The organism is Lelliottia sp. GFLA7, assembly GCF_056490165.1.
Genome location: NZ_JBWLAQ010000009.1, coordinates 57,041 through 107,167 on the forward strand (window position 1 = coordinate 57,041; position 50,127 = coordinate 107,167).

At 48.9% G+C, this 50,127-nt stretch carries 46 protein-coding genes, 1 other RNA gene and 1 other annotated feature (1 of these 48 running past the window's edge); of the genes, 20 read left to right on the forward strand and 27 right to left on the reverse strand.

Annotated features, from left to right (window positions below; genetic code table 11):
• The 5 genes from AC07RN_RS18615 to AC07RN_RS18635 all read right to left on the reverse strand — a co-directional run.
• Positions 1 to 691 carry the 5' portion of a DUF932 domain-containing protein gene (locus AC07RN_RS18615; protein ID WP_447510309.1) on the reverse strand. The gene continues 131 nt to the left of window position 1, outside the view, so only the first 691 of its 822 coding nucleotides appear in the window; the start codon lies at positions 689 to 691; the stop codon falls past the left edge of the window.
• Positions 692 to 789: 98 nt separating this feature from the next.
• Entirely contained in the window at positions 790 to 1,194 is a 405-nt protein-coding gene (locus AC07RN_RS18620; RefSeq protein WP_447510308.1) for a hypothetical protein, read from the reverse strand.
• Between the two features lie 35 nt (positions 1,195 to 1,229).
• Entirely contained in the window at positions 1,230 to 1,409 is a 180-nt protein-coding gene (locus AC07RN_RS18625; protein ID WP_110021563.1) for a hypothetical protein, read from the reverse strand.
• Between the two features lie 50 nt (positions 1,410 to 1,459).
• Positions 1,460 to 2,263, reverse strand: a complete 804-nt coding sequence (locus AC07RN_RS18630) for a hypothetical protein (protein ID WP_447510306.1) — start codon at positions 2,261 to 2,263, stop codon at positions 1,460 to 1,462.
• 19 nt (positions 2,264 to 2,282) lie between these two features.
• The gene (locus AC07RN_RS18635; RefSeq protein WP_050287066.1) at positions 2,283 to 2,717 is read right to left on the reverse strand and encodes a hypothetical protein; all 435 of its coding nucleotides are present in this window, start codon (positions 2,715 to 2,717) and stop codon (positions 2,283 to 2,285) included.
• 589 nt (positions 2,718 to 3,306) lie between these two features.
• Here AC07RN_RS18635 and AC07RN_RS18640 point away from each other — a divergent pair.
• A complete protein-coding gene (locus tag AC07RN_RS18640; RefSeq protein ID WP_130956108.1) occupies positions 3,307 to 3,942 on the forward strand; it encodes an inovirus Gp2 family protein in 636 nt (211 codons plus the stop codon).
• Positions 3,943 to 4,336: 394 nt separating this feature from the next.
• Here the strand turns inward: AC07RN_RS18640 and AC07RN_RS18645 are convergent, their stop codons facing one another.
• Complete coding sequence (locus AC07RN_RS18645; RefSeq protein WP_478337028.1) at positions 4,337 to 5,884, reverse strand: DUF3987 domain-containing protein; 1,548 nt, start codon at positions 5,882 to 5,884, stop codon at positions 4,337 to 4,339.
• Positions 5,885 to 6,032: 148 nt separating this feature from the next.
• Positions 6,033 to 6,239, reverse strand: coding sequence for a helix-turn-helix transcriptional regulator (locus tag AC07RN_RS18650; protein WP_113876206.1), 207 nt, complete (start codon positions 6,237 to 6,239; stop codon positions 6,033 to 6,035).
• A gap of 126 nt (positions 6,240 to 6,365) precedes the next feature.
• Between AC07RN_RS18650 and AC07RN_RS18655 the strand changes: the two genes are divergently transcribed.
• Complete coding sequence (locus AC07RN_RS18655) at positions 6,366 to 7,064, forward strand: hypothetical protein (protein WP_478337029.1); 699 nt, start codon at positions 6,366 to 6,368, stop codon at positions 7,062 to 7,064.
• A gap of 447 nt (positions 7,065 to 7,511) precedes the next feature.
• On the opposite strand, the gene AC07RN_RS18660 is transcribed toward AC07RN_RS18655, so the two are convergent.
• The 4 genes from AC07RN_RS18660 to AC07RN_RS18675 form a co-directional block, all read right to left on the reverse strand.
• On the reverse strand, positions 7,512 to 8,321 hold the full coding sequence (locus AC07RN_RS18660) for a hypothetical protein (protein ID WP_332540228.1): 810 nt from the start codon (positions 8,319 to 8,321) through the stop codon (positions 7,512 to 7,514).
• A 76-nt stretch (positions 8,322 to 8,397) separates the two neighbouring features.
• The gene (locus AC07RN_RS18665) at positions 8,398 to 12,249 is read right to left on the reverse strand and encodes a hypothetical protein (RefSeq protein ID WP_478337030.1); all 3,852 of its coding nucleotides are present in this window, start codon (positions 12,247 to 12,249) and stop codon (positions 8,398 to 8,400) included.
• 429 nt (positions 12,250 to 12,678) lie between these two features.
• Complete coding sequence (locus tag AC07RN_RS18670) at positions 12,679 to 15,993, reverse strand: NERD domain-containing protein (protein WP_113876202.1); 3,315 nt, start codon at positions 15,991 to 15,993, stop codon at positions 12,679 to 12,681.
• Positions 15,990 to 16,775 (reverse strand): AbiJ-NTD4 domain-containing protein, encoded by a 786-nt coding sequence (locus AC07RN_RS18675; protein WP_113876201.1) that lies wholly within the window; start codon positions 16,773 to 16,775, stop codon positions 15,990 to 15,992. The genes AC07RN_RS18670 and AC07RN_RS18675 overlap by 4 nt, the downstream gene beginning before the upstream one ends.
• A 527-nt stretch (positions 16,776 to 17,302) precedes the next feature.
• On the opposite strand from AC07RN_RS18675, the gene AC07RN_RS18680 reads away from it, so the two are divergent.
• Together AC07RN_RS18680 and AC07RN_RS18685 are read left to right on the forward strand one after the other, a co-directional pair.
• The gene (locus AC07RN_RS18680) at positions 17,303 to 18,157 is read left to right on the forward strand and encodes a hypothetical protein (RefSeq protein ID WP_113876200.1); all 855 of its coding nucleotides are present in this window, start codon (positions 17,303 to 17,305) and stop codon (positions 18,155 to 18,157) included.
• Positions 18,150 to 21,440: a DEAD/DEAH box helicase gene (locus AC07RN_RS18685; protein ID WP_113876199.1), complete on the forward strand. Its 3,291-nt coding sequence runs from the start codon at positions 18,150 to 18,152 to the stop codon at positions 21,438 to 21,440. Before AC07RN_RS18680 ends, AC07RN_RS18685 begins: the two co-directional genes overlap by 8 nt.
• 106 nt (positions 21,441 to 21,546) lie before the next feature.
• Here the strand turns inward: AC07RN_RS18685 and AC07RN_RS18690 are convergent, their stop codons facing one another.
• From AC07RN_RS18690 to smpB, 3 genes are all read right to left on the reverse strand, one after another.
• Positions 21,547 to 22,788 (reverse strand): integrase, encoded by a 1,242-nt coding sequence (locus tag AC07RN_RS18690; RefSeq protein WP_113876198.1) that lies wholly within the window; start codon positions 22,786 to 22,788, stop codon positions 21,547 to 21,549.
• A gap of 204 nt (positions 22,789 to 22,992) precedes the next feature.
• Positions 22,993 to 23,355, reverse strand: a transfer-messenger RNA (tmRNA) gene (gene ssrA / locus AC07RN_RS18695).
• Between the two features lie 98 nt (positions 23,356 to 23,453).
• Entirely contained in the window at positions 23,454 to 23,936 is a 483-nt protein-coding gene (gene smpB, locus AC07RN_RS18700; RefSeq protein WP_041689708.1) for an SsrA-binding protein SmpB, read from the reverse strand.
• A 162-nt stretch (positions 23,937 to 24,098) separates the two neighbouring features.
• Between smpB and AC07RN_RS18705 the strand changes: the two genes are divergently transcribed.
• Positions 24,099 to 24,536: a type II toxin-antitoxin system RatA family toxin gene (locus tag AC07RN_RS18705; protein WP_041689497.1), complete on the forward strand. Its 438-nt coding sequence runs from the start codon at positions 24,099 to 24,101 to the stop codon at positions 24,534 to 24,536.
• Positions 24,526 to 24,813, forward strand: coding sequence for an RnfH family protein (locus AC07RN_RS18710; protein ID WP_015960092.1), 288 nt, complete (start codon positions 24,526 to 24,528; stop codon positions 24,811 to 24,813). The genes AC07RN_RS18705 and AC07RN_RS18710 overlap by 11 nt, the downstream gene beginning before the upstream one ends.
• 79 nt (positions 24,814 to 24,892) lie before the next feature.
• On the opposite strand, the gene bamE is transcribed toward AC07RN_RS18710, so the two are convergent.
• The 3 genes from bamE to nadK form a co-directional block, all read right to left on the reverse strand.
• A complete protein-coding gene (bamE, locus tag AC07RN_RS18715) occupies positions 24,893 to 25,234 on the reverse strand; it encodes an outer membrane protein assembly factor BamE (RefSeq protein ID WP_015960091.1) in 342 nt (113 codons plus the stop codon).
• Positions 25,235 to 25,372: 138 nt separating this feature from the next.
• Positions 25,373 to 27,034 (reverse strand): DNA repair protein RecN, encoded by a 1,662-nt coding sequence (recN, locus tag AC07RN_RS18720; protein ID WP_478337031.1) that lies wholly within the window; start codon positions 27,032 to 27,034, stop codon positions 25,373 to 25,375.
• 86 nt (positions 27,035 to 27,120) lie between these two features.
• Positions 27,121 to 27,999, reverse strand: a complete 879-nt coding sequence (gene nadK / locus AC07RN_RS18725; RefSeq protein WP_015960089.1) for an NAD(+) kinase — start codon at positions 27,997 to 27,999, stop codon at positions 27,121 to 27,123.
• Positions 28,000 to 28,121: 122 nt separating this feature from the next.
• Between nadK and grpE the strand changes: the two genes are divergently transcribed.
• Positions 28,122 to 28,715, forward strand: coding sequence for a nucleotide exchange factor GrpE (grpE, locus tag AC07RN_RS18730; protein ID WP_015960088.1), 594 nt, complete (start codon positions 28,122 to 28,124; stop codon positions 28,713 to 28,715).
• Between the two features lie 34 nt (positions 28,716 to 28,749).
• Here the strand turns inward: grpE and AC07RN_RS18735 are convergent, their stop codons facing one another.
• Together AC07RN_RS18735 and AC07RN_RS18740 are read right to left on the reverse strand one after the other, a co-directional pair.
• Positions 28,750 to 30,036, reverse strand: coding sequence for an HlyC/CorC family transporter (locus AC07RN_RS18735; RefSeq protein WP_071818762.1), 1,287 nt, complete (start codon positions 30,034 to 30,036; stop codon positions 28,750 to 28,752).
• Positions 30,037 to 30,054: 18 nt separating this feature from the next.
• Complete coding sequence (locus AC07RN_RS18740; RefSeq protein WP_041689707.1) at positions 30,055 to 30,846, reverse strand: cytochrome C assembly family protein; 792 nt, start codon at positions 30,844 to 30,846, stop codon at positions 30,055 to 30,057.
• Positions 30,847 to 31,012: 166 nt separating this feature from the next.
• Here AC07RN_RS18740 and ffh point away from each other — a divergent pair, with 166 nt between their 5' ends.
• From ffh to AC07RN_RS18775, 7 genes are all read left to right on the forward strand, one after another.
• On the forward strand, positions 31,013 to 32,374 hold the full coding sequence (gene ffh, locus AC07RN_RS18745; RefSeq protein WP_015960085.1) for a signal recognition particle protein: 1,362 nt from the start codon (positions 31,013 to 31,015) through the stop codon (positions 32,372 to 32,374).
• A 114-nt stretch (positions 32,375 to 32,488) separates the two neighbouring features.
• Positions 32,489 to 32,737, forward strand: coding sequence for a 30S ribosomal protein S16 (gene rpsP / locus AC07RN_RS18750; RefSeq protein ID WP_059177789.1), 249 nt, complete (start codon positions 32,489 to 32,491; stop codon positions 32,735 to 32,737).
• Between the two features lie 15 nt (positions 32,738 to 32,752).
• Positions 32,753 to 33,289: a ribosome maturation factor RimM gene (gene rimM, locus AC07RN_RS18755; RefSeq protein ID WP_041689496.1), complete on the forward strand. Its 537-nt coding sequence runs from the start codon at positions 32,753 to 32,755 to the stop codon at positions 33,287 to 33,289.
• A 31-nt stretch (positions 33,290 to 33,320) separates the two neighbouring features.
• On the forward strand, positions 33,321 to 34,088 hold the full coding sequence (gene trmD, locus AC07RN_RS18760) for a tRNA (guanosine(37)-N1)-methyltransferase TrmD (protein ID WP_015960082.1): 768 nt from the start codon (positions 33,321 to 33,323) through the stop codon (positions 34,086 to 34,088).
• Between the two features lie 40 nt (positions 34,089 to 34,128).
• Positions 34,129 to 34,476, forward strand: a complete 348-nt coding sequence (gene rplS / locus AC07RN_RS18765) for a 50S ribosomal protein L19 (protein ID WP_015960081.1) — start codon at positions 34,129 to 34,131, stop codon at positions 34,474 to 34,476.
• Between the two features lie 129 nt (positions 34,477 to 34,605).
• Entirely contained in the window at positions 34,606 to 35,010 is a 405-nt protein-coding gene (locus AC07RN_RS18770) for a DUF2946 domain-containing protein (protein ID WP_449553798.1), read from the forward strand.
• Positions 35,011 to 35,070: 60 nt separating this feature from the next.
• Positions 35,071 to 36,438 (forward strand): PepSY-associated TM helix domain-containing protein, encoded by a 1,368-nt coding sequence (locus AC07RN_RS18775; protein WP_478337032.1) that lies wholly within the window; start codon positions 35,071 to 35,073, stop codon positions 36,436 to 36,438.
• Positions 36,439 to 36,442: 4 nt separating this feature from the next.
• Here the strand turns inward: AC07RN_RS18775 and AC07RN_RS18780 are convergent, their stop codons facing one another.
• The 4 genes from AC07RN_RS18780 to AC07RN_RS18795 form a co-directional block, all read right to left on the reverse strand.
• Complete coding sequence (locus tag AC07RN_RS18780) at positions 36,443 to 36,928, reverse strand: OmpA family protein (protein ID WP_478337033.1); 486 nt, start codon at positions 36,926 to 36,928, stop codon at positions 36,443 to 36,445.
• Positions 36,929 to 36,941: 13 nt separating this feature from the next.
• Complete coding sequence (dgcN, locus tag AC07RN_RS18785; protein ID WP_407437463.1) at positions 36,942 to 38,162, reverse strand: diguanylate cyclase DgcN/YfiN; 1,221 nt, start codon at positions 38,160 to 38,162, stop codon at positions 36,942 to 36,944.
• On the reverse strand, positions 38,155 to 38,766 hold the full coding sequence (gene yfiR / locus AC07RN_RS18790; protein WP_478337034.1) for a regulatory sequestration protein YfiR: 612 nt from the start codon (positions 38,764 to 38,766) through the stop codon (positions 38,155 to 38,157). Before yfiR ends, dgcN begins: the two co-directional genes overlap by 8 nt.
• 74 nt (positions 38,767 to 38,840) lie before the next feature.
• Positions 38,841 to 39,215 (reverse strand): DUF2799 domain-containing protein, encoded by a 375-nt coding sequence (locus AC07RN_RS18795; RefSeq protein ID WP_478337035.1) that lies wholly within the window; start codon positions 39,213 to 39,215, stop codon positions 38,841 to 38,843.
• Positions 39,216 to 39,426: 211 nt separating this feature from the next.
• On the opposite strand from AC07RN_RS18795, the gene aroF reads away from it, so the two are divergent.
• From aroF to AC07RN_RS18810, 3 genes are read left to right on the forward strand one after another with little or no spacing between them, the layout of a single operon-like run.
• Positions 39,427 to 40,497, forward strand: coding sequence for a 3-deoxy-7-phosphoheptulonate synthase AroF (aroF, locus tag AC07RN_RS18800; protein ID WP_133631150.1), 1,071 nt, complete (start codon positions 39,427 to 39,429; stop codon positions 40,495 to 40,497).
• A gap of 9 nt (positions 40,498 to 40,506) precedes the next feature.
• Entirely contained in the window at positions 40,507 to 41,628 is a 1,122-nt protein-coding gene (gene tyrA, locus AC07RN_RS18805) for a bifunctional chorismate mutase/prephenate dehydrogenase (protein ID WP_235133871.1), read from the forward strand.
• 60 nt (positions 41,629 to 41,688) lie between these two features.
• The gene (locus tag AC07RN_RS18810; RefSeq protein WP_478337036.1) at positions 41,689 to 42,561 is read left to right on the forward strand and encodes an SMP-30/gluconolactonase/LRE family protein; all 873 of its coding nucleotides are present in this window, start codon (positions 41,689 to 41,691) and stop codon (positions 42,559 to 42,561) included.
• On the opposite strand, the gene pheA is transcribed toward AC07RN_RS18810, so the two are convergent.
• From pheA to bamD, 4 genes are all read right to left on the reverse strand, one after another.
• Complete coding sequence (gene pheA / locus AC07RN_RS18815; protein WP_041689494.1) at positions 42,558 to 43,718, reverse strand: bifunctional chorismate mutase/prephenate dehydratase; 1,161 nt, start codon at positions 43,716 to 43,718, stop codon at positions 42,558 to 42,560. The genes AC07RN_RS18810 and pheA overlap by 4 nt on opposite strands.
• Before the next feature lie 28 nt (positions 43,719 to 43,746).
• Positions 43,747 to 43,872 (reverse strand) — a sequence feature (Phe leader region).
• The gene (pheL, locus tag AC07RN_RS18820) at positions 43,824 to 43,871 is read right to left on the reverse strand and encodes a pheA operon leader peptide PheL (RefSeq protein ID WP_106379811.1); all 48 of its coding nucleotides are present in this window, start codon (positions 43,869 to 43,871) and stop codon (positions 43,824 to 43,826) included. (Overlaps the previous feature by 48 nt.)
• Positions 43,873 to 43,975: 103 nt before the next feature.
• The gene (gene raiA, locus AC07RN_RS18825; RefSeq protein ID WP_015960070.1) at positions 43,976 to 44,317 is read right to left on the reverse strand and encodes a ribosome-associated translation inhibitor RaiA; all 342 of its coding nucleotides are present in this window, start codon (positions 44,315 to 44,317) and stop codon (positions 43,976 to 43,978) included.
• A 269-nt stretch (positions 44,318 to 44,586) separates the two neighbouring features.
• Positions 44,587 to 45,324 carry an outer membrane protein assembly factor BamD gene (gene bamD, locus AC07RN_RS18830; RefSeq protein ID WP_015960069.1) on the reverse strand — a complete coding sequence of 246 codons (738 nt, stop codon included), beginning with the start codon at positions 45,322 to 45,324 and terminating at the stop codon, positions 44,587 to 44,589.
• Between the two features lie 130 nt (positions 45,325 to 45,454).
• Here bamD and rluD point away from each other — a divergent pair, with 130 nt between their 5' ends.
• The 3 genes from rluD (at position 45,455) to clpB (ending at position 49,866) form a co-directional block, all read left to right on the forward strand.
• Entirely contained in the window at positions 45,455 to 46,435 is a 981-nt protein-coding gene (gene rluD / locus AC07RN_RS18835; RefSeq protein WP_015960068.1) for a 23S rRNA pseudouridine(1911/1915/1917) synthase RluD, read from the forward strand.
• Positions 46,432 to 47,163: a purine nucleoside phosphorylase YfiH gene (gene yfiH, locus AC07RN_RS18840; protein ID WP_478337037.1), complete on the forward strand. Its 732-nt coding sequence runs from the start codon at positions 46,432 to 46,434 to the stop codon at positions 47,161 to 47,163. Before rluD ends, yfiH begins: the two co-directional genes overlap by 4 nt.
• 129 nt (positions 47,164 to 47,292) lie before the next feature.
• Positions 47,293 to 49,866 carry an ATP-dependent chaperone ClpB gene (gene clpB, locus AC07RN_RS18845; protein ID WP_015960066.1) on the forward strand — a complete coding sequence of 858 codons (2,574 nt, stop codon included), beginning with the start codon at positions 47,293 to 47,295 and terminating at the stop codon, positions 49,864 to 49,866.
• Positions 49,867 to 50,127: the final 261 nt, after the last annotated feature.

Genomic DNA, 50,127 nt, shown 5'->3' on the forward strand with positions numbered 1-50,127 from the left:
CTTTGATCAGGTTTTCCTGGATACGCTGGTAAGTGGTCCACAGATCGTTGCTCTCGTCCTGCCAGCGGCGCGGGGAAAGGATCTGCGATTCCGTCACCGGCTGATGATCTTCGCCAAAGCGATAGGTTAAAGCCGCTTTCGCCATCGCCTGCTGTGCAGGTGGCGGTAATATCAGCGACTGCATGGCATCACGCTTCTCTTCCACTCGATCAAAAATCCCCAGCACTTCGTAAGCCCCTTCAATGACTTTCTCCACCACATTGCCTTTATGCGGCACGCGCACCTCCCCGAAAGACTCACCACAAATCAGCCCATTTTGACAAACCGATCTAAATAGACCCGGAAGCATCTGGTATGAACTGGAACCATCATGGCTGTTAAGGAGGATAATTTCTGGTACCTGCTTGCCAGTAATTTGTCCTTCACGACGCAGGCGCAGCATGTGTTTGGTATGCTCTCGCTTGCTCGGGTCGCGCACTCGGGTCTGGCAGGCGAAGAATGGCTGGAAGCCTTCGCGCTGCAGATTTTCAAGAATGGTTATGGTCGGTATCCAGGTGTAGCGTTCACTGCGGGATTCATGTTTATCTTCGCTGAAGACACTCGGCACATAGTGTGCCAGTTCGTCACGGGTTAACGGGCGGTCGCGGCGAACAAGATTGACTGAGCCGAAGCGGCTGGCTAAACGGATCATAAAAACTCCTGTAGAAAATGGGCATAAAAAAGGCCACCCCGAAGGATGGCCCTGTCTGTTATTAATGAGTCTGATTAGGTGGCTGGTGGTAACGTTGGTTATAGCGCAGGTGGCGTCAGTTCTGCTGAGTCGTGTCTTTCGGCCCGGTAGAGCTGTAGTTGCGCCAGTAACGGGGCTTTCCGTGACTGGAGATAAGCCAGGCACCATTCCCTTCTGACAACCAGTCTGACCGGTACGGGCAGAAGCTCATAAGCCTTACTGAACACCGACTCGATAAATACATCGTCACTGAGTTTATCTTCAGCAATGTTCAGTAAGCCGTTGATAACGATAATATCGAGCAATCGCTTATATCGTGTAGTACGGGATTTTGGCCCTTCTGCCGTTTGCTCACTGACATTTTCTTCAACCCGCTCAACCGGATTATCAGTGGAGGAGACATTTCGCAGCATACTGAATTTCTCTTTCAGTCCCTTGAGTTTCCCCTGGGTATTTTCAGACATATTACTTTGATCCTCTGAGCGCTCAGAAAGGGTGATCAGGCGAGTGTGGCGAGTTTTTTAATGATACGTATCAGACTCAGTGTGGTGAGGCTGGCTCCCAGTGCTTTAACCCCAACAGAATTGCTGCGCATCAATGTCACACCGGCAACACTCAAAACAAGTTGCCAGGTACAGTCCACGGTTGGTGGTGTTTCCTGCTGTAATGTTTTTCCCACTGAACCTCCATTAGCTGAATGCCGAATAAAAAGTTATCTCACTGATAAGGTTATTTATAACCATTGGGAACCCAATGGCCCTGCTTACGGATATCAGTAATGGTGTCTCCCTGGTTGATCGAAATCGTGCGCCAGCCCGGCTCGTTGGCGGACGGATTACCGTAGGAATACCCCACTGACATCGTGAATGTTTCACCTGTCGTGGTAGTTACATCAGCTTCATATGCCGCTTCGGTATTTTGTTTGCGGATGAAACGCACGGTATTAATGGCACGACAACGCAGACTACTTTTGGCATGTTCAAAGGAGTTATCCGCCATCTGGCAACCTTCAGATTTAATTTCATCCGTCAGGCTTGTCGAAGCATTAAAGTTTTTAGGGGCAGGAACGAAGTTAGCCATATCACTTCGCATTGTTGGAGGATCTGTTTGAAGCACAAGATAAACAGGACAATCTGATTTTCCGACTTCACAGGCTTTTGCGACGTAATCACGTACCAGCCAACCTTTATTGCCGAAATACTCAGCACCGCTCTCGTCTTTACATTGTGACCACGTGGCTTTTTGTCCCATCATCACGCCGTCTACCAAGACGCAGGTGACAGCTTTTACAGGCTTCCCGTTCCAGCGAACAGCGTCAAAGGGTTGAATGCCGGTATGATTCACATCAAGCGTGTAAGCCTGTGGATTCTTCGCTATCCGGTCATTTGCCTGTTTAAGTTGATTACTGCCTTCCTGAGTCAAAAAGAAGGTATAGCGTTCGGGATGTATGTCGCCGTGAATTGTCATTGCAGACGAGACCAATGGAAAAAACAGTGCTGCGGAGCTGAGAGATAAAACAATGAGTTTACGCATAAGGTTTCCTTTCAGTTTATTAATGATTAATGCAGTCCTGCCATGTGGCATCAGCCAGTGCCTCATTCAGCCCTTTGGCGCTGAATTTTCTAGAGATAACGGCATTCATAGAGGTCATTTTTATTACGTCTTTTTCACATGTCGCTTTTAGCGCAGTAAAGGCAGTTTCATCCAGAGGATGGTTCGTACCATTGATACTGACTCCAGGTTCAGAAAGTCCTGTTTGTGACGAGACGCGGTAATCCTCCGCAGGTACGCTGTAAGCAGCAGCCAGCTTTCCGCTTGTACAGGTCAGTGTGAGCACTTCACCTGAAGCATTTTGAGTATTGAGTTCAAACTCCATGGCACTGATGTTCCCGTACCAGTCCCCCCATTGCTGGTCAGCCTGTACGGCGCTGGCACTGTGGCTGAGCACCAGTAGTCCAGCCAGAGTTGCATAATGGTTTCTGAGCATTTAGTTTCCTTTCCTGATGATTTACATACAAAAAAGCCTGCTTCCGTTTTAAAGGGAGCAGGCTGATCGTATTGATTAAATGAGCTAGCGGATAATCGTTAATACAGATCAGTTTCCAGGAATTGATCGTTATCATCTATTAAAATATCGATCAATTTGTTTTTATCAATAGGTTTAAGCTATCCAATGTTAAGTATCGATCGGTGTGATAGATCAATATGTTGTACCAAGCCGGAATATTTTTTTTGTACCGTCTCCTAAGTGTTATATAGACATGAAATTATCTGGAAAATAAAATTTAACTCGAACAGCAGGGTAAGGATAATTCATATTTAGAGCAATTTCTGACAATGCTTCTTTGACAGTAACTTCAGAGTTATATTATGTAGATAAATTACTCGTTTTTAATGTTTCCTTCTACTATTGCAAAATTACTGTTTGTGGAGTGATTATTGTCTGTTCTGTAATAAAACAATAGAGAAGGGGGATATAATACCTAAAACATTAATGTATTTATCAGTGGTACATAAAAGTAATTAATTACATATCCAGAACATTGTATTGAAATAACTAACATAAGGGGTTGGAAATGAAACCATACATTAGTAAGTTATATGGGCCATGTAATCAGCATCACATAAACCGCATTCATGATACCTTGAATCAATCTCTTAGTGCACATCCAAGGACGTTCATTCAGAGAATAGATTTAAGAATACCAGATACCAACTATGAACAATATCGTGATGACTCAACATTGATGACTCGTTTTATGGAGTCACTAAAGTCTCAGATAAAACAAGCACAGAAGCGGAAAAAAATACAGGCTAAGCGGGTACATCATACTGATGTTCGTTACGTCTGGCTAAGAGAGTTTGGTGAGCAAAAAGGTAAGAAACATTACCATGTGGCTTTGATGCTGAATAACGATGCGTACTGGAATGTGGGGCCTTACTGTCCTGTTAGTGGAGTGTACATACATAGCCTAGCGTTAATGATTATGGAAGCATGGGTAAGAACACTGAATCTTCACACCCAACCGGATTATCAGCGGTACTATAAGTTGGTACATTTTGTGCTTGAGGGTGACTTCACACTGAAAATTAATGATAAACACTTTGAGTACAGGCGAGGCCAGATATTTCAGCATCTCGAATATATGGCTAAACTCCATTCGAAAGACCGTACTGATGGACAGCGTAATTTTGGTTGTAGCCAGCGCTGATATATTTAAGATAGCCGGTATACGACAGGATGGAATAGAGTTGTAGCAGGGGGTAAATATCGCTGTAGTAACTTTCACTGTAACATTTAGTTAACGATTCTAGGGTGCTATGCGTTGTAGCAACACGGTAGCGCGTTACCTCACGGGTATTGGGCAGGATGAAAACTGAGCGATTTAGTGTGTTTGTGTAGTGCGAGTATTTCAAAAGGCTGCTACAAACCGCTACTGTAGCGATAGTAGCAAGGTAATGACAAAGGGATGCTTCCGTTTTAGGTGGAAAAGGCCCATGACACGGAAGTGCCAATGAGCCTGTTGAATGTGAATTTTGATAACAATTCAGTGATGTAATTTGTTATCTTGATGTTAATGGAGACCTGTCTTGAAACACGCCAAATTAATTAATTTGCTTAGGCAATTGCTGTGGGGGAAATTGCACGTTAGCAGCATTTTCGATAACGGCAGCATAATAGTTATTGCCCATATGCCAAGTAATGTACACGGCTGAATGAGGGCCTGGCTTGACGTAAGCAATAGCACCTGTGGCGATTATGCTATTCAGCAGAGGTTCCAGCTTATCACTGCGGCGGAACTTATTGGGCCCATATTTCATGATGTCGTTCTTCTTGAATGGAATCCCGCGATTGGAAATAAATTTCTGATTAATCCACTGGTAAAGCTCGTATACGTCTCGTTGAAACTTATATTCATCAGTGAACTGATAAAACCAAGATACTGCCTGGTTGAGATACCAATCCATGATAAGTGATGCATTCTGAACAACACTGAGTGGAATAATGTCTGTTTCCTGGTCGGAAAAATAGTGAAGCAAACCAGCTATGCGTAATGTATTAGTGTTAGCTTTCTGCAGCATGTAATCAACACAACGCCAACGAGGATCATTTATTGGCAAAGAAATCCATGTTTCACGCTTATTCTCCCAAAACTCTACAGCTTCAGGAGACAGTTTGAGTGTTTTTTTCTCAGTTTTACCTGAAAGGATGTTTTGCTTCTGCTTTTCCAGCAATTTACCAATCTGGATATTAAAACTGGTTAATGCAGCTTCACCATCGGCAGATGTATTAGGGTGATAACGATAACCCATACGAGCTGCAGTGTTTGTATGGATATTCGTAAACAGGAAACGGGCTAACAGGCCACTTTTTAAAAGCTTATCCTGGTTCTTTATCATTAAATTAAGAAAGAGAGGGCCTTGCGACATTAACGATAAAGTCAGTGTCGGTTTGAAACTGCGGGTGGCTTGATGGCTGCGTTTGTGTTCATAGCGATCACCATCCCAGGCTTTATTAAAAAACGCTGGATTATCTTTCGCGCAGGATTCAAAAAAGCCGCTCGCTTCATCGGAGTTCACGGTTCCAGTTGGATATTCACTTAATCCTTCAATGAGTGCAGCTACCGAGATATCGTTGTATGTAAGAGTGGGCAATACGGGTTTATTGGGCTTCAGGCCCGTATGTAATGCCAGTTCAGCTTCAGCGTCGTTGAGAAAGAGCTGTTTTTTGACTGCGGTACGCAGGTTGCTTTTCAGGGCCTGAAGTTTTGTCTCCCAGACGGCATAATCACGCTCGTATGCAGCCAATTTCTCCTGAAAAGCTTCATCTAACTCAGCTTTCAGCTTGTCGAATGGCTTCCTGAGCTGTTTGTTTACGGTCGATTTCCCTGTACCTGAATCTGCCAGTGTCACGATATAAAGTGCACAGGGTTCCGGCATATTCGTAAAAGGATTGATCACTTCAACCAGGGACTGGCAGGCCTCAGATACAGCGGATAAAGTTACATTGACAGCTAATTCCACCGGAATCTTCCCCCCATCCTGCAGGTGGTTCATGGAATTTTGCATCATAGATGTAAACACCCATAAAGGGATGGTTGGCACAGGAATGGTTTGGTGCTGGAATCCAGGCATCAACGGTAAATAGCTCATTTTTATTTTCCTTGAATTTTTTTAAATTAATTCAAAAGTGACATCACCGATGCGGCTTACCCTGCCGGGTATGGGCATACGGTGGGTGTTCACTATTTGTTTGTGTTAGTTCAACTGCAGTATTCGCTGCAACAGGATGCCAGAGAGGCTATGAAGCCCGTCGCTGTAGAATCCATTCATCCAGTTCGGATTCCAGCCAGCCAACGGATTGCTTGCCCAGCGGATAAGGTTTCGGGAATGTAGGGTCGTGGCGTGAGGATTTCACATTCAACCAGTCATAGATGGTCGATCTGGCGATCCCCAGTTTGCTGACAACATCAGGTAAACGTAGTACTTTCACTGTTGATATAGTCATTTTGCTTTGCCTCTGTTTGGGTTGGTTTGAACAGGACAGAGACTAGCGGTAGGAAAAATTGTTTGGGAGACGTGAGGTTAAGTATAAAAGAACATTAGCCCACGTATTGACATTCTGGAGGGGATTTTGAAAGTAAATGACGCTAGTGCCCTTTTTAACGAGTTGAAAGACGCTTATGAACTTAAACTTGATGAATTAAAACAAGATGGGGAAATATCGACTAAAAAATATCAAGAGGATGTTCAAAGGTTTTGTGAAATGAGAGAACAGGAATATGATGGGCTTGAATATTTTCTGGCGGAAAGTACGCAGTTGCTGAAAAGTGAGGCTGCATCTGTCTGGGTTGAAGCAGTTTTGCAGGGAAGGTTTGATAAGTATCTATATATATCGTTATGTTATTACCATCTGGCCTTTCTCGTGTCTGGCAGAGAGCGTATATCCGATGGGTGTAAGTATATTCAAGATGCCATGTATTTTTATGGTAAATGGCAGGGGAGTCGAGAAAATAAGGAGTGGGCTAAAGATAAGGAGGAAAAAGAAGAGGAAAGGCGTGAGAATATCAAAGAAAGCATGGATGATAAATACATGCCGATTAAAATAGAAATAATCCGTATTTTGCATAAGAAAGCGCCTTTGAAAAAATGGACTTCAATACCGAAAGCAATTGCAGGTATTCAGCGAGAATTAGAGATATTCCTTGAAAATGAACCGAAAGATAGGGGTTCTAATTTAGACCCCAGTAATTTGGAAAGAACAATAAAAGGCTGGCTAAAGAAGGATCGCTATTTGGGGTTTGCGTTTTCTGAAGCTGTTTTGAAAAAATAAAGAGGCGATAAACACTTAAGTTTCATGCTGATTATGCAATGAGATATGGAATGAAAATAATCTGGATTAGTAAGAGTGTTATTGCGCTATTTCTAAAGAAACTGCTCCAGAATATTCTTCTAATATGGCTCCAGGAAATTTAACGCAAAATAACGTACAGACATTTTATGACTAACAAAAAACTGCTAAGACACCTTTCAGTGCGTTTCTGCCGATATCTATTTTTGATGAAGGTAGAATACAATTAAGAATTGTTAAGGACTATAAATAGAGTACAATCTCTCGATTATGTAGAATATCCATGACCTTCCAAGAGTCTTTTGCGAATAATTTAAGAATCAGTCTGTGTATTTTATTTCTGCGGGGTAATTGTAACGCAGAATATGCAGGGTAAGTTCTAAATATCTATTGCTTAATAGTAGTCGCCACAGTGGTCTTGGCAGAAATTCACCCTCCCATTGACTGTGCTGCCTTTTTTATTAAATTTTCCCGGCACTTATAGCAAACTACGAATAAACAAAACGAAAATATCGTGCTAAGTATTTTGCGAATCATTTCATTTCTTTCTGAATAAATTTGATAAGTATCCGCAAGTGTACTATATGTTCTGGATAACAACTGTACCGAAGAGAAGTATGACACCATCGCACTATCGCATTTTTCTGAAAAAGCATTTTTATTTTGAGAGATGTTACGCATTATTACCCGGGTTTGTGCAACCAAAGCAGTAGATAATTTATCCTCAGATGGTGCGGTAAGTCCCGAAACCAATGCCATGTAATCCTTAACCGCATTTTGATTACATTCAGCAAGCTTTGGATAAATCGAATGTAAATTATCTGCTATATCCTGAACTAACTTTTGAGTTTCTGGGGGAAGATTTAAATACCAGCTTAGATATTTTTTCTCTTCAAATGGCTTTAACATACCAATGATAATTGGTTTTTCTGCTAACCAAAAATCCAAGTATCTAGATTCTGAAATATTCAACTTTAGTGCTATTTGCGCAGATTCTAAGAAAGTATGCTTTTTGGACATCAATTCATCCCTCATTTCATTTCGCTGATTTTGATATTCACTTCGCAGGTTCGTGAGTAATTGGGTATGTTCAATAACGATATTTTCATAATATCCGGGTGGGGTTTCTGGAATTGTCTTCAAACTCAACCATCCTAAATTGATCAGTCCGATGCTAACCATGAGTAGTACGGCAATGATTTCATATCTATTTTTATTTATATTCTGAAAGAAGCCCATTGAATAATTCCATTGTTAATTTTATTTATATATGAGATTGGTTACTATTATTTTTGAATTAGCCTTCAACCAGCCTTCATTCAAACCGTTGTTCCCTTTCACTATCTTCCCGTTGTTCGCGTTCTTTTTGGCGCGCGACCCACTGACTCATTTTTTCACCAACTGTTTTGGCTGCCTCGGCGATATCCGGACGCGCGTGTTTACTCAGCGCACTGATGGCTCTTGCTCTAGCTTGCATTATGTTCGCCAGGCTACCAGTCCAGGATGATGGAGTGATTTGCTCAGCAAAAGACTCCAGCACAGTTAATGGCTCAGGAGAGGCCTCTAACAGTTCTATAGCAGCTTCGTGTATGGTTAGTACATTCTGTTCATCATTCTTTGACCAGAGAGTCACACCAGCCGCAATAGCAGCCCAAACACTGGGATCATTTCTGGCACGGCACCATGCAATCAAGACGCTAGTACTTACATCAGCAAGAGGAGAACGGCGTAAACCGCCACGACGAATAAAGAATTTTCTTCTCTGCTGCTGTTCCTCGGTGCATTCAAAAATGCAATTGAGAAATAATTCAGGCATTAACGCAACAGTTGTTGCTATAGTCTTCTCGAATTCAAAAACATATCCATAGCTTTCATCAATGAGATTGAAAATTGCGTCCAACCACTCAATTTTTTTTACCTCATTACCATCGAAACGCAACGCGGCTTCGATAACTCGCTCCATGTAAAAATCATTTGTACCTCTTTGGCCTCTGTCGCTGTTTTTAATTCTCTGGATTGCGGCAGTGAGACCAAGTAGTCGAAAGTCTGCGCTAAGCGTATCTGTAGATTCATCTTTACCATGAAGCTTCATGGATAGTGCGTCCAAAATAACATCGTCGCCGTTAACTTTATTTAGGAGGCGCTTAGCAAGATCAAGTAAACGGACTCTCGGTAAATTGGCGTATTGGTCTCGCCAGAGAATTGGCTCATACATGAAAGGGCGAATGTCTGGATCATCCAAATGCTTCATGCAGCGATCCAAATCATTTACTGTAAATTTCCCCCAAGGATGCAAGCCAACCAATACCTGTCGAAGTTCAGGATGCTGCGCACAATGGTCGAGAAACTTCTGTGCTAATGATGGATCGACAGAGTCAACTTCCTCGATGAATCCCCCAATAACTCCAAAGTCTTTGTTAGCATCTGGCTGTTTTTCAATTTGTTCAACAAGTCGCTGCCAGCCAACACATAGATCATGTGCCCCTCGAGCAAGCCCTCGACCAAAGACAGCACGATAAGGCATTCCACCAATAGAAAACAGACCAGATCCTAACTCTTCAAGCACATGATCTGATAAGGCAAAGTCGCATCCTAATTGAAATGCTTTATCTTCTAGGCGTTTTCGGGCTGCGGTATATCTATTGGTGTCCTCATGTTCAAAATCCGGATCCAGTGCCCAATAATCATGATTTGTACTCAACACGTATGTCTTTATTGTTGGAATTAACTCTGTGGGCTCCAACAGCTTCTCTAAGGCAGCAAGATTGTCCGGTAACGGCTCAACATCATCTCCATCGCCATGCTTGGTATAGTCAAAATAGATTGTTGTACGAACGGCTTTCCAACCTTCTATCCAATGACTAAAAGCATTTAATGTACGGGCCGCATCGACGAGTTTGTCTCGCATTGCTTCTTGAAACCAAATACCCCTGAATTTGTCAGCCAGGATTGATCGTGCCGACCTTTCAAGCTCAGGATCTCCGGATGCCGCTAATTGGATAATGACGTCAATAAAGGCGCTGCGCCATTCGAAAAGTTCATCATAGTTGGGTTCGTATCCATAGTCTCTTGGTCGAGCTCCAAACTCACCAACCCCAAACCCTGACCACTGTGGGCCATCCAGGGCAGTTGACAGCATCTTTAAGCCCAAAGATCTACGCGTAATAATGCTTGATGCAGTGCATTCGTCCATTAAAGCAATACGCTGGCTTAGGGATGCATGAGTACCAGACAGATACGCCTGGAAAAACCTTGGGACCATGTTTCGAGCAGAATCCTGGTCATTATTATCGGCTTCGTTGTCTGCCATTCGAATAAGGAGCCTGGCGCATCGATCAAAGGCGTTCGGTTCGTATGCCAATAATTGTAAAAGACGGAGGACGCTTCGTCGCTGCGGATTGTAGCCTGGCTCCATACCTTTAAAATCAGGTGAGGAGAGTACGGCCTCAATTCGGTTGAGTAATGCTTCAGGTGCAACTGGCCCGATATACTCAAGTATTCGTGCCGAAACATCATTTAATTCGATTATTCCCCCCAGCATACCTTCAGGCTGAAGCCAAGCTTCAACAACCTCTTTCGCAACAGGATGGTCGTGCAGCAACCCCAGGCGGTGGGAAAAAGACATTAATAAACGCTCACAACCCGGGGCTTCAAAGGTCGTTCTAAGTTGAGAAACTGGAATGCTATTAAGCGCGGATGCTGCCAACTTATTAGCAATGGCATGAGGCAAGATTGCTCTCCAGTGGGATCTTTTCTGGACAATATGTCGTTCCATCAGCTTCGTAACAGCTTTGAATAACTGTATTTTGGAATACCCAAAGAGGGCACCCAATATTTCCAGTTCGTCGGTAACTGCACCCGGATTAGAGACGGAGAACGAATATACCAGGGACAATATTTCAGCTTGCTCACGTAAATCCCCGTCGGGATGATTACGCTGCTCAAACAAGCGATTAAACAACTGCGCATCAGAAAGCAGAGCCAAACTCTCTCCTTCTTCTCCTCTCTCCGCTATAGCCAAAGCAACTCTTGCATTCCCATCTGCGAACTCAGCAATACGACGGGCATTATTCTGACCAATAGAAGGGTAGCGACGGATAAGAAGTTGCTCTGCGACCTCCGGACCATCTGTCTCAATATGGATGACCTCAGTTGTCTGTGGTTTGTCATCCTTAATGTCGTACTCGATAGTGATAAGGCTTACTTCTTTTCCTGCGGCTGATACTTTGCTGGCAAGTGAAGCGTGTAGTTCTGATGGGCAATTATCGAGGATCATGATGGCTCGTCGGCCCTCAGCGATCAGCTTATCAAGCATCGCCGTTGCCGAAGGTACTGGCTCAGCTCCAGTATCAACATAAATAGCTACTGTCCGGTCAAGCGCATCTGTTCCAACAGTTTCATCGAAGAGTGCCTGAACGATCCGGGTCTTCCCAACACCAGATAATCCTGTAATACGAACCACCTTATTCGTCGACCGAATAAGTGCCCGCATTGGATTAATAGCTTCCTCAATTTTGAGTTTTTGCCCCTTTCCCGACGGTAAAGTAATAGTTACACCTGGGGCTGAGATTAAAGTGTCCGTAAAACCTTGTGGTGGATTGCTCCACGCACCGTATGGTTGCCAACCAGAATACCCTTGTCCAAGTTTCCCTTTTACCCACAGCATGACTGAAGGGTGTTGGCGCAACCATTGAATGAGTTTGGAACGGTCGTAGAAATCAAGATGAAGATTGCTTTCGTTAGGATCGTCTTTTACCGCATCCCGCATTGCTTTGAGACGATCCGTCTTTCCTGACGGCGAGCAATCATCGCCCAAGCTGACAATGATGTAGCTGCCTTGCTTTCTGGCTTGTTCAGAAATGGTCGATGAAAGTGCTTTGCCGGTGCCCATCTCTTTCTCGATTGCAACCTTTGGCATCCTATGTTTCTTTGCCTGAAAGACCGTATCAGGCCTTACAAGAAAGCCAGCATCCAGTTGCTCAACTGGAACCTGAACATGGATATCAATTCCTCCGTCAGGGGCAGTGATTGAACCAGACCAATTTACACATGCTGGACTATGGCCATGCATTGCCACTTCAGCTTCAGCTAGCCGAGCTATCAGCTCTTCCAACTGAGAATCGGAGAGCCGAAGTAATTCGTCCTTTTCGATGTCAAAGATTGCCACGCCTTCACCTTAGTAAAAAATTTTTGTCCTGGTTCTTACACTATGGATACATATTTGTGCGCCCCGCACTCTTAAGAGCAAGCACTGTTAGAATGGAGCCTAGCGAATAAGTGAACCTATCCCAATGTGTATACATAAGGGCTTTTATCGAGCTCGAAAATTTCGTCCCTGAGAAAATATTGCTCTAAATGATGTACAGCCGAGCATATCTGACTTTGTCTTGAAGAAGAGAGATCTAGTTTTAAATTCACCGAAAGTCGAGTAACTTCCATATGTGCTCCGGAAGAATTGATTTTGTATTAGGTTCGCTTATCGATGATAAACAGAGTAAAACATATCCGCTATCAACTGCCCTTGGTCATCGTGGGCAAAGGTGATCTACTTGGAGCATTTGGTCTTAAGGTTTTTCAACTTTCAACGCTGACGCTTTTACTTCACGTAACGAATACGGTCTTCAATCTTCTGGATCGCGTTGAGTGCTTCATGACCTAGCTCCTCTTCGTCGCAAAGACTGCGTAAACGTTGCAGGTCATCGGTGTCACCAAACTGCCCAATCACTTGAATGGAAAAGGAAGCTATGCTCGCCAGATCATTCATTAACCCGTGTTCGTGGTACGTTTTCTGCGACTCATGGTTGGTCAAAGCATCGCGGCAGATAGCCAGGGCTGTTTTCGGATAGCGCGTTACAACGTTAATTCTTGCACCATCCGTAGACAACATTCGTGATGTTGAAGACCACAGTGCTCCGGCACTTGCCGAAGCGGAGTAAGTCAGTAACGTAGTCCGCGCATTAAGAGTCTGAGGCGAGGACTCAAGTTCACTATTGTTCAGCTTGCAAGCCCAGTAAGTTAACTCCCCGCAAGCCTGCATAGCTTCATCGATATCGACAGGTGATGTCGTATTGGTAGGAAGTGGAAGGCCCAAAATCCCCATCGCTTCGTGCGCTGCAAAAAAAACTTCGACAGCATCTTGCGGCATGACCGACCTTTTGGCTGGCAACGTAAGCCATGGTTCAATAGCCTCGGAAACTGCTGGGTCACCGAATTTTGCGAGCTGACTAATCAGAGTACTGACAAACAAAACATACTCGGTACTCGCCCCTTTGAGTGACTTGAAGAGGAACTGCTGTTTCTGATCCCTGGCGAGATTGTTTATCTCTTCCCAATAAATGCTGTCATAGGGGTGATCGAACTGTCGAGAGAAGATATTCCATGCTCGCGTCTCGGACTGCGTTCCTGACTCGGAGAACACACTTTCGAGCTCCTTTAAGACCACCGTTCTGTAGTTTTCTTCTTCGGCATCTAGTCCACCTAAACCCTTAAGCGCATCCAAAATCATAGAGTTCATAAATATGCCCAATTTGTCTATGGAATCTTCTAGTGCCAAGATCATCTTTGCCTTGACGGAATCATCCACATTATTTAAGTGGACACAAAAGTCTATCGTGTCTAGCTGAAGGTGGTAGGGCAAGCTTTTCATATGTTCAAGAAGATTCAACACACATGGCGCTGCCCATGATGCTTGCTTCGTGAACTTTGTGATTCCGAGAATGACGTAGAATTCGCTGTGCGTGCTCGCTTCCTTCCATGATTTTTTCAAAGCTTCACCAAATTTTCCCCCTGGGCTATGGCGAAAACTTAGGCCGCCACTATGGACGAAGGACACAAGCTGCGAAAGCGCGATCTTACGATTAAACACATAGGCTTGGCTAAATGTCTCGTGCCGAAGTGGCACCTTTTTGGCCCTTGCTTCTTTATAGAGATCACGATTGGCTTCGGCAATTTTCTCGTCCATGACGCGACATGCTGTCATGATTTGCTCTAAGTAGACACCCTGCATTAAAAGCCAGCCGATAGCGGGAAGAAAAACTTCGAATTTCGAGAGGATTGGCCGATTAACGCCAGTTTCAATTGAACAGCTATGCCATCCCTCGCCATTTAGTAGGAAGCGCAGTTCAGAAATCTCTGCGATCATTTCGGCAATTATCACATCGAGCTTTGCTTTTACAATACGTCTCGCGGTATCTCCACACTCTCCCCGCACGCAAGACTCAAGGATGCCCCGATCAGTTGTCTTCTCCAAAATATCCCTTAGCGTCGAATCGTCTTCCATCGCGCCGACAATAAGAGTCTTAGAACCATTGAATCGTGGAGATCGTAGAAAAGCCTGCACACGCTCAGAGTCTGCGCGCGCTACACGAATCGCAGATTCCGCTATGAAGGCATAGAAAAACATTTCATGAGAGAAACTAAGTCTGTGACCGCGCTGTAGCACAAGCCGTGAGTCAAGGATCGCGTGCCGAGTTGTGTCTGTCACGCTTGTCGCATCACAAAATCTGTCGAACTCTCGAATGGACATACTAAACGCAGTTTGAGAGATTAGTTCTTCTGCAAACCCGGAAAGAGCCCTAATTCCCGCAGTTGCGAAACTGCCTAGGCGCATCCTGGCGACCGTGTCGAATAGAACAAACGTACTTGCCCAGGCAGGCAATGATGCGGCCGCCTGCCCAATGAGTTCCGCTTCAAGCCCTGAGAGTGCTATCTCAAGTAGAGCTTGGCAGTTCATGAAGTTTTCATCTTCTTGGCTAAGTTTTGCGATCTGTGACTTCAGTGCATGTTGCGGCGGGCGGACTTGAATCTCTTCGACGGGCAAAAGCTCTTTTCTAGCTAATGCACCTTGTGAGGTGATAACGACGCCGGCACCATAGCGTAGTGAAAACGCTTGAATACTGCGTGTCAAAGCAATTTGCAAATGCTCTGGGCATTCGTTGTAGCCGTCAATAAACAGGACAATATGCCTTACAAGGAGACGGCTTGCTCTCAGTACATCGCGCACGGAAGCGCCGAGTAACATAAGCTCGGCATCAATTATTTTCTGAAGCTTGCCCTCGAAGTCTTTGCCTTGGATGTGGATAGGCAGCACACCCACCTGAATACATTCTGTGGCGATACGTGCACTCAGCAAGGACTTTCCACATCCTGATGGCCCCCTGATCAGAAGCGCAGATTGCGATGAAATAGCCTTCTTAAGAATATTTGATGCCGAAATCAGTTTGTCATCAAGGAGGTATTGGTCTTGTAACAGTCGTGCACCAGTTGGCCCATGATACTCCAAGAAAGCGGATTCATAACAAGACACTGTTCGCTCCGATATGAGCACAGTTTCATTAATTGCTGCATCTATTCCCGATACGCATTCAAGGTTCAAATGGGCTGCAAGTGCTTGGCATTGATCTTCACTTAGCAAGGCTCCTGATATTGAACTGAGAGCAATCTTGATCGCATCCAGTCCGCCAGATTTCACCTTGAAGTCACTCGGTGGCAATGAGGAGCCAGATGGAATCGCCGGCGTAATAGCTAATAAGGCGTTGGGATACCCGGAAAGAGTGCCGAATAGCTCGGCCATTGAATCACGCAATGCATTCTTGGCATCCAACGCTTGAGTGTACCCGTTGCGTAGCTTTCGGCTACCGTACGGTCCGACTTGCATCCAGAGGCCGTTCACACCTCCCTTGATGGGAAGTGTGTATCCCTTAGCTTCAATAACGAGAGTAGTTGTGGCGGAAAAGACTGCAGCATCAACCTGACGCCCGTTAACGTTGAAGTTGGCAAATATGTAGGCCCATCCAGTGCCCTTTTCTAGAGCATCGCAAACGGTGACCAAGACATCGCGATCCGAGGCGTGTTCTATCCGTTCCCCGATAAATAGTCGAACGCCGTTCCCACAGTGACGTGCTGTACTCATAAGGTTGACTTACCTGTATGACGCGCTAAATATCGACATAGCACTCCACTCACCCCGACCATCAATTCCGCTTCTTCAAACTCAGGTTTTTTTTCCATGAGATGCCTGCCGAAATTGGAGGAGTAGGCCCATGCCTTCTCAACGATCTGATCTACAGGCTTGGGAAAAAGCCCGGGATTTCGCTGGATCAATTGACCAAGCGTGTCCTTACTTCCTATAACGTCTCGCGCCACGCATTCCAGAGCAGCCATCGCATGCTGGATCGCTCCACTAATTTCAGGTTGAGGCCTACGTGATAGATCCTGCAGAGCCTCGTGTAGCTCATATGCTGCGGTCGTGCGATGCTGCTGGGAGAGTAGTAAGTGTCCTTCCTTCACTGCTATCTCGAAGGCTTCAGTACCTCGCATTTGAATCTTTTGATCGAGAAGCTGCCAACCGATGCCAGCCACCCTAAAATAGCTGTTAACTTCTCCCGAAAAGTCACCGTCCTTGTAAAGAGCCTTTTCAGCCAAATGCTCGATGAAATCGTAGACCTCGAACCATTCAAGCTCGTCCATCAGGATTCCGACTTCGTCATCGATATTCGGATACTCTGACCAGTTGCTCTTATCTGGAGTTTTATAAAGGATGCCGCACAACCTAAGACGAAGTTCGCTGGGGGCGAAGCCACATCGGTAGGCGATAGACACGATCGCGACTCTCAGCGATTCTGGAGCTTCGTGTCTGATGCTGATTTCTGCGTCAGGCCTTGAATAACCCTGTCGCCTGGAAAACGAGTCCATAGTTCCTCCTTAACCGTACGCCTCAAGCTACCATATTACCTTTTAAATTTCTCAGCTGCTGAATCTGGTTTTCGCCGTATCCGGCTGATAATCATGCTGTTCACATAACTATCAAGCTCAGGACAGTTTGTGCCCTAGCATGATTTTCGCGACTCGCTGTTTGGTGCACGTTGAGATGTTCGTCATCGCCACACACCTTAACTTACAGAGCAGAGTTCGAGGCCGGCTTTCAGCTTGATCTGATAGGCAAAGGTCGGTATCACATTTTCATTCTTGGCTAGCGAATATAGTGCAAAGCGATTCGCGTGGCAGAGACGCAAGGAAGTATTTCGTTTATCATCTTTTTGTACTGTATTGTCTTGTGGCTTATGGTTGCAAGATCGATTGGCGCAGCTACACCAAGCTGATCGGATGCAATTAAAAAGCCTGCTTTCCTTACGTGAGAATGTTGAATCAAACATGTTTTCATAAAAATTTCTCATGCTGAAATTATAATTAATTACTTCTATTGCAGGTGAAAAAATAGGATGCCAATTACCTTCAATCAGGCCTTAACTGCAGAGTGCGAGTTTTCAGAATGGACAATCAGTAATAAAAGTCGAGCTAAGCTGATTGAAGTGATTGCCTATTTATATTTACGGCAGGAAGAAAATGCTCAGAGAGTAATTGATGCCCTAGAGCCGCGACGGCGGGTTTCGAAAGGAAGGGTGGCCGAGAATGTCGTGAGAAAACTGACGGCTCCGCGTGCTGAAGACGTCGAGCTACTCCAGTCAGGAACCGAAGCACAGAAGGAGGCAGCGAGAAATCGGATCAACACATCTATTATTCATCGGGATGGACTTCTATTTCAGCATATCTCTTGGATTGCCGCGCGGCTAGAGCTTTCGGACGGCTATATGACGTCACCCCACGTTCGACAGGCGGATAAAGGCTTTGACGGTTTTATCATCGAGCTAGATGAGAGAGTGTGTGAGATCAAACGAATTGTGCTCTGTGAGGACAAGGCTTCGAAATCGCCGCGCAACCTTATAACCTCTAGCGTGTGGCCCGAAATAAGAACAATTCGGAGCGGCGATCGCGATGATGAGATCCTCGCCGACCTCGTAACTTTGCTTAGGAGTGTTCCAAGTATCGACGCAGAAGAGGCTGTGGATAAAATTTTCTGGGAAGGCGCTCGCGAGTTCAGAGTTGCTGTAGCGACTGGTGAAGATCAGCGCAGAGCTGGGAATTTTTTGCATATCATAGCCGGTTTCAAAACGGCGGCTGGTGGTGAACTCGAAGCTCGTACGGCTGGTGTGTTGGCCTTCGAAGATGTGCGTACGGGTTTGGATCTTCTCGCCGGAGAGGTGGCTGCCAAAGTCGAGGAGATCGCCAATGTTTGACCCTAGTTCCCGCGCGCTCCTGCGACAGGCCCCTGATTTGCCCGGCCTCGCTCCTGAAACTCTAGACGAGCTGTTGACGGCTGCACACATAGAACTAGCGACTGTACGGCTTCTGTCTCGCGAAGGTGAACCTGAGGCCATAAGCGATGTACTCGACCAGGTTCGACGCCTTGCTTCGACCTTCGAAGCCTATGTTGCACTCGATCTTCGACCAGAGCAAACGCGCGCCACGGCTTTTGTCGCCGCGAGCGCTCATCAGATATTGAGCCGCGTTCGCGAGACCGCAATGGATCGCCCAACCGTTGTTTCAAGTGATGCAATAGGATCATCAATTTCAGCGACGCTTTTATTCCTGATTGCTGGTCGGGCAGCAGACGCAGCGGAAGTCGCTAGTCAGCTCCGGGCGAAGGGGGAACGTCGGGCAGTACGACGTTCGCTGATCCTGAGCCTTCGGGAATTGGCAACTGGTAATCTCACGACACTGATAGAGCGTGACCTCGGCGAAGACATCATAGCAACGCGAGATAGCCGAGAAGTAGCCACTGACCTTCTTTTAAGGGAATGTGCTTATGTAGTTCAGGGGCTTGGACAGGAGGCGCGTGGAAGCGCTGTGCCCGACACTGATATTCGTTCAAGACTCAACCGTGTTCTCCACTTGTCGGAGGCCTCAGAGGTAGAGATCAACACAGCGTTGGAAGGGAAAGTTCATCACCAGTTTGCCGGTCCGCATCATTTGGCCACTTTGTTGAGCCGGCTTATTGATGGAGTGCAGGCTGCGATGCTAATTCGACTGCCAGCACCATCAGGTGCGCAACCAAAGACATGGGCCGACTGGCTCCTGTCTCAGACACATTCCCGTCCATTTCTGTGGATCAATCATTTAAAAGCTATCGGGACGGGATATCTGAACCGTGGCAGGTCTATGGTGATGACGTCACCGACTGGTTCGGGCAAAACTACGCTATCCGTACTAAAAATCGCAGCAACTCTTTGTGCGGGTGAGAGCGTTGTTTATCTAGCTCCTACTCACGCGCTCGTCGATCAAGTCGAGGCCGATCTCTCCGCACAAATCGGCGAGTTAGAAGTGGTGAGCGTCGTTGAAGACGTTGCGCTCGAAGAGCTTGGGGAAAAGCTGCCACCATTCTCTGTCATGACTCCTGAACGTTGCCTTGCCCTCCTTGGTTTCGCACCTGAGCTTTTTGACAAGGTCGGTCTCCTTGTATTCGATGAGTTTCATCTCATTAGTGCAGATGATCCCGCTACTTCATCGAAAATTAGTACACGAGCCATTGATTCGATGTTGGCACTCCTGACGTTTCTCCGCCATCGTAAGAGAGCAGACCTACTACTGCTGTCAGCTATGGTCTCTAACGGCGCAGAAATCGCTCGTTGGTTGCGGTCTGTAACAGGAAGGGAGGTTGAGTCGTTCGACGATCCTTGGAAGCCAACTCGACAGCTTCGTTCTTGCGTCATCTATGACCGCTCTGACGTGCGTGAGGCCGTACAAGTTGCATCAAAGGCAAAGACCAAAGCTGCAAGGAGTCGGGTTTACGCACAACCTCTTGGACTCTTTTCCCTGATTTCTGGGTGGCATCCTAAAAGGCCAGAGAAGCTGGTAATACAGGCGCTCACGGATCAAAGGCCGTCGCTTCTTAAAAATGCCAAAGGAAAATTGACATCAAACAGAAATGAAGTCGCTGCGCGAATCGCGGCAGACTATGCAGCCATGGGAAAGCGGGTGATTGTGTTCTGCAACGATACCAAAGCGTGCGGGAGCGTTGCAGGCCAGATTAATGAACTACTGGCGCCGGCAACCATCGCTCTGGATGTGACGCAGGAGGAAATGCGTAAATCAGTTATCAGGGATATTGGAGCGGCCGAAGCTACATTTGACCCTATGGGGTGCAGGGCTGCAGTTCATCATGGTGACTTGCTACCATTGGAACGGCGGCTGACCGAAAGCATTTTTCGGGCTCGTAGGGATACTGATAGTGAGGACCTAGGACTTGATGTGGTCGCCGCAACATCCACAATTGCGCAGGGACTTAATCTGCCGTGTGATGTTGTGATTCTTGCTGGAACCGATAGAAGTGCGGTTGATGATCCCAGCGGGAACCCTCGTGCGGACTTACGTCCTCACGAGATACTTAATGCGCTCGGGAGGGCTGGTCGTGCGGCGTATGCCGCAACCGGCTTGGCAATCGTTGTTCCTGCAACACCTATCTGTGTGGAAATAGATAACCTCTCCCTTCCGTCGGATGGAATTATGAAGATCATTTTCTCGGAACAGGATGCCTGTGAAGAGGTATATGATCCGATAGAGTTACTTCTTGACCGGATCGAAATATCCGCTAATTCGGATCCTAAAGTGCAGTCAATTATCCGGCGTATGACTGCTGTCACCACAACAGGAGAGAGCGGCTTCGACGATATCGTTTGCCGTTCATTAGGTTTTTTTCGGCGTAAGGAAACTGATGCTTTGCGAGCTGACCAGTGGCTTGAACATCGTCGAATTGCACTCAAGGCTGCTGAGGAACAACTGGAAGATCCCCTCGTTCTCGATTGGCAACGGGAAATTGCTATCCGTAATGGTATTCCACCAAAGCTGATCGAAAGATTGGTTGCAGCGTTTGATACAGCGCCAGTTGAAAAGACGGCGACAGAGCACTGGATCAACTGGCTACTGGATATAGTTGCTGACCATCCTTTAGATTTAACAATTTTCGTCAGACAAACTGCTCTTGAGTCCGTTTTTGGTCGTTCTTACACAAATACAACAAAACCCAAGGCTTCTTCTAAAAGAATATTGAGAGCACTCAAAACATTGGTATCAATGTGGTGCGCAGGGCGAACACTTATCGAGATCGAGCATTGGCTTCTAGCGTTCATTCGAAAGCACGAGGGAGAGGTTAAGCAGCAAGCAAACCAATCCACTACAGCACAACGGGCCCGCCGATTTGCTATACGCATTGCGCCTGATATTGGCTTTCTCTGCGGCGTGCTTGGACAGATAGCCGCTTTCAAAGCCGCTGAACAAGGCGTGCCCATGACTCCCGTGATAGAAATGCTTCCGCAGATGGTGAGAGCCGGTGACTATGACCGTCATCAAATGGCTTTAAGGCAAATGAATAAAATTGCCTCGCGAGTTGGAACCTTTGAAATGCATATCTCACTTCGTGACTCATTCAAAGCTGGAGCTTCCGCAGAAATGGATGTTGTTAGAGAGGAGGTTCAAACCGCAATCTTGCTCCAAGCATTTACGGATTTGGATGAAGAAGAGTAGAACTACTTTTATGAGAAGGGGGTAAAAGCCCCCCAATCTCAGATTAGAGCACATTGAGCAAAGAACGTAGTGCCTCTGCTGGCAACAATAACGTGAGCTAACGTGCTTATCCAACCAACCGCATGCTTTTTATTCCACCTTCAAACATACTTCCATTATCAGCAGCTTTAACAAAATCTGCCCACCACTGCATCATTGGCCGTCGCTGCTCAAGGTAATCGCTGCGGTTATAAGCGCGGCGAACCTCATTCTTATCCACATGTGCCAATGCAGCCTCAATAACATCAGGTGGAAATCCCTGCTCATTAAGGGCCGTACTTGCAATAGATCGCAGACCGTGTGAAACAAGCACACCACCAAAACCTGCACGTTTCAGTGAAGCGTTTACGGTTTGGCTATTCATTGGCTGGTTGGGCTTGATACGGCTAGGGAAGATAAATTCCCGGTTGCCGCTTAACGACTTCATCAACTCCAGAACAGCCACTGCTTCATCTGACAAGGGAACAGTATGGTCACGGTTCATTTTCATCCGTGATGCGGGGATTTTCCATTCTCGCGCTTCCAGATCCACTTCATCCCAGCGAGCCTCAGCTGCTTCGGCTGGGCGAGTGATTGTAAGAAGCTGCCACATGAACAAGCATCGTGTTGACTGGATAATGTTGGCGGTACGCATAGTCTGCATGAGTTGAGGTAACTGATCCGGGCGGATGCTTGGCATGTTCTTCTTCTGAGGCTTCTCGAATGCCTTGCCAATATTGACGCTTGGGACAGCATCAATCAGACCTGTATTTTGAGCATAAACCATGACCTCATTGATGCGTTGGCACAGGCGACGGACAGTTTCCAATGCTCCGCGAGCCTGGACAGGTTGAATTGCTTGGACCAGAGTATGTGCATTAATATCAGTAATACTGATATCGCCAATCGCTGGTAAAACATCTCTCTCTAGCGAGCGCCAGATATCTCCTGCGTAGTCCTCTGTCACACTGGCTTTCTTCACATTCCACCAACGTTCAGCAACGAGCTGGAAAGTATTGGTTTTAGCTTCAAGCGAACTGCGCAGTTGTTCTTGTTGATGCTCCTGAGGATCGATCTGTTTTGCGAGGAGAACGCGAGCCTCTGCCCGGTAGCTTCGAGCATAGGCAAGTGTGACTGACGGATAGGGGCCGATGCTCTTCTTCGCACGCTTCTTGGTGACTGGGCGAATGTAGCGAAATTGCCAGATTTTACTGCCACTTGATTTGATGAGTAGCTCAAGGCCATCGCCATCATAGAGAACGTAGTCCGCTTCCCTGGATTTGGCTGATTCGATTTCCTTCACGGATAGAGGTTTGGTTTGTCTTGCCATTGCCGGGTTTCCATAGTTTTAGGCACCTCAAAAACAATAATGTTTTTTGAGGTGCCTAACAAGGTGCCTAAAAGGTTCGGATTTAATTAGTTTGCTTCAGACTTCCCCGGACAAATTGAGGGCACAAAAAAGCCCGCAGGGCTTGTGCCATGCGGGCTCTTTAGACTTAATCGGATGACTCTGGTAATCATCGATTGAAGATTTTGGTGGAGCTGGGGGGATTTGAACCCCCGTCCGAAATTACTACATCCTCGGTACTACATGCTTAGTCAGTCTTTACATTCGCACGCCAGCTGCGGACAGACACGCCACTAACGAACTAGCCTGATTAGTTTTAGCACTTCAGCCCCAGGCAGGACATCCGCGCGATCTCTTTTGGGTTTGACCTCTCTTTATCCCCGTCTTAAGAGCGGAAGCTAGGGAGAGAGGGCTCTTAGCAGGGTATTAAGCTGCTAAAGCGTAGTTTTCGTCGTTTGCGACTATTTTTTTGCGGCTTTTTACGAGGCAAACCGCCCCTCGGCATGCACCTTGGGTTTCGCAAATCCCGTCGAATCCAGAATCAGCCCCAATGTGTTGAACTCAGTATACCAGAACTGCCAACGGAGATGCCAGTCCGGAACGTCAAGTTCTTAAATCACTGTAATCTGTATAAAATTTACGCGGGGTTAACGCCCTGCGTGTTTCATGATTCGTGCTTTATCGACCTGCCATTCGCGATCTTTCAGATCTGAACGTTTGTCATGCTGTTTCTTACCTTTCGCAACGCCAATTTTGACTTTGCACCAGGCGTTCTTCCAGTACAGCGAGAGCGCAACGACGGTGTAACCTTCACGGTTGATACGCCCGAAAAGGGATTCCAGCTCGCGCTGATTCAGCAGCAGTTTACGGGTGCGAATCGGATCGCAAACGTAGTGGGAAGAGGCGACAGCCAGCGGCGTGAAGTTCGCGCCGAACAGGAAGGCTTCGCCATCAATCAGGATCACATAGCTGTCGCTGATATTGGCTTTCCCCGCACGCAGGGATTTAACTTCCCAGCCCTGTAAGGAGAGACCAGCTTCGAATTCTTCTTCAATGAAATATTCATGGCGGGCACGCTTGTTGAGCGCAATGGTGGCCGAGCCAGGTTTATGTACTTTTTTCTTCGTCATAAGTGTCGTAAAACCATAGGTCATCTGATTTCAAAAAGTAACCTCATTGCGACTGCGTCCTGTGAGGTCTAACGCGCTATCTTAGCACGAGATGAGGGCTGCCGTTTTTTTAACAAGGGATAAATGTTATTATTTGTTTGTTGTGTGACCATGGAAAAAGCTATGCCTCAGATTAGCCGTACTGCGCTTGTTCCGTTCAGCGTGGAGCAAATGTACCAATTAGTGAACGACGTTAAGTCCTATCCACAGTTTATTCCGGGATGCACCGGAAGCCGAGTGCTGGAGGCCGGTCCGACTCAGATGACGGCGGCAGTAGACGTCTCGAAAGCGGGGATCAGTAAAACGTTTACCACCCGTAACACGTTGACGGACAACCAGAGCATTTTGATGCATCTGGTCGATGGCCCTTTCAAAAAACTGATGGGTGGCTGGAAATTTACGCCACTGAGTGCTGACGCGTGTCGCATCGAATTCCATTTGGACTTTGAATTTACCAATAAGCTGATTGAACTGGCGTTTGGCCGGATTTTCAAGGAGCTGGCTGCGAATATGGTTCAGGCGTTCACTGTCCGCGCGAAAGAGGTTTACAGTGTCGCGTAAGATCGCTGTCGAAGTCGCTTACGCATTACCTGAAAAGCAGTATCTGCAGCAGGTAAAATTGGACGAGGGCGCAACCGTTGAGGAAGCGATCCGAGCATCGGGTTTGCTAGAACTTCGTCGCGACATTGACCTGGCTAAGAATAAAGTCGGTATTTACAGCCGACCCGTTAAGCTCGGCGATGTGGTGAATGATGGGGATCGCGTTGAGATTTATCGTCCGCTGATTGCTGATCCAAAAGAGCTGCGTCGTCAGCGTGCGGAGAAGGCAGGAAAGTAGAATCTCTTTTGCTAACCTCAGCAGAGATAATAAAAAAGGTGCTCAATGAGCACCTTTTTGCATTTTCGATTCTGAAAACTTACTCTTTGGTGAGAGCAGGTTTGTTATCAATGTTCGTTAACACACCGCTGCTGTTGAAGGTCAGCGTGAGCGTCTGCTGCGTTACGCCTTCATGACCAGGCTGCTGGCGGAAAACGTAGAACCAAGTATTGGTGCCGAATGGATCGGACATCATCGGGGTTCCCAATGCATAAGCGACCTGCTGTTGTGTCATACCGACACGAACTTTAGACACATCGTTAGGTGTGAGGTAGTTCCCCTGGTTGATGTCAGGACGGTAAACCACTCGCTCCAGAGTGGAACAACCTGCGGTCAACATCAGAAGAACCGCTGCGACAGCGGTCAGCGTTTTACAGCGCATAGTGATTTGATTCCTTTTCGGGCCCGAGCAATACGCGGCTCATATGTTATATGCCGATGATAATAGACCTTGCCCCACTTTGAAACCGGTCTGACGGCGTTTTTGTTGTTCTGTATGACTCTGAGATCCCGAAAAAGTTTATGCAGCCAGCAGTTCTTTGGCGTTTGCGAGCGTATTTCGTGTGACTTCGCTACCGCCCAGCAGTCGTGCCAGCTCCTGCAGACGCGCACGTTTATCAAGCGGCTGCATATGGGTTTCTGTCATTTCACCATCCGTTTCTTTACTCACAAAGAAATGATGATGTCCGCAACCTGCTACCTGCGGAAGGTGAGTGACACACATCACCTGAGTGGATTCCCCCAACTGACGTAATAATTTACCCACAACGGCAGCGGTTGGACCGCTGATCCCGACATCCACTTCATCGAAAATGAGTGCAGGCGTTTCCATTTTACGTGCAGTAATCACCTGGATGGCCAGAGCGATACGGGAAAGCTCACCGCCTGATGCGACTTTCGAGATCGCCTGTAAAGGTTGCCCTGGGTTTGTCGTTACGCGGAACTCAACGCGATCTGCACCTTCGGCGGTGAGATGCTGTTCTTCAAATTTAACGTCGATCGCAAAAACACCGTGTGGCATCGATAATACGTGCATACTGTCGGTAATGTGCTGACTCAATTCCTGAGCGTACTGCTGGCGTACCTCATGAAGCTGCTTCGCTGTGGCCAGCGCCTGCTGATGGTGAATATTCGCTGCCAGCGAAAGGGTTTCCAGAGAGTCGGCTTGATCGTCCAGCAACTGCTGTTCATCCAGTAGAGACTGATGATAATTGGGTAACTCTTCCGGGGTGACGAGGTGTTTACGTGCCAGAGAAATCTGTTTTGAAATGCGTTGTTCAAGTTCAAACAAACGATTCGGATCGAGATCCAGACGTTCACAATAATGGCGCAGCTCTTCACTGGCTTCAGAAATCTGAATCGCCGCTTCTTCAAGCATTTCCATTACGCTTGAGAGTTTACTGTCAAGTCCCACTAACTCAGTCACCTGTTGACGAACGCTATACAGCTGGCTTTGCAGGTTGACGTCTTCACCATCGGCCAGCAGATTTAAGGCTTGCTGGCTGGTTGAAATCAGGTGGCCGCTGTTCGCCAGCCGTTTGTACTCTTCGTCGATTTGTTCGAATTCGCCCAACTGTGGCTGAAATTCATTGAGTTCTTTGAGCTGATACTCCAGCAGTTCGGCACGCGCTAAACGTTCCTGGCTTTGCTGTTGGTGCTGGGCCAGCTCGCGGCAGCTTTGGTGCCACTGACGATAGTGCTCAGCCATCAGTTGAGTGAGCGCATACTCACCTGCATAGCCGTCGAGAAGGGACTTTTGCTGTTCAGGTTTAATCAATTGCTGATGGGCGTGTTGACCGTGGATTTGGATCAGCAACTGGCCCAGTTCCCGAAGTTGGGAAAGTGGAACCGCAGTGCCGTTGATAAAGCCGCGGGAACGACCATCGCTGCTGATTACGCGGCGAAGTAAACACTCACGTCCATCTTCAAGCTGGTTCGCTTCAAGCCAGCGCAGGGCGGCAGGCGTGTCTTTAAGGGAGAAACGCGCGCAGAGATCTGCGCGGTTTGCGCCTGAGCGGACGATATCGCCTTCGGCACGACCGCCAAGGCACAAGCCGAGCGCATCAATGGCAATAGATTTACCCGCACCGGTTTCACCGGTAATGGCCGTCATTCCGCTCAGGAAGTCGATCTCGAGTTCACGAACAATGGCGAAGTTGCTGATGGTCAGTTGTGCCAGCATAATTGTTTTCCTGTATGAAAAACCATAACTGTATTTTCATACAGTATAAACTGGTTTTTTATACAGTAAAGTGCTGGATGCAAAAATTAGAACAATTTTTTCGACCAGCCGAGTTTTGAGCTTAATGTGTTGAAATAACTGTAGTCTTTTGGGTGGATCAGATTCAAATGATAGTCGCAACGACGGATTAACACGTCTTCACCTTCCTGGATAGGCAGGGCAATCTGGCTGTCGCAGCTAATTTCGAGATCGTTACGGCGATGTGAAAAGCGCAGTCGAATAGTGCTGCTGCTGTTAATCACCAGTGGGCGAGCAGAGAGAGTGTGCGGGAACATGGGGACTAACGTGATCGCGTCCAGCGACGGAGTCAGAATCGGTCCGCCCGCAGAAAGGGAATACGCCGTTGAGCCTGTCGGGGTCGAAATAATTAACCCATCAGAACGCTGCGAAAAGGCGAAAACTTCGTCGATATAGACTTCGAATTCAATCATGTGTGCGACTTTGCCAGGGTGCAGCACAACTTCATTAATCGCCGTGCTGATGCGCTTCTGGCAGTCTTGCTGGCAGACCTGCGCTTCCAGCAGAAAGCGTTTTTCGCTGATATAATGACCATCAAGTACATCAGCAAGCTGTTGATGGGCATTGTCAGGGTCGAGATCGGTCAGAAAACCCAGGTTGCCGCGATTGATACCAATAACCTTAATATCGTAGCGGGCCAGCGTTCGGGCGGCGCCCAGCATGTTGCCGTCACCGCCGACCACGACCGCGAGATCGGCCTGCTGTCCGATTTCCGCCAGCGTGCCGGTTTTGACATTTTTGAGCTGTAATTCCTGGGCAATTTGCTGCTCAACCATCACCTCATAACCTTTCGCGCACAGCCAGCGATACAGCATTTCATGTGTCGTCAGCGCGGTTGGATGACGTGGATGTCCGACAATCCCAATACACTTGAAATGATTATTCATTTTCTGGAGGTCCTTGTGCCGAATGATGGTGACAATGTGCTTTGTTCCCTTGAATCCCGGAAACTGATCCCCATAATAAGCGAAGTTAGCGAGATGAATGCAGAAAAAACGCGGAGAAATTCATGAGTAGTAAAGAACAGAAAACGCCTGAGGGGCAAGCCCCTGAAGAAATTATCACGGAACAGCATGAAGAAGTTGAGGCTGTAGAGCCAGACGCTTCTGCTGAGCAGGTGGACCCGCGCGATGAAAAAATTGCGAATCTGGAAGCTCAGTTAACTGAAGCGCAGAATCGCGAGCGCGAAGGTGTGCTGCGTGTTAAAGCCGAAATGGAAAACCTGCGTCGCCGTACCGAACTCGACGTTGAGAAAGCGCATAAATTTGCGCTGGAGAAATTCGTCAATGAGCTGTTGCCGGTGATTGATAGCCTGGATCGCGCTCTGGAAGTGGCAGACAAAGCGAATCCGGATATGACGGCGATGGTTGAAGGTCTTGAGCTGACGCTGAAATCTATGCTGGATGTGGTGCGTAAGTTCGGCGTTGAAGTGGTTGCAGAGACTAACGTTGCGCTGGACCCGAACGTTCACCAGGCCATTGCGATGGTTGAGTCAGAAGACGTTGCTGCCGGTAACGTGCTGGCTGTGATGCAGAAAGGCTATACGCTGAATGGTCGCACAATTCGTGCTGCCATGGTCACTGTCGCGAAAGCGAAGGGCTAATCCGTTCTCCCCTCTCCGACGGAGAGGGGATTTCTCATTCTGCGACGCTGTCCCGCAGCGGTTTGACCGGAATGACTTTCACCTGCTTAATCATGTTTTCCTGCACATCCAGAATATCAATATCGTACTGGCTGATACGCACGCGCGTTCCAGCAGCCGGGATCTCTTCCAGCACTTCCAGAATCATACCGTTAATCGTGCGCGCGTCCTCTTCCGGCAGGTGCCAGTTAAACGCTTTATTCAGCTCACGAACGTTGGTGCTGCCATCAATCAGCACCGAACCGTCGTTTTGCGGCGTGACTTCTTCTGCCAGTGACGGCGACATGGACGTTGTAAAATCGCCAACGATCTCTTCCAGAATGTCTTCCACGGTAACCAGCCCCTGAATATCGCCATATTCATTCACAACCAGGCCCGCTTTCTTTTTATTTCGCTGGAATTTGACCAGTTGAGTACTGAGCGGAGTGCCTTCCGGTATGACATAAATCTCATCAGCCGCACGTAGCATCACTTCTTTGGTGAACTCTTTCTTTTCTTGCATGAGTCGCCAGGCTTCACGCACGCGCAGCATGCTGATGGCGTCATCCAGCGAATCACGATACAGAACGATGCGTCCGTGAGGAGAGTGCGTGAGTTGACGGACAATCGCTTTCCAGTCATCGTTGATGTCGATACCGACAATTTCATTGCGCGGGACCATGATGTCGTCGACGCTGATCTTTTCCAGGTCCAGCACCGAGAGCAGCATGTCCTGGTGACGGCGGGAAATTTGCGAGCGTGATTCATTCACAAGCGTGCGCAGTTCGTCTTTGCTGAGTGCGCTGCTGATGGTGACATCCGCTTTAATGCCCATTAAGCGCATCAGCAGACGCGTCACTTTGTTGAGCAACCAGACCAGCGGCATCATCAGGATCAGCAACGGCCCCAACAGAAAGCTGCTTGGATAGGCCACCTTTTCGGGATAGAGCGCGGCGATGGTTTTGGGCAGCACTTCGGCGAAAACCAGCACCACGAATGTCAGTACGCCGGTGGCAATTGCCACACCAGCGTTGCCGTAAAGACGCATCCCGACGATGGTGCCCAGCGCAGAAGCCAGAATGTTGACCAGGTTATTACCGATCAAGACCAGGCTAATCAGGCGGTCAGGCTTGCGTAGCAGCTTTTCAACGCGGCGGGCGGCGCGGTTACCTTGTTTAGCGCGATGACGTAACCGGTAGCGGTTTAGCGTCATCATGCCGGTTTCCGAGCCAGAGAAGTAGGCGGAGATGACCACCATGACGATCAGCGTAACGATCAGCGTGGTGGTTGAGATGTGTTCCAGGGGGAACTCCTTTGTTGCTTAGCTGACGAACTGCTGTATGACGCGGCTACCGAAATAAGCCAGGGTCAAAATGCCAGCGCCTGCGACGTTAAACCAGACGACGCGACGACCGCGCCAGCCCTTGTGATAATGGCCCCATAACAGGACAACATAAACAAACCACGCGATGATAGAGAGCACGGCTTTATCGATATTCTCAACGCTGAATAAATTCTGCATATAAAACAAACCGGTGCACAGTGTCAGCGTTAGCAGCACCACGCCAATCTGGGTGATGTGAAACATCTTGCGCTCTATCACCATCAGCGGTGGCATTTCCTGGTTGAATACCAGCTTTTTGTTTTTTAGCTGGTAGTCAATCCACGCCAATTGCATTGCATACAATGCGGCAATAATCAGCGTCGCGTAGGAGAATAGTGACAGCCCGATGTGCACCATCATGCCGGGTGTGGTTTCCAGATGCGTGATGAACTCGTTTGGCACGAAAGTCGCGAAAGCCAGATTGATGAGCGCGAAGGCATAGACAATCGGCAGTAACAGCCACCCGCGATTTTTAGAGGCGACAATGGTCATCACCGTACAAATCATCAGGCTCACCAGCGAACCTACGTTCAGCACGCTCAAATTTTGGACGCTGCCGTCGCCTGGAATAATACGCGATTCCAGGGCAAACGCATGGCTTACCAGTGCGATCACCGCCGACAAAATAGCCATCCGTCGCCAGCCGCTGTTTTTTTGCAACAGGCCAGGAATGATCAGCGCAAGGCTGAAAGAGTAGGCAACAAGGGCGATCAGTGCGAAAACAGGCATATAGGCGTCGACAGTTGTCTGAATAAGAAAGATAAGCAGTATAACGTTACGTGACGCGTGCTCCAACCGTTGCATAACAACAAAGACGCCTTCATGTTATACTCCGGCAAAATTCTGTGTATGTGTCGCTGTGGCGACCCAACGTTTCTACATCAGGCGAGAGACAATGTTTGATAATTTAACCGATCGTTTGTCGCGCTCGCTGCGCAACATCAGCGGCCGTGGACGACTTACCGAAGACAATGTTAAAGAGACGCTGCGCGAAGTGCGTATGGCGTTACTCGAAGCCGACGTGGCGCTGCCGGTCGTGCGTGAATTCATCAACCGTGTGAAAGAAAAAGCGGTTGGTCATGAAGTGAATAAGAGCCTGACCCCGGGTCAGGAGTTCGTCAAAATCGTGCGTAACGAGCTGGTTGCGGCGATGGGCGAAGAAAATCAGGTTCTGAACCTGGCTGCGCAACCGCCAGCTGTGGTTCTGATGGCCGGTTTGCAGGGTGCAGGTAAAACCACCAGCGTCGGTAAGTTGGGTAAATTCCTGCGCGAAAAGCACAAAAAGAAAGTGCTGGTTGTTTCTGCCGACGTTTACCGCCCTGCGGCGATCAAACAGTTAGAAACGCTGGCGCAGCAGGTTGAGGTCGATTTCTTCCCGTCCGATGTGGCGCAAAAACCGGTTGATATCGTTAATGCCGCGTTGAAAGAAGCCAAGCTGAAGTTCTACGACGTGCTGCTGGTGGATACCGCCGGTCGTTTGCACGTTGATGAAGCGATGATGGATGAAATCAAACAGGTTCATGCCGCGATCAATCCGGTAGAAACTCTGTTTGTTGTCGACGCCATGACGGGCCAGGATGCGGCAAATACCGCAAAAGCGTTTAACGAAGCGCTGCCGCTGACCGGCGTTGTCCTGACCAAAGTGGACGGCGACGCCCGCGGCGGTGCGGCGCTCTCAATTCGTCATATCACCGGTAAGCCGATTAAGTTCCTCGGCGTGGGTGAGAAGACCGAAGCGCTGGAACCGTTCCACCCGGACCGTATTGCGTCACGTATTCTCGGTATGGGCGACGTGCTGTCGCTTATCGAAGATATCGAGAGCAAGGTTGACCGCGCGCAGGCTGAGAAGCTCGCGAGCAAGCTGAAAAAAGGTGACGGTTTTGATTTGACCGACTTCCTGGAACAGCTGCGTCAGATGAAAAACATGGGCGGCATGGCGAGCCTGATGGGCAAGCTGCCGGGCATGGGTCAGATTCCTGACAACGTGAAAGCGCAGATGGATGACAAAGTGCTGGTGCGTATGGAAGCGATCATCAACTCGATGACGCTGAAAGAGCGCGCAAAACCAGAAATCATCAAAGGCTCACGCAAACGTCGTATCGCTGCCGGTTGCGGTATGCAGGTGCAGGACGTTAACCGTCTTCTGAAACAGTTCGACGACATGCAGCGCATGATGAAGAAAATGAAGAAGGGCGGTATGGCGAAAATGATGCGCGGGATGAAAGGGATGATGCCTCCAGGTTTTCCAGGGCGTTAAGTGCTTTAGAGATTGCTTTTTGCCCAAAAATGAGTAAAATTTTCGGGCTTTTAATATGACACTGGGCTCCGTTCCTCGATGGGGCCCAGTGTTTTATTCACACAAGAGGATGTTATGGTAACTATTCGTTTAGCACGTCACGGCGCGAAAAAGCGTCCGTTCTACCAGGTTGTTGTTACTGACAGCCGTAATGCACGCAACGGTCGCTTCATCGAGCGCGTTGGTTTCTTCAACCCGCTGGCTAGCGGTGCAGAAGAAGAAACTCGTCTGGATCTGGATCGTGTCGCTCACTGGGTTGGCCTGGGCGCGACTGTTTCCGACCGCGTTGCTGCGCTGATCAAAGCAGCAAACAAAGCAGCTTAATCTGTCACGGTGGTCATGATGAGCAATAAAGCACCTGTTGAACCGATCGTATTGGGAAAAATGGGTTCTTGCTACGGTATCCGTGGTTGGCTCAGAGTGTTTTCCTCCACTGAAGACGCTGAAAGCATTTTTGATTACCAGCCCTGGTTTATCCAGAAAGGCGGTAAGTGGGAAGAGGTCGAGCTGGAAAGCTGGCGTCGCCACAATCAGGATATCGTGATCAAGCTGAAAGGCGTTGAAGATCGCGATGCTGCGAATCTCCTGACGAATTGCGAAATTGTCGTTGATTCATCGCAGTTGCCAAAGCTTGACGATGGCTACTACTGGAAAGACCTTATGGGTTGCCAGGTAGTAACCACGGAAGGATACGAGCTCGGTAAAGTCATTGATATGATGGAAACGGGCTCAAATGACGTTCTCGTCATTAAGGCAAACCTGAAAGATGCATTTGGCATCAAGGAGCGGTTGGTTCCGTTCCTCGATGGACAGGTTATCAAGAAAGTCGATCTCACTACTCGTACGATTGAAGTAGATTGGGATCCTGGTTTTTAAATTCTCCGGATAAACGGTAAAAGACGGCGCTATGTGGATTGGCATTATCAGCCTGTTTCCTGAAATGTTCCGCGCGATTACTGATTACGGGGTAACTGGCCGGGCAGTAAAAAAAGGCCTGCTGAACATCCAGAGCTGGAGTCCTCGTGACTTCGCGCATGACCGGCACCGTACCGTGGACGAACGTCCTTACGGCGGCGGACCGGGGATGTTAATGATGGTGCAACCCTTACGGGACGCGATTCATACAGCAAAAGCCGCGGCAGGTGAAGGCGCAAAGGTGATTTATCTGTCACCTCAGGGACGCAAGCTTGATCAAGCGGGCGTGAGCGAACTGGCGACGAATCAGAAACTGATTCTGGTCTGTGGTCGCTATGAGGGCATAGATGAGCGCGTAATTCAGACCGAGATTGACGAAGAATGGTCTATCGGCGATTACGTTCTCAGCGGTGGTGAGCTACCGGCAATGACGCTGATTGACTCTGTAGCCCGGTTCATTCCGGGTGTACTGGGCCATGAAGCATCGGCAACAGAAGATTCTTTTGCCGACGGGTTGCTGGACTGTCCACACTATACTCGTCCTGAAGTGTTAGAAGGGATGGAAGTACCGGCGGTATTACTGTCAGGTAACCATGCCGAGATACGTCGCTGGCGTTTGAAGCAGTCGCTGGGCCGCACCTGGCTTAGAAGACCTGAACTTCTGGAAAACCTGGCTCTGACTGAAGAGCAAGCAAAGTTGCTGGCTGAGTTCAAAAAAGAACACGCGCACCAGCAGCATAAACATGATGGGATGGCGTAAGCCCCCAAATATCAGTTTACCCAGGATAAGAGATTAAATTATGAGCAACATTATTAAGCAAATTGAACAAGAGCAGATGAAGCAGGACGTACCTTCATTCCGTCCGGGTGATTCCGTGGAAGTGAAAGTATGGGTTGTTGAAGGTACCAAAAAACGTCTGCAGGCATTCGAGGGCGTGGTTATCGCTATTCGTAACCGCGGTCTGCACTCTGCATTCACTGTTCGTAAAATTTCTAACGGCGAAGGTGTTGAGCGTGTCTTCCAGACTCACTCTCCAGTAATTGACAGCATTTCTGTTAAACGCCGTGGTGCTGTACGTAAAGCTAAACTGTACTACCTGCGTGAGCGTACTGGTAAGTCTGCTCGTATCAAAGAGCGTCTTGGCTAAGATTCGCTTAAGCGACATCCTGATAAAAGGGCTGGCCGAAAGGTCGGCCCTTTTTTATGTAAATGACCTCACGATGTTAACCATCCTTTCATAAATCATTTACAATGCCCCCTCTTCACTGGAGGGCAATTGGATAACGCACTGCATCATTCAGCCTTGAAACGCGCAGCGGCCTGGACCGCGCTGTTTGCGATCCTGCTGATTGTGGTCGCTCCTCTTATCTCCATCTCGCTGCAAAAAGATCCCATGAGCACCATGCCTGGCATGCATCACGATATGAGTGCTATGCCGATGGACGATCATCATGGTGATACCCCGCACTCAATGCCAGTCGATCATGCGGAGGCGTGTGGGTATTGTGTGCTGATGGCGCACGTTCCTGGCATGATTTTAGCCCTGGTGGTGGTGCTGAGTGCCGTTCTGCAAAGACTTAGCATAAAGCCACCACGTCCGGTGGTGAGTCACTGGCACTACTTCCCCTGGTTGTATCCTGATACGCGCGCGCCGCCGCGGTGGACTGCTTTTTCCCGTTAAAAATAAAACGCACACCAGATTGGGCGTGCCGATAACTTTTTACCTGCACAAAGGAAAAGTATGACCACCTGTACTCCGCGCGCAGCATGGGGAAACCTGCTGCGTCGCCTGCATTTTTACATTGGGCTATTTGTCGGCCCGTTTATCTTCTTTGCCGCGCTTACCGGAACCTTGTACGTCGCCACGCCGCAGCTTGAGAGCTATATGTACAAGCATGCGTTGTACGGAGAAACGTCTGGTGAACCGCAGTCTTTGGCTGAGCAAATTGCAGTGGCCGAGAAAGCGGTAGGTAACGACTTACGTCTTCACGCCGTACGCCCAGGTTTGGTCAGGGGTGAAACCACTCGCGTGATGTTTACCGATCCGCAGCTTGGGCCGTCTGAGCACCGGGCTATTTTTGTCGACCCCGTTAGTCTTGCCATCCGTGGCGATATGACAGTCTACGGAACCAGTGGGATCCTGCCGCTACGCCAGACCATCGACTATCTGCACAGCTCACTGATGCTGGGTGATGTTGGCCGTTTATACAGCGAGCTGGCAGCGTCATGGATGTGGGTTGCCGCGCTGGGGGGCATTGCACTGTGGTTTTACACTCGCCCAAAACGGCGCATCAATAATCGATTCCAGAACCTCCGTCGCGTGCATGTGACGTTAGGTTGGGTGCTGTTGGGTGGCATGCTGCTGTTTTCCGCCACCGGGCTGACCTGGTCTCAATGGGCGGGAGGAAACGTTGATAAATTGCGCTCTGAAATGAATTGGTTAACGCCTCAGGTCAATACCAAACTGCAGGGACCGGCGGAAGAGGTCGATCCTCATGCCGAACATCACGGGCATCACAGTGCGATGATGATGCCTGAGATGGCAATGGATCTGACGCTTTTCGACAACGTTCTGCATGCCGCAAGATCAGCGGGCATTGATGCCAGCAAGCTGGAGATCCGACCGGCAAAAATGGCCGATCGGGCGTGGACCGTGACGGAAATCGATCGTGGCTGGCCGACTCAGGTGGATGCGGTCGCTATTGATCCGCATTCCATGCAGATCCTGGATCGCACCCGTTTTGCGGATTTCCCGCTCATGGCAAAACTGACCCGCTGGGGTGTTGATTTCCACATGGGGATTCTCTTTGGGCTGGTAAATCAGCTGGCGCTGATCGCTTTCGGTATCGCTCTGTGCGTGTTGATTGCCTGGGGATATCGAATGTGGTGGATGCGACGCCCAACGCAGTCGGCAAGCAACCCCGTACTGACGCTTTGTCAGTGCTGGATGGTGTTGCCAGTGAGCGGACGGATTGTCTCGATCATGATCAGCATTGCGTTAGGGCTGGCAATGCCAGTGATGGGATGCAGCCTGCTGCTCTTTGTGGTCATTGACTGGTTGCGCTGGCGCGCGCAGTCGGTGTTATCACTGGCTGAATCAGCAAAGTAATCGGTTAAGGCGTGCTGATCACCACCGCAACACGGCGGTTTTCAGCGCGTCCTTGTGACGTGCTATTGCTGGCGACCGGGTGTTTTTTGCCTAATCCCTGCGTAGTGAGATTGCTGCGCGGGATATTTGCCCCTTTAGCCCAGGCATCAGCCACCACGTTTGCCCGCTTTAACGACAGGGATTGGTTGTAACTCTCTTCACCGTAGTTGTCGGTATGTCCGTCCATCCGGGCGTGCGTCAAGCCCGTTCCCGCCAGGCGTGAGGCCATCGACTGAATTTGTTGCTCGCTTTCAGCTCTGAGTTGCGACTCATTTTTGCCGAACAAAATTTTGTCAGAGAGACCGAGTGACCAGTCACCGTTCATTTCATTGAAGCCGTAAGACTTCATCGCAGCGACTTGTTCTGGCGTAAATTTTCCCTGAGGGGGGGCATGACAGCCCGCCAGAATAGTTGATGCTAATAAAACCGGAGCGAGATATCGCCTGAACATAACGTATTCCTTTTTAAGATATTATTTTTGTGCGCTGGTTTTTCACCAGATACATATTACGGTCGGCTTGCTCCAGTAATGCCTCTACTGAGGTATTTTCCCACGTAAGAGCAAAGCCAATGCTAAGTGACATGTTTGCAGTGTGCCCGTTATGAAGATCGTACGGACGGAGGAATTGCTGCGAAAGGGCAGCACAAAGTTGTTGGACGTCTGTTGCCGAATGGACGCCGTACAGAATCATGGCAAATTCATCTCCGCCAAGGCGGTACGATTGATGACGTTTCGCGCCAAACTCGACCATGCGGTTCGCCACTTCGATCAACACACAATCTCCGGCCGCATGGCCCCATGTGTCGTTAATGAGCTTAAAGTCATCGCCATCAAGAAACAGCAGAGCGGAGTTGGTTTGCGCAGAAGCGTCTTTCATCAGCGCCGCAATGCTGTTGCGGAAGGCGGCACGATTTGCGAGACCGGTCAGGGGGTCATGCATCGCGGTTCGCATCAACTGCGCATTTCTCGCCTGTAGCTTAAGCTGCCACTCTTCCATTTCATCGAGCAGACTATTAAAGTCCTGGCCGAAGCGATGAAATTCTTCAATACGCTCTTCTTCCACTCGACGCGAAAAGTTGCGATTCGATTTAACGTCATGCACAACATCAGTGATGTTTTGTAGCGCGTTCACTATTCCGTTATGCAGAGACTGCGTGATGGACAGGGCGACAAACGCAGCGATAAGAATACACCCGGTCAGGACGGCGAAAGACATCCAGATAAAGTGGCTGATCAGGCTGTCGCGCGCAGTAATACGCACTTCGCCAATAGCATGACCGTTATGTAAGACGGGCTGAATCGCGGGTGTGGGGAACAGCCAGCGGCTGACCAGAGTCCCCAGCGCATCGGGATTATCGTCGGGATTCCACGACCAGTGCGCAAAACGTTTACCCTGTCCGTCGAGTACTTCGGCTACGGCAAACTGCCCCTGTTTGCCCAACATGGCAAGCGTTTCAGTGGCAGCTGTCGCGTCGTTGAACACCAGCGAAGCCTCAAGACTCCGGCTCATTGTGGCGCTGGTTAATTCGAGATTTTTTTGCGCATATTGTTTTAGCGTGACGACTGAGGCAATAGATAATAATAGCCATATCAGGGTCATAGTGATAACGACGCTAATCATACTGATGCGTCTTAACGTTCTTTTAAATGTCGGTCGTGACGTTGAAGTGAATTCCTTATTCATGCTTCTTATTCCGGGCAAGCATTAACACTTCTGGATTGACCCTGACACCACTACGGGATAGTGCATCCAGATTTATAGAAAATCGTACTGTGTCTTCATTAATTATCAGGCAAAATGCGCTGCCAATAACACATTCAGGATTTTGTTCGGTGATTAATAGCAGCGCTCTTCCCTGATAACGGTTTATTAATTCAAGCTGGCTTGCGGGTGATTCGTTACCAAAATAAATAGCATCGCAAGTGGCATTAAGTGCTTCAGATTCACTATGAACAATCAGTGGGCTATAAGGTAAAGGTACGGACCCACTTTCACTGAGCGCCTGCGTATAGTGTGAAGAGGCAAAAATACAGAGCTTGGGCTGGCCGGAAAGCGAGGGCCAGCGGGTATAACTGACGATTCCAGAGACGATCGCGCGAACTGACTTATCCGTCGGCGTTTGCGCTGCGGCGAGAGTTTTCCCTCCGACCGTCAGAAGTATTAGCGCCAGTGTCAGTTGGCATAAAGAGATCGCAAAATAATGTCTCACCTGAAACCGCCGCACCGCTCTGAAATATATTTCTCTCAATATTATCCGCAGACTATCATTTTTTACGTGAGTCGTCATTATGTGAAATTGTTGTTCACGGGACTTAAGTAAAATCTAAAGCAGAATTTGAATGCAGTCGCTATGCAATAAGGTCAATTAAGTCTGGAGGCTCGCAAACCTTCATCCATTCCTTTTTGCCAGGATTTACGCAATAAATCCGCATTTTCTGCTGTATCGCAACTGGCGGGGAATATTTTCCCCGAGAGACCCCACGCATAGACAAAGTCGTCAGTACATATTCTTTTCTGGCCATCTGCATAACCACGCAGATATTCACTACGATTCACATCGGGATCGTTAAAGTTATCGGCGAGCGTTTCATTGCTTTTTACCGACGCACCATTCATGGCATCTTCTTTGCCGGCAGTAAACCAGCTGGTACCGGTCCAGTCTGGCTGGAAGGTGTAGGGATTGATTTGACAGCCTGTCAAAAGCAGTGCCAGCAGGGCGAAAACCAGTGGGCGCATAGGATTCTCCTTTTTGTTCAGCATAGCCTGGCGTTGAGAAGTTTGACTGTAATTTTATGTTTACGATAATGGTGGGTATTTTTTGCTATAAAACGCAATGTGTAAATTAAAATTTACGGAATTTGGATTGAAATCTTTACTGCGTGTGGTATTGTGAGCTCACCTCATCGAGGAAAACACTATCGCAAACGAGCATTACAGGATCGCCATCATGCAAAAAGACGCGCTGAACAACGTACATATTACCGACGAACAAGTTTTGATCACTCCGGATCAGTTAAAGCTGGAATTCCCACTGAGTTCTGAGCAAGAAGCGCAAATCGAGCAGTCGCGCCAGACCATCTCTGACATCATTGCCGGTCGCGATCCGCGCCTGCTGGTGGTGTGCGGTCCATGCTCGATTCACGATCCTGAAACCGCGATTGAATATGCTCGTCGATTTAAAGTGTTAGCCGAAGAGGTCAGCGATAGCCTCTACCTGGTCATGCGCGTCTATTTTGAAAAACCTCGTACCACCGTGGGCTGGAAGGGGTTGATCAACGACCCGCACATGGATGGTTCGTTTGATGTTGAATCCGGCCTGAAGATTGCGCGTCATCTGCTGGTTGAACTGGTCAGCATGGGTCTGCCACTGGCGACTGAAGCGCTCGATCCTAATAGCCCGCAATACCTCGGCGATCTGTTTAGCTGGTCTGCGATTGGTGCACGTACAACCGAATCACAAACTCACCGCGAGATGGCTTCTGGCCTGTCGATGCCGGTCGGTTTTAAAAATGGCACCGATGGCAGTCTGGCAACCGCCATCAACGCCATGCGTGCCGCTGCTATGCCGCACCGTTTTGTCGGGATTAACCAGGCCGGCCAGGTTTGCCTGCTGCAAACTCAGGGTAACCCTGATGGACATGTGATTTTGCGCGGCGGTAAAGCACCGAACTACAGCCCTGCGGATGTGGCGCAGTGTGAAAAAGAGATGGAACAGGCGGGACTGCGTCCGGCTCTGATGGTAGATTGCAGCCATGGTAATTCGAACAAAGATTACCGTCGCCAGCCTGCGGTTGCGGAATCCGTGGTCGCCCAAATTAAAGATGGTAACCGTTCTATTATTGGACTGATGATTGAAAGCAACATCCACGAAGGTAATCAGTCGTCTGAACAGCCGCGCAGTGCCATGAAACACGGTGTATCCGTTACGGACGCCTGTATCAGTTGGGAAGCGACAGACGCTTTGCTGCGTGAGATCCACAAAGATTTGAACGGTCAACTGGCGACGCGTCTGGCTTAAGAGGTTTTTATGGTTGCAGAATTGACTGCACTGCGCGATCAAATTGATGAAGTCGACAAGGCGCTGCTGGATCTTCTGGCACGCCGTATGTCGCTGGTCGCTGAAGTCGGTGAAGTGAAAAGCAAATACGGTTTGCCGATTTATGTGCCGGAGCGTGAAGCGTCAATGCTGGCGTCCCGACGCGATGAAGCGCAGTCCATGGGGGTTTCCCCTGATTTGATTGAAGATGTACTGCGTCGCGTGATGCGTGAATCCTACTCCAGCGAGAACGACAAAGGATTTAAAACCCTGTGTCCGTCATTGCGCCCAGTGGTCATTGTGGGCGGCGGCGGCCAGATGGGCCGTCTATTCGAAAAAATGCTGACGCTTTCTGGCTATCAGGTGCGCATTTTTGAAAAAGAGGATTGGGCACGCGCGACAGATTTGATGGCTGATGCAGGCATGGTTATCGTCAGCGTGCCGATTCATGTCACTGAGCAGATCATTGCGAAGCTCCCACCGTTACCGGATGACTGCATTCTGGTTGATCTGGCGTCGGTGAAAAATGGTCCACTCCAGGCGATGCTGACGGCGCACAAAGGCCCGGTATTGGGGTTACACCCAATGTTTGGCCCGGATAGCGGCAGTCTGGCGAAGCAGGTGGTCGTGTACTGTGATGGTCGTCAGCCCGAAGCCTATCAGTGGTTCCTGGAACAGATTCAGGTATGGGGCGCGCGTCTACATCGCATCAGTGCTGTTGAACACGATCAAAACATGGCGTTTATTCAGGCGCTGCGCCACTTTGCGACCTTTGCCTATGGTTTGCATCTGGCGGAAGAAAACGTTCAGCTTGAGCAACTGCTGGCGCTTTCGTCACCCATCTACCGTCTTGAACTGGCAATGGTAGGACGTCTGTTTGCGCAGGACCCGCAACTTTACGCGGATATTATTATGTCGTCAGAGAATAATCTGGCGCTGATCAAACGTTATTACCAGCGTTTTGGTGAGGCTATCGCGTTACTGGAACAAGGCAACAAGCAGGCGTTTATCGACAGTTTCCGCAAGGTCGAGCACTGGTTCGGGGATCACGCGAAACGTTTCCAGAATGAAAGCCGTACTCTGTTGCGCCAGGCGAATGATAGTCGCCAGTAGCCCAGTGATGTATATACTAAAAGCCAGCTTAGCTGGCTTTTTTCATTTTGGGGATGGGTCATGGTTGAACCACACGTTCTGTTTGATTACACCGGGCATTTACCTGAATGCCCGACCTGGAGTGAGGGCGAGAATGCGCTCTATTGGGCGGATATTCTGGAAGGGGAGATTCATCGGTATCATCTCCCGTCGGCTACTCACTCTGTTCTCTCTTTCCACGAAGAAGTCGGGTGCTTTGCATTACGCGAGAAGGGCGGTTTTATCGTGGCAATGCGTAACGCTATCTGGCTTACCGACAAACACGGTTTGCTCCAACGTAAAGTCTGCGATAACCCTTCCAATCCTCAGCTTGCACGCTTTAACGATGGCGGTACCGATCATCGTGGGCGTTTTTACGCGGGCACATTCTGGGGGCCGGGCGATTATAACGGCGCCATGCTGATGCGTATTGATAACGACCTGACGCCTAAAGTTATTCAGTGTGATATCCACGGGCATAACGGCCTGGCGTTTAGCCCGGACCACCAGTGGATGTTTACCTCGGATACGCCAAACAGCGTGATTTACCGTACGCCCTTAAATGAACATGGCGAGCCGGGGATGCGTGACGACTTTCGCCGGTTTGAAAAGGGGGAGGGCATGCCTGACGGTGCGGCGATGGACGTTGAAGGGTGCTACTGGAGCGCGCTGTTTGATGGCTGGCGTATTGCGCGTTTTTCACCGCAGGGTGAACAACTGGAAGAATACCGACTACCGGTGCGTTGTCCGACGATGGTTTGCTTTGGCGGTGATGACATGAAAACGCTGTTTATCACGACGACGCGAGAAAATATGAACGCTGAAGAAGTGGCTAAATATCCGCTTTCTGGTGCGATCTTCACCCTGCCAGTCAACGTGGCAGGAATGAAGAAAAGCCCCTTTGTCGAACGTTAAACCGGATCGACCGGCACCACGTTTTCGCCTGGATAGCAGCCCAATACCTTCATTGAACGGGTGATTTCACCCAGTTCACGCAGGGCTTTCTGCATGGAAGCGGACTCCAGGTTAGCCTGGATATCAAGATAAAACATCTCTTCCCACGGATTGCCGTTGATTGGGCGGGACTCAAGTTTGGTCATGATCAGATTGTGATTCCGCAGAACCAGCAGCGCTTCTACCAACGCACCGGCCTGCTGACCCGTTGCCATAAGCAGCGTTGTTTTGGCGGGCACCTGTTCGGATACGTTAATGGCTTTGCGCGCCAGGACCACGAAGCGGGTGATGTTTTGCGTTTGATTTGCCAGGTTTCGCTCCAGTACCTGCAAGCCGTACAGAGCACCGCCTGCTTCACTGCCCAACGCCGCAACGGTTGGCGAATTAGCCTGCGCGACTTTCGCCATCGCTGCCGAGGTACTCTCGGTGTACTCAATTTTCCAGTTTGGGTAACGGTTCAGGAACTGACTACACTGCTGGAACGGCTGCGGGTGGCTGTACACCGTATTTACCTGGCTGAGATCGGTTGAACCCGAAACCAGAACGCAATGGTCGATAGGGATATTAAGCTCGCCAACCAGCGACAGACTGGTGTGCTGGAGCAGGTCGTAGACATCGTTAATCGCGCCGGAACTGGTGTTTTCAATCGGGACGACGGCGTAATCAGCTTGCCCGGTTTCGACCTGATTAAAGATATCGGCGAATTTTGCGCAGCCACTTTCAATGAATTCTTCGAAATGACGTGCCGCATACTGGCGCGCTGCAAGATGGGAATACGATCCTTTTGGCCCGAGGAAGGCCACGCGCGCTGAGTGCGGATTGGTTTGATTCAAATGCTGTTGCAGCAACGCCTGCTGGGTGAGAACGGAATCTTCGATGATGAGCTGAAAAAGGCGAGTGATGTAGTGAGCATCCAGATGATGAGCTTTACCAAGCTGAATCAGGCGTTCCAGCAAATCGCGCTCGCGATCGATGTCTCGCACCGGGCGGTGGGAATCCAGCTTGGCTTTACCCACTTCAACTGCAAGCGCACGGCGTTCGGCCAGCAGCGCCAGTAGTTTCTCGTCCAGCGCGCTGATTTTTACTCGCAGATCCAGTAACGGGTTTTCCGATGTCATAGCGTTGCCTATTTCGTTTATTGTTATCATAAAAAAGGCCTCCCGGTTTGGGAGGCCTTGTTGTTCGTCTTCGCATTCTTTATCACACGACGAAACGCCTCCCAATCAGGGGAAGGTAAAAAAGAATGCGAAGAAAAACGGGGTATATTTCATGAATTCATCCTGTGAGTGATAGCTCTAAAGTACCCGTACTGTTTTCGTTCTGTCAATAAAAAACGCGCCCGAAGGCGCGTTGGCGGTATACTCAATTTAAAGGATTACTCTTCTTCAACTTCTTCCGCTAAGCTTGCGTCTTTCACCGATGTCGCGGCGCGACGGGCTTCGCCTTTGTGTTGCACTTTATTGAGCTGCCGTTCCAGCTTGTTGATCAAATCGTTGATAGCCGTATACATATCTTCGTGTTTAGCGCTGGCGACCAGATGGCCGTTAGGTGTATTGATAGTTGCATCAGCGGTAAAACCCTTCGGTTCCTTAGACAGAATGATATGCGGGTTAATCAGGTGTGTTTGCCATTTATCAAGTTTGGCGAGACGGTCTGCGACGTGCTGGCGGATTGCCGGAGTAATTTCCATTTGTTTACTGGTAATGTTCATTGTCATAAAAGTTACCTCTTGTCTTTCCGTCTTAGTGATTCCAGCATACCTTTCCCAATGTCAAAATGTGTGATCTAAATCACACATTTTTGTCACTTTTTGTCAGGGAACCTTTTTTGTGAGCCTCGACAGGAAGACGCGTTTTTTTCCTTGTCGAAGTGCGGATTTGCAGCCATAGTTGATAGGATTGGTCGGGGCTACAGCGCCCCAGTAAGCGATAAAATGAATAAAAAAACGGCAGCCCATGGGCTGCCGTTTTACATAGCGTAAAGCAATTAGGTATTGCTGCTGTTCGCGGCAATGATCTTCGCTACTTTTTCTGCCTGAGCGTTCATCTGCATCTGGCGATAGGCATTTTCCATCAGCTTCAGTCCGTCGCGGGTCGCCTGAGTGTCAGGATAATCACGCAACATTCCTTCTACGCGGTTCACGACTGCCACCCATGCACCACGGCGGGTATAGTATTCGGCAACGGAGTATTCATACTTAGCCAGACGATCTTTCAGGAACACCAGACGCTTGGTCGCATCGGTGGTGTACTGGCTGTTTGGATAGCCGCGTACCAGTTTTGAGAAATCGTTGAAGGCATCGCGCGCGTGCTGCGGGTCGCGGTCAGAACGATCCACACCGAAGAAACCTTGCAGAGCACTGTCATCCAGCGCCATGTTGGTTAGGCCACGCATATACATGACATAATCAATGTTCGGATGAGTCGGGTTTAGACGCATGAAGCGATCGATCGTTGCCTGAGCCAGCGGCAGATCGGCATTTTTGTAGTAGGCATAGATAAGATCTAACTGTACCTGCTGGGAATAAGGACCAAATGGATAACGATTATCCAGCGCTTCCAGTTGCGTTATGGCCTGTTTCCAGTTACCGTCCTGGAGTTTTTGCTGAGCAGTCGCATAGATTTCATTCGGCGGATTGTCAGGGACCTGTTCATTTGAACCGGAGCAGCCCACCAAAGCCAGGCTCAACGTGGCCGCTGCCACCAGATATTTCATGCGCGTCATGACGTTTTGACTTTCCTCAAATGTTTGTCCGGGAGAATCTCTTTCCTGCTCCCGATTAAGACCAGCTACAATAGCACACTATATTATACGGCAAAGCCGTAAAACCCAACGTTAAACGAAGAAGCAGTCTATGGCACAACGAGTAGAACTCACCGCAACAGTCTCCGAAAATCAGCTCGGTCAACGCTTAGATCAAGCTTTGGCCGAAATGTTCCCTGATTATTCGCGTTCACGCATAAAAGAATGGATTCTTGACCAACGAGTGATGGTCAACGGCAAAGTTTGGGACACGCCAAAAGAGAAAGTGTTAGGTGGGGAAGTGGTCGCCATCAATGCTGAAATCGATGAAGAAGTCCGTTTTGAAGCACAAGATATCCCGCTTACCATCGTCTATGAAGATGATGACATTCTGGTGATCAACAAGCCTCGCGGCCTGGTTGTCCACCCGGGAGCGGGTAATCCTGATGGTACAGTGCTGAATGCGCTGCTCCACTACTATCCACCGATCACCGATGTGCCGCGTGCAGGCATCGTGCATCGTCTGGATAAAGACACAACCGGTTTGATGGTCGTCGCAAAAACTGTTCCGGCGCAAACGCGCTTGGTGGAATCGTTGCAGCTGCGTGAAATCACCCGTGAATATGAAGCGGTCGCGATCGGTCACATGACCTCAGGTGGTACGGTAGAAGAGCCGATCAGCCGTCACCCGACCAAACGCACGCACATGTCAGTGCATCCGATGGGGAAACCCGCGGTAACGCATTACCGCATTATGGAACATTTCCGCATTCATACGCGTTTGCGTTTGCGTCTGGAAACGGGCCGTACTCACCAGATCCGTGTGCACATGTCGCACATTACGCATCCGCTGGTGGGTGATCAGGTTTATGGCGGACGCCCGCGTCCACCTAAAGGCGCTTCTGAAGAATTTATCAGCACGCTGCGTAAATTTGATCGTCAGGCTTTGCACGCCACCATGCTGCGCCTGTATCACCCGATTACAGGCATCGAGATGGAATGGCATGCGCCTATTCCTCAGGACATGGTCGAGCTCATCGAAGCGATGCGTGCAGATTTTGAAGAGCATAAGGATAAAGTGGACTGGTTATGACCAAACTGATAGTCCCGGCGTGGCCACTACCTAAAGGTGTGGCTGCCTGTAGTTCTACCCGAATCGGCGGCGTGAGTCAGGATGCGTGGGAGTCACTGAATTTAGGTGCGCACTGCGGCGATAACCTTGACCATGTTGACGAAAACCGCAAGCGGATGTTTGCGGCGGGACATCTGCCTTCAAAACCGGTTTGGCTTGAGCAGGTGCATGGCACTGACGTATTGAAGTTAACGGGCGAGCCCTATACCTCAAAACGTGCGGATGCCTCCTACAGCAATACGCCCGGGACAGTTTGTGCCGTTATGACTGCCGACTGTTTGCCTGTTCTGTTGTGCAATCAAGCCGGTACGGAAGTTGCAGCAGCGCATGCCGGATGGCGTGGGCTGTGTGCTGGTGTTCTGGAAGAGACCGTGGCATGTTTTGCGGATCGTCCGGAGAACATGATTGCCTGGCTTGGCCCGGCAATCGGTCCACAGGCCTTTGAAGTCGGCCCTGAAGTGCGCGACGCTTTTATCGCAGAAGATGCGCAGGCGGCGAGTGCGTTTCAGGTAAAAGGGGATAAATATCTGGCTGATATTTATCAACTGGCTCGCCAGCGCTTAAACAATGTCGGCATCACGCACATCTTTGGCGGCGATCGTTGCACCTTCACAGAAAAGGGTGATTTTTTCTCTTATCGTCGCGACAATACCACTGGTCGTATGGCAAGTTTTATTTGGCTGATATAACCTAAAGAATCAAGACGATCCGGCACGCGCCGTTTTCTTTTCGCATAATTCAGGTCATTAACCTTGAATAATTGAGGGATGACCTCATTTAATCTCCAGTAGCAAAATTGACCTGTTATGGGAGGAGTTATGCGTCTGGATCGTCTTACCAATAAATTCCAGCTTGCTCTCGCCGACGCCCAGTCACTCGCACTGGGGCGCGACAACCAATTTATCGAACCTCTTCATTTAATGAGCGCCTTGCTGAATCAGGAAGGGGGATCGGTACGTCCTTTACTCACGTCTGCTGGCATTAATGCCGGCCAGTTACGCACAGCCATCGATCAGGCACTCGGTCGTTTGCCGCAGGTAGAAGGCACCGGTGGTGACGTTCAGCCATCACAGGACTTAGTGCGTGTACTGAATCTTTGCGACAAGCTGGCGCAAAAACGTGGAGACAACTTTATTTCGTCAGAACTCTTCGTTCTGGCTGCGCTTGAATCACGCGGCACCCTGACCGACCTGTTGAAATCGGCCGGAGCCACAACCGCCAACGTGAGTCAGGCGATTGATCAAATGCGTGGAGGTGATAGCGTGAACGACCAGGGGGCCGAAGACCAACGTCAGGCTTTGAAGAAATTTACCATTGATCTGACCGAACGCGCCGAACAAGGCAAACTCGATCCGGTCATTGGTCGTGACGAAGAGATTCGTCGAACCATTCAGGTGCTGCAACGCCGCACCAAAAATAACCCGGTGCTGATCGGTGAGCCAGGTGTGGGTAAAACCGCCATCGTCGAAGGTTTGGCGCAGCGAATTGTTAATGGTGAAGTGCCTGAGGGCTTGAAAGGTCGGCGTGTTTTAGCGCTTGATATGGGCTCGCTGGTGGCCGGTGCGAAATACCGTGGTGAATTTGAAGAGCGTCTGAAAGGGGTTCTGAACGATCTGTCGAAACAGGAAGGCAATGTCATTCTGTTCATCGATGAATTACACACCATGGTCGGAGCAGGTAAAGCCGATGGCGCTATGGATGCGGGCAATATGCTCAAACCCGCTCTGGCACGCGGGGAATTGCACTGCGTGGGTGCCACCACGCTTGACGAGTACCGACAGTATATAGAGAAAGATGCAGCGCTTGAGCGTCGTTTCCAGAAAGTGTTTGTCGCCGAGCCGACAGTTGAAGACACCATTGCTATTTTACGTGGCCTGAAAGAGCGCTATGAGCTGCACCATCATGTGCAAATTACTGACCCGGCGATTGTCGCGGCGGCAACGTTGTCGCATCGATATATTGCCGACAGACAACTGCCGGATAAAGCCATCGACCTGATTGATGAAGCTGCATCCAGCATTCGTATGCAGATAGACTCGAAACCGGAAGAGCTCGACAGGCTGGAGCGTCGAATCATTCAGCTCAAGCTGGAACAGCAGGCGCTGAAGAAAGAGTCTGATGAAGCGAGTAAAAAACGCCTTGATATGCTTAATGAGGAACTGGACGACAAAGAGCGCCAGTATTCCGAGTTAGAAGAGGAGTGGAAAGCTGAGAAAGCGTCACTTTCAGGAACGCAGACTATTAAGGCCGAACTTGAACAGGCGAAAATTGCAATCGAACAGGCTCGTCGCGTAGGCGATCTGGGACGGATGTCAGAGCTGCAGTACGGAAAAATTCCTGAGCTGGAAAAACAGCTCGAGTTTGCCATGCAGTCTGAAGGTAAGACGATGCGGCTGCTGCGTAACAAAGTGACCGATGTCGAAATTGCCGATGTGCTGGCGCGTTGGACCGGTATTCCTGTCGCGCGCATGCTCGAAGGTGAACGCGATAAACTGCTGCGTATGGAGCATGATCTCCATCATCGCGTGATTGGTCAGAATGAAGCTGTCGAAGCGGTATCGAATGCCATTCGCCGTAGCCGTGCAGGTTTGTCTGATCCTAACCGTCCTATTGGTTCGTTCCTGTTCCTTGGGCCTACGGGTGTAGGTAAAACGGAACTGTGTAAAGCGCTGGCGAACTTTATGTTTGATAGCGATGACGCGATGGTACGTATCGACATGTCGGAGTTTATGGAGAAACATTCCGTCTCGCGTTTGGTCGGGGCGCCTCCGGGATATGTGGGTTATGAAGAAGGCGGCTATCTGACAGAAGCTGTGCGCCGTCGTCCTTATTCCGTCATCCTGCTGGATGAAGTGGAAAAGGCTCATCCGGATGTCTTCAATATCCTGTTGCAGGTATTGGACGATGGTCGACTGACGGATGGGCAGGGGAGAACTGTCGATTTCCGTAATACGGTTATCATTATGACTTCGAACCTGGGTTCTGATTTGATTCAGGAACGATTCGGCGAACTTGATTACGGCCATATGAAAGATCTGGTAATGGGCGTTGTGAGCCACAGCTTCCGTCCAGAATTCATTAACCGTATAGATGAAGTCGTGGTCTTCCACCCTCTGGGTGAGAAACACATTGCTTCTATTGCTCAGATTCAGTTGCAACGTTTATATAAACGTCTTGAAGACCGTGGCTATGAAATCCACATTTCTGACGATGCGCTGAAGCTGCTTAGCGAAAACGGTTACGATCCGGTGTATGGCGCTCGACCTTTGAAACGGGCTATCCAGCAGCAGATTGAAAACCCATTGGCACAACAGCTCCTGTCCGGGGAACTGGTTCCAGGGAAAATCATTCGTCTGGAAGTGAACGAAGACCGAATCGTCGCAGTGCAGTAAGATGTAAAACAGTAAAACGGGCCCCTCGGGGCTCGTTTTTGTTTGGTAATTAAGCTGTGTCGTTTGTTTAAAAAGCAAATCGCCTGGAAAGTAGGCGCTTGATAAAAAATTTTCACTTTATACTTGCGGCCTCGGAATAACTCCCTATAATGCGCCTCCACTGACACGGAACAACGGAACACAAGCCGCCGGGTCAGCGGGGTTCAGCGATGAACGCCGGCAGAGAAAAGCGAAAATAAACGCTTGACTCTGAATGAGGAA

Excerpts from the sequence above, each read along its gene's own strand:
- AC07RN_RS18620 (WP_447510308.1), bottom strand. The coding sequence starts at position 1,194 with ATGTCTGAAAATACCCAGGGGAAACTCAAGGGACTGAAAGAGAAATTC.
- AC07RN_RS18630 (WP_447510306.1), bottom strand. The coding sequence starts at position 2,263 with ATGCGTAAACTCATTGTTTTATCTCTCAGCTCCGCAGCACTGTTTTTT.
- AC07RN_RS18635 (WP_050287066.1), bottom strand. The coding sequence starts at position 2,717 with ATGCTCAGAAACCATTATGCAACTCTGGCTGGACTACTGGTGCTCAGC.
- AC07RN_RS18640 (WP_130956108.1), top strand. The coding sequence starts at position 3,307 with ATGAAACCATACATTAGTAAGTTATATGGGCCATGTAATCAGCATCAC.
- AC07RN_RS18645 (WP_478337028.1), bottom strand. The coding sequence starts at position 5,884 with ATGAGCTATTTACCGTTGATGCCTGGATTCCAGCACCAAACCATTCCT.
- AC07RN_RS18650 (WP_113876206.1), bottom strand. The coding sequence starts at position 6,239 with ATGACTATATCAACAGTGAAAGTACTACGTTTACCTGATGTTGTCAGC.
- AC07RN_RS18660 (WP_332540228.1), bottom strand. The coding sequence starts at position 8,321 with ATGGGCTTCTTTCAGAATATAAATAAAAATAGATATGAAATCATTGCC.
- AC07RN_RS18670 (WP_113876202.1), bottom strand. The coding sequence starts at position 15,993 with ATGAGTACAGCACGTCACTGTGGGAACGGCGTTCGACTATTTATCGGG.
- AC07RN_RS18675 (WP_113876201.1), bottom strand. The coding sequence starts at position 16,775 with ATGGACTCGTTTTCCAGGCGACAGGGTTATTCAAGGCCTGACGCAGAA.
- AC07RN_RS18680 (WP_113876200.1), top strand. The coding sequence starts at position 17,303 with ATGCCAATTACCTTCAATCAGGCCTTAACTGCAGAGTGCGAGTTTTCA.
- AC07RN_RS18685 (WP_113876199.1), top strand. The coding sequence starts at position 18,150 with ATGTTTGACCCTAGTTCCCGCGCGCTCCTGCGACAGGCCCCTGATTTG.
- AC07RN_RS18690 (WP_113876198.1), bottom strand. The coding sequence starts at position 22,788 with ATGGCAAGACAAACCAAACCTCTATCCGTGAAGGAAATCGAATCAGCC.
- smpB (WP_041689708.1), bottom strand. The coding sequence starts at position 23,936 with ATGACGAAGAAAAAAGTACATAAACCTGGCTCGGCCACCATTGCGCTC.
- AC07RN_RS18705 (WP_041689497.1), top strand. The coding sequence starts at position 24,099 with ATGCCTCAGATTAGCCGTACTGCGCTTGTTCCGTTCAGCGTGGAGCAA.
- bamE (WP_015960091.1), bottom strand. The coding sequence starts at position 25,234 with ATGCGCTGTAAAACGCTGACCGCTGTCGCAGCGGTTCTTCTGATGTTG.
- recN (WP_478337031.1), bottom strand. The coding sequence starts at position 27,034 with ATGCTGGCACAACTGACCATCAGCAACTTCGCCATTGTTCGTGAACTC.
- nadK (WP_015960089.1), bottom strand. The coding sequence starts at position 27,999 with ATGAATAATCATTTCAAGTGTATTGGGATTGTCGGACATCCACGTCAT.
- grpE (WP_015960088.1), top strand. The coding sequence starts at position 28,122 with ATGAGTAGTAAAGAACAGAAAACGCCTGAGGGGCAAGCCCCTGAAGAA.
- AC07RN_RS18740 (WP_041689707.1), bottom strand. The coding sequence starts at position 30,846 with ATGCCTGTTTTCGCACTGATCGCCCTTGTTGCCTACTCTTTCAGCCTT.
- ffh (WP_015960085.1), top strand. The coding sequence starts at position 31,013 with ATGTTTGATAATTTAACCGATCGTTTGTCGCGCTCGCTGCGCAACATC.
- rpsP (WP_059177789.1), top strand. The coding sequence starts at position 32,489 with ATGGTAACTATTCGTTTAGCACGTCACGGCGCGAAAAAGCGTCCGTTC.
- rimM (WP_041689496.1), top strand. The coding sequence starts at position 32,753 with ATGATGAGCAATAAAGCACCTGTTGAACCGATCGTATTGGGAAAAATG.
- trmD (WP_015960082.1), top strand. The coding sequence starts at position 33,321 with ATGTGGATTGGCATTATCAGCCTGTTTCCTGAAATGTTCCGCGCGATT.
- rplS (WP_015960081.1), top strand. The coding sequence starts at position 34,129 with ATGAGCAACATTATTAAGCAAATTGAACAAGAGCAGATGAAGCAGGAC.
- AC07RN_RS18775 (WP_478337032.1), top strand. The coding sequence starts at position 35,071 with ATGACCACCTGTACTCCGCGCGCAGCATGGGGAAACCTGCTGCGTCGC.
- AC07RN_RS18780 (WP_478337033.1), bottom strand. The coding sequence starts at position 36,928 with ATGTTCAGGCGATATCTCGCTCCGGTTTTATTAGCATCAACTATTCTG.
- dgcN (WP_407437463.1), bottom strand. The coding sequence starts at position 38,162 with ATGAATAAGGAATTCACTTCAACGTCACGACCGACATTTAAAAGAACG.
- yfiR (WP_478337034.1), bottom strand. The coding sequence starts at position 38,766 with ATGACGACTCACGTAAAAAATGATAGTCTGCGGATAATATTGAGAGAA.
- AC07RN_RS18795 (WP_478337035.1), bottom strand. The coding sequence starts at position 39,215 with ATGCGCCCACTGGTTTTCGCCCTGCTGGCACTGCTTTTGACAGGCTGT.
- aroF (WP_133631150.1), top strand. The coding sequence starts at position 39,427 with ATGCAAAAAGACGCGCTGAACAACGTACATATTACCGACGAACAAGTT.
- tyrA (WP_235133871.1), top strand. The coding sequence starts at position 40,507 with ATGGTTGCAGAATTGACTGCACTGCGCGATCAAATTGATGAAGTCGAC.
- AC07RN_RS18810 (WP_478337036.1), top strand. The coding sequence starts at position 41,689 with ATGGTTGAACCACACGTTCTGTTTGATTACACCGGGCATTTACCTGAA.
- pheA (WP_041689494.1), bottom strand. The coding sequence starts at position 43,718 with ATGACATCGGAAAACCCGTTACTGGATCTGCGAGTAAAAATCAGCGCG.
- raiA (WP_015960070.1), bottom strand. The coding sequence starts at position 44,317 with ATGACAATGAACATTACCAGTAAACAAATGGAAATTACTCCGGCAATC.
- bamD (WP_015960069.1), bottom strand. The coding sequence starts at position 45,324 with ATGACGCGCATGAAATATCTGGTGGCAGCGGCCACGTTGAGCCTGGCT.
- rluD (WP_015960068.1), top strand. The coding sequence starts at position 45,455 with ATGGCACAACGAGTAGAACTCACCGCAACAGTCTCCGAAAATCAGCTC.
- yfiH (WP_478337037.1), top strand. The coding sequence starts at position 46,432 with ATGACCAAACTGATAGTCCCGGCGTGGCCACTACCTAAAGGTGTGGCT.
- clpB (WP_015960066.1), top strand. The coding sequence starts at position 47,293 with ATGCGTCTGGATCGTCTTACCAATAAATTCCAGCTTGCTCTCGCCGAC.